The organism is Collinsella sp. AF20-14LB, assembly GCF_003459505.1.
In the GTDB taxonomy this organism is placed as follows: domain Bacteria; phylum Actinomycetota; class Coriobacteriia; order Coriobacteriales; family Coriobacteriaceae; genus Collinsella.
Map to the genome: position 1 here is coordinate 249,760 of NZ_QRWD01000001.1, position 46,405 is coordinate 296,164.

A 46,405-nucleotide genomic window follows, 5' to 3' on the forward strand; every position below is an offset into this window, starting at 1 on the left:
CCCACGCGGCTCCAATGTCTGCCAGCGGCAGCGCATCGAACGGCAGCCACGCGCCCGTAAAGAACGCATCGCGGACCGAGGTAATCACGCTCTGCACTGCGACAACGCCGCCGACCCAGACCCACACCTGCGGATGCGCGTCGCAAAAACCGTGCACCAGACCCATAAGCACCAGCACGATGGCGACGGGGTACAGGGCGTTGAGCATGGGCACCGAGAACATAAGAATCACGTCGATGCCCACGTTGGAAAGCACGCACGAAAACGCCGCGAACACAAAGGCGAGAACAGCAAAGGGACGACGCATGGCCTCCTCGGAAGCCTCCGCTCCCCCTTTGACCACATACGTCTCGCAGAAATAGCGCGAACAGCAGCTGATAAGGCCAATGCACACGTTCATGCAAGCGAGGAAGAAGATCGCAAAGACCACGACCGTGCCGGCGAGGCCAAAGTGCATAGAGGCGGAACGGGCGAGGATGGCGGCACCGTTGGTGGCATCGGGCATCACGGTGCTGAGCTGCGCGCCGGCAAGGCCCAAGCCGCAGTAGATGATGGCCATGAGCACACCAGCGATCACGCCGGAGCGCGAAATCTCGAAGGCAACGCGCTTGTCATCGGTAACACCCAGCTCGTGGATGGTCTCGGCGATGATGATGCCAAAGGCGAGCGACGCGAGCAGGTCCATGGTCTGATAGCCGGTCAAAAAGCCCTGTACGGCAGCGCCAGCATTATAGGGAGCCTGCGGCGCGGCAGCGGAGCCCAGCGGCGAGACCACAGCGGCACCCACGACCAATACGATAAGGGCAATGAGCGCGGGGCCCGTAATGCGGCCGAGCACGCGCGTGATGACGCCGGGGCGCAGCGTGAGCGCAAACGCGATGATAAAGAATCCAACGGCAAACACCAGGCGTGCCGTGCTGAGCGAGACGCCCTCGGGCAGCAGCGGCACCAGCATCTCGAAGGCCGTGGAGCTCGTGCGCGGAATGGCCAGGCACGGGCCAATGGCCAGATACACCGCCGCAACAAAGAACTCGCCAAACTTGGGGTGCACGCGGCCGGCAAGCTCGCGCGCCGTTCCGGCAAGCGCAACGGCGATAAAGCCCATGACGGGCAGGCCGATGGCGGCAATGAGAAAGCCAAGCATGGCAACCGGCGTGGCAGAGCCTGCCTGCAGCGCCAGCAGCGGCGGGATAATAAGGTTGCCGGCGCCAAAGAGCATCGAGAACAGGGCGATGCCGACGGTGAGGACATGGTCGGAGCGCAGACCGCGCGGGGCGGATGAAGCCATGGGACCACCTTTCGGGTCGAATCAAAAACGGGACGGGCACAAGACCCGTCCCGCAAGTATATACGCTTTAGCAGGCTAAATCGCGCACAGCTTCAATCTAGCCACCCCTTTTGAGCCGTTACGCGTCCGAGCGACGACGACGCAGCAGCTCGAGCGCTATTGCGATAAGCGCAACGGCGCCCGCAGCCACGGCGACGGCCAATGGCGCGTGATCGCCCGTATCGGCGAGCTGCTGAGCGCTCGACTTGGAAGATTCCTTCTTGCCGGAGTTTTCCGCGCCCGATGCCTTTGCCTTATCAGCTGCGGAGTCATCCGAACTACCGGGTTTTGTCGGATCCTTTGAATCCGGCTGGTCCGAATCGGGCGTTCCGGGCTTTTCCGGCTCCGGCTTACTCGGGTTGTCGGGCTCAGGCTTATCCGGGTTATCCGGGTCCGGCTTGTCCGGCTGATCAGGCTCCGGTTTGCCGGGCTCGGGCCTGCCCGGGTCAGGCTGGTTGGGCTCGGGCTTGTCCGGCTGGTCCGGGTCAGGCTGGTCCGGGTCCGGCTTGTCCGGATCGGGTCCATCGGGCTTGTCCGGATCGGGAACCACCGGGTCCGGGTCGACAGGCTCTTGCTTCTTCTTCACCGTCAGCGTACCGGGCTCAACCGTGACATCAAAGTTCGGGTCGGTGACCGTCGCCTCGATCTGGTACTCGCCCGCCGGAGAACTCTCATCGGCGACGCAGGAGTACTCGACCTTCACGCCCGAGGTATCGGCCGAGCTCTTTAGGCTCGAGGTAAAGGCGGGATTCATCTCTCCCTCGAAGCGTTCAACATCGTCGACTTTTACCTTAAGCTTCGTCGGCGCAATCCTGAACTTGCGCGAGGCGGCGCCGATATACCCGTTGCTTCGCAGCGTGGCAACGGCGCGATACGTGCCGGCATCGGTCGGGGCCTCACTCGACGAATAGTGCGTGCCGCCCGTCCCGTAATACCTGACCCTCAGGTCACCTTCGCAGGCCTTGGGAACCCCCGTGACCTCGGGCGCCTGGGCGTCACCGCTATAGACGAAGTTGCCGCTCTCAAATGCAAGCTTGACCCGCTTCGCCTGAACGACCAGAACAAAGTGCGCGGTCCCGGTCTCACCCCGAGCGTCCTTGCACGTGATGTCAAAGCTAGACACTCCGGCCTTGGACGGGGTGCCCGAGAGCGTCAGGCCGCCCGCTGTGCGGGTGAGCTTAAACCCGTCGGGGAGCTTAGCGTCGTCCCATGTGTACTCATATGGAGCTTCGCCACCCGCGGCACCCGCAATCGTCGCTCGATACGTGCTATGCGCACGTGCGACCGGCAGCAGACCGCCGTTGAACACGAGGGCATCCCGGAGCACAACGGAAACGACGGCACGATCGCTTTCCACCTGCGCCTCGGTACCAAGGTAGCGCTGAGTGACGCGGCAGAAATACTCGCCGGCGCAATCCTCATCAAGGCCCTCGATGAGGAGCGTCTCCCCCGTCTCGCCCTCGAGCGCCACGGTCTCGCCGCCCACCATGTGGAACCACTGATAGGAAAGTTCGACATCGGCGGCGGAACCCGTGGACGAGGACGTGTGGTCGAGGACGCCCTTGCCCGCCTCGGCAGCAACCGAGAGCACAACAGCATCGCCCTCGTGGGCACTCGCGTCCTGTGGCTGCGCAATCACCTTCGGAGCGTCCGCTTTCGCGAACTCGAACGTAATCTCGTGCGACGCGGTGACGCCACTCAGCGTGACCTCGTACGCTCCGCCCTCATAGCCGGAAATATCGAGATCGATGGCCTTGTCCGGGCCGGCTTCCGTGACCGTCACCCGCTCGAGGTAGCAGCCCTCGTCGGGCGTCGCCGAGAGCGTCACGTCGCCGCCCGCATCAACGGTGACGGAAGCGTTGTCGACCGAACCGTTGACCGCCTTTGCCGTCACCTCAAAGCGCTCGGGCTTGTCCGGGTTATCGGGCTCGGGGTTATCAGGGTCGGGATTATCGGGATCAGGCTTGGGATCTGGATCAGGCTTGGGATCTGGATCAGGCTTGGGATCTGGATCAGGCTTGGGATCCGGATTAGGATTATCGGGCTCCGGATTATCCGGGCCGGGGTTAGGACCAGGATCAGGCTGATCAGGATCCGGGTTGTCCGGGTCGGGGTTATCCGGATTGTCCGGGTCCGGAACCACCGGGTCGGGACCGACGGGCTCCTGCTTCTTTTTCACCGTCAGCGTTCCGGGCACGACCTCGACATCGAAATTCGGATCGGTGACCGTCGCGCCGATCTGGTACTTGCCAGCAGGAGAGCTCTCATCGGCATCGCAGGAGTACTCGACCTTCACACCCGAAGTATCAACCGCACTCTCCAGGCTCGAGGTAAACGCCGGGTCCGCCTCTCCCTCGAAGCGCTCGGCGTCGTCAACCTTCACCTTGAGCTTTGCCGGAGCGATCTCGAACTGGCAGGCAGCGGCACCGATGTAGCCGTGGCTGCGCAGCGTGGCGACAGCGCGGTATGTGCCGGCATCGGTCGGGGCATCCGTCGAGAAATATTGCGTACTTCCGCATCCGTAGTACCAGACCTTCAGGTCACCCTTGCAGACCTTGGGAGCACCGGAAACTTCGGGGGCCTGCGACGCGCCATTAAAGGTAAAGTCGCCATCCGTAAACGTAAGCTTTACGCGCTTTGCCTGGACAGCGAGCGCAAAGCGGGCGGTCATGGCCTCGCCACGGGCATCCGTGCACGTAATATCGAAGGCGAAAACGCCCGTCTTGGACGGAACACCAGAGAGCGTCAGACCGCCCGAAGTACGGGAGAGCTTGAGCCCGTCGGGGAGCTTCGTCTTATCCCATGCGTACTCGTACGGAGCCTTGCCGCCCGCGGCCCCGGCAATCGTGGCGATGTACGTGCCGTGCGCACTCGCTGCCGGCAGCAGGCCACCGTTAAACACAAGGGTGTCCCAGGCAACGACGGAGACGGAGACGCAATCACTGTCCGTCTGCTTCTCAGTACCAAGGTAGCGCTGAGTGATGCGGCAGAAATACTCGCCGGCCAGCTCGTCGTCGAGGTCCGCGAGCGAGAGCGTCTCCCCCGTCTCGCCCTCGAGCGCCACGGCCTTGCCATTCACCATGCGGAACCACTGGTAGGAGAGCTCAACCTCGGCAGCGCAACCCGTGGACGAGGCCGCGTGGTCGGCGACGTTCTTGCCCGCCTCGGCCGCGACCGAGAGCACAGCCGAATCGCCCTCATGGACGCTCACGTCCTGCGGCTGCGCGACCACACGCGGAGCGTCCGCCTTCGCAAACTCGAACGCGACCTCCCGCGATGTGGTGACATCGCTCAGCGTGACCTTGTACGCCCCGCCCTTGTAATCAGAAATGTCGAGGTCAACGGTCGCATCTGAGCCGGCCTGCGCGACCGTCACGCGCTCGAGGTAGCAGCCCTCGTCGGGCGTCGCCGAGACGGTCGCATCCCCGCCCTCAACGACCGAAACCAAGTCGTTGTCGACCGAACCGTTGACTGCCTTCGCCGTCACCTTGTAATGTTCGGGCTTCTTCTTGACCGTCAGCGTACCGGGGTCGACCGCGACATCAAAGTTCGGATCGGCAACCGCCGCGTCGATCTGGTACTCACCCGCCGGCGATTTCTTATTCGCCGAGCAGAAGTACGTAACTTTAACGTCCGAGGTGTCGCAACGGCTCACCAAGCTGGAGGTAAACTCGGGATTTTCCTGGCCCTCAAAGCGCTCGGCATCGTCGACCTTCACCAGCAACTGGGCAGGTGCAACGGAAACCGTCAACTCGACGTCCTCGGCGGCAAGATAGTTTCGAGACGCCTTGGCATGGGCGACAACACGTGCCGTACCGGCAGCCTTCACCGTCGCGCAGCGTCCCTTAATCGAAACCGGGCCCCTATCGTCATCGGAATCGACCAGCTCAAAAGTCACGGGAGTCTGGGCAACGTTGTTAAACACAATGGGGTCTCCACCATACACGCCCGAATAGCTTGTCGTTCCCGTAATGACCTGGCTCGCCTTTGTAATCGAGAACTCGGCGGACTCTTTACCCTGATAGTTGGAGTCAGTCACCTTAACCGTGACGCGGTAGTTACCGCTGTCGCACGGCTCCAGCGCCGTCGGACCATAGGACGTTCCATCTATACCGCAATAGGCAACGGAATAGCCAGACGCATCAAGGCCGGCAACCGCAACCGCCGCACCGTGTCGTGCGCCATCGTATGTCACATCAGACGTCTCGATCGAAATATCGACCGGGGCCTTCTCGATCGTGAAGTCACAGGAGGCATTACCGACATATCCCTTGGCGTCGAGCGTCACCACCGCACGATACGTGCCGGCATCCACCGGCGCCTGATCCGACGAGTAATGTGTGTCGCCCGTGCCAACATAGGTCAGTTTGACATCGTCCTCGCAACCCTCGGGCACGCCCGAAAGCTCCGGGGCCTGCGCCGTCGCGTTGTAGGTAAAGGTCTGGCCCTCAAATGTAAGCGGGGCTTCCTTCGCCTTCACGAGCAGCGCGAAGTGCGCATCGCACTTGTTGCCCAGGTCATCAGTGCACCCAATCTTGAAGCTATGCACACCCGTAGCCGCAGGCACGCCCGAGAGTACCAAGGCGCCCGATCCGTCATCTGCCAGCGTCAGCTGCATGCCCTCAGGAACCTCAACATCATCCAAGTTGTACGCATACGGTGCCTTGCCGCCCGTAGCGCCCGCAATCACGACGCGGTACTCATCGTGAGCGGTCGCCACCGGCAGCACGCGCCCGTTAAACACAAGTGCTTCTCGCGGCACGATGGATACCTTCGCATGTTCGGTATCCGTCTTTGTCACCGTGCCCAGGTAGTTCTGCGTAATGCGACAGAAATACTCACCTTCGCCGTCGCTGTCGAGCTGGGTGATCGAAAGCGTCTCCCCCGTCTCGCCCTTCAGCGCCACCGCCTTGCCGCCATCGTCAGACACGCGATACCACTGGTAGCTCAGCTTGACGTCTGCAGCGGATCCAGAAGACACGGCCGCATGGACGCGAACGTTGCGCCCCGCCTCCGCGGCAACCGAAAGTTCAACCGGATCGCCCTCATAAGCACTTGCATCCTGCGGCTGAGCGAGCACCTCCGGAGCCGCAGCCTTTGCGAATTCAAACGTGACCTGCTGCGGAGCACTCACGCCACTCAGCGTGACCTCATACGCCCCACCCTTATAGTCAGAAATATCAAGGTCATAGGCATTGCCGGCCGAACCATCCTCGCCAGCCTCTTCGGCAACGGTCACGCGCGTCAGGTAGCAGCCCTCATCGGGCGCCGCCGAAAGCGTCACCTTGCCATCCGTGGCGACCAAAGCAGACTCCGGATCAACCGATCCGTTGACCGCTCGGGCCGTCACCTTGTACTTAGGCGCCTCCGCAAAGCGCGCCTCGACAGTCATGTTGTCCTCGGGGACAAACGTCCAGGTAGCATCCGTGCTCAGCGGCTCATCGCCCAGCGACCCGTCGTCGTTGCGTGCATACCACCCATCGAACACATAGCCCGCATCGGGAACGGCAGTCAGGGTCGTGGACTCACCGTTCTCGACTTCGTTGGTCACGGCATAGCCCAGAGATTCGTCCTCGGAGGAACCCTCGACGTGTCCGCCCTGACGCGAATCCACCGCTGTAACCGTCATCGACGCCCGCTCATAAACGGCCGTAAAAGTACGGTTGCCAAACACTACGCGGTTGATCACCGGCGTAAATCCCACAGGCACGCCGTTCTCATCGACCCAGTATTTAAACTTCCAACCCTTATGCGGCACGGTAAACATAATCGCCGCGGAGTGGTAGGAGCCACCCGTACCGAGCGCCACCATCGAAAAGCCAGCATCCTTAGGATACGTAGCGACCTGAACATCGCAGCCCGTCTCGTAGAACACGGCCGTAAGCTGCTTATTCTCCTTGGCGGTACCGATATAGAAAGCGCTGTAGCTCACCGTGACACCCGCATCGTCGACCCAATGCGAGAAGTGGTACTTCTTCCACGGAATCGCAATCGCCATAAAAATGTCGCCCCTGTCGTAGGACCTGCTGCCGGCAGGAATGCCGTCGACCAGAAGGGCCGTACCGCGGAAGATGGACGAGCCAGTGACGGTAATGGTCACCTGTCCATCGGATTCGAACTGCGCGTAGTACGTTATGTCTTGCGTGGCGGTCACATCGAGGGTCGTCGCGGTCTCGACAATCGAGGTGCCCTCCTTATCGGTGCTCCATCCCACAAAGCGATAGCCCATACCGGCAACAGCGGACAGTTCCACCTGGTCGCCCACGGCAAAGCTACCGCTGCCCGTAACACGGCAGCCCCTGTTCGAAGCCTTGTCCTTCACCACGACCTCGCCCGCAACGGTCACCTCGTACGGATCGGCAAACACGGCCTGGAGCTCCAACGTATCGTCCTCGAGCCCCTCGACCATATCCTTGTCGAGCTTAACCCAGCAATGGGCGTCGCAGCTCAGCAGCAACTTGTTGCCCTCGGCATCCAGGACATACCAACCGGCAAATCGCTTGGTACCCATAGGCGTAGCGTTGAGTTCGACCGTATCACCGAATTGATAGGAGCCCTCGCCGCTCAGGGTGCTAACGCTATCGTCACTCGCGCTCAAAACGACCTGATAGGACTTAGGCGTAAAGGTCGCCGTATAGGTGGCGTCACCCGCGACCTTAACGGTATAGTCGGCGTTCTCGCTGACTGTCTCGCCCTTGTCGTCCGTCCAACCCGCAAACGAATACCCGGTGTTGGCGATCGCACGAAGCGTTGCGCGGTCGCCAGCCTCATAGCCACCAAAGCCGCTCACGACTCCGCCCTCGGCAGGCGAAGCAACGGTATGCACGACATACGAACCCGACGCAAAGACGGCATAGAGCGACGTATCCTCACGCACGGTAAATCGATAGGTTTTCTTGGAGCTCACGCATGTGCCGTTACGGAACCAGCCCACAAAAGCCGTATCCTCGGCGGCGACCGTACGCACGGTTACGACCTGTCCAGCGGCATACGCCCCCGCGCCCTCGACCGTGCCCATGCTCTCTTCACACGAGACGTCCACCGTATATTGTTTTGCCGAGAACACGGCCTGGAGCGCCGTGTCAGACGTCGGCACCACGTGATAGGTGATGTCGCGGCTTACCACGGCGCCCGAGGCATCGGCCCAATACTCAAACGCATAGCCCGAAAGCGCATGCGCGGTCAGCGTGGCGGCATGCCCCGCCTCAACGGTACCTGTGCCCTCGACCCAGCCGGCGACGCTCGATTCGACCAGCGAACCGGTGCCGGAATCAACTACCGCCGCGGCGTCGACTTCATAGCTTTTTGCCATAAAGCGAGCGACGTGCACATGGCTGCGCTCCTGGTGGCAGGTGAACTCCGCATCGGCAGACTCAAACGTGCCGTCGGCCGTATACCAACCAGTAAAGACGTAACCGGGATTGGGCGTCGCCTTAAGGGCAACCTCCGCGCCGCGGTCGGCAAGGATTCGGCTCGCCTTGACGGTGCCGCCCTCCGCAGGATCGGCGAGAGGCACGCAGACGGTATCGATCGGCACGAAGGCCGCGGTAATAACGCAGTGTCCGGTTTTACCGCGAGCCTTCGCAACCAACGAGGTCTCGTGCTTAAGGCTCTTCAGGCGACCATTGACGTACCAACCCCGGAACAAAAAGCCAGGATGGGCCTTGGCCGTCAAATGAAGGGTTTCCCCTAATTTAAACGTATCGGTCGTAGGCTTCACCACGGTCCCATTGCACGTCACGGTACCGCCGAGCCATGAATCGGCGGTGACGATGACCTCGGGCTTTGAGTCGGTAAAAATCGCGGTATAGGTATCGCTCTTGGTGACCTTGACGACCAGCTCGGCGGTGTCGTACTCCTTACCGGAGCCATCCTTCCAATGGTCAAAACGATAGCCGTCGTTGGCCTTTGCCTTGAGCATCACCGTATCGCCGTAGCCACAGGTAACAGAAGATGCGCCCGGATGCCCCTCGATCTCAACGGTACCGCGCTCCACAAAGGTCTTTTTTGCCTTCGCCGTCACGGTATACGTGTTTTCCTCAAACACCGCACGCACGGTGCATTCCACGTCCTCGGGATAGAACTCGAGGTAGCTGGGGTCGGTGCCCAAAAGCAAGTCCGTCTTGGCGTCGTACCAGCCCTTAAAGGTAAATTGTTTGCTCGCCTCGGCCGTGAGTTCAATGCTCAGCGTGGCAGGCTCGCCCTTCATGCAGTAGCCCTCGCCGTGCACCATATATTTGCCCGCCATGGCCGCGGCCGGCTCAACGACCACGTCTACCTTGCAGGCGCGCGTAAACTTCGCTTGGATCACGCAGTCGGTAATGGGCTCAAGGGTATAGGAGCGCTCGCTCGAAACCAGCGTCGCGGTGGCATCCGAGCCGCCGTTGTTCAGGTACCAACCGTCAAAGATATAACCCTCAGATGGCGTGGCCTCCGCAGTCACGCGCTCACCCTCGGGGACCTCGAGGACCATGCCAGCAGTCTCGTCGCGCTTCAGTGCAACGGTGCCGCCCTCGAGCGGGTCGGCCTCGGCACGCACGGTATGCGTATCTCTGCCGTCCATTACGGCCTCAATTCGGGCATTGCCGTTAACGCGGTATTCGCAAACTTCCTGCTTGTTGGCAATCGTGATACCCTGCGCATCGGTTTCTCGCCACTCTACAAAACGGTACGTTTTCTCCGGATTGTCGGGGCGCACCTTGGGCCGCATCGTAAACGTGAGAATATCGCCATCCTTCGCGCGAACCTTGCCATCCACGACTGGCATGCCATCGCACAGCACCTCGGCGCTATCGAAGGGATCGGTATTCACCAGAATAGTCTTGTCCGCCTTGCGGAAGCGCGCAACCAGATGGCGGTCGACCTCGGCCTTGAAGATATACGTGCGCTCGGGCGAAACCTCGATGCCGTCCTCAAACCATCCCACAAAGGCATAGTCGGGACCCTCGCTCGCAGTGACCATAGCCTGATCGCCACGGGTGATGCTCTGCTTTACAGGGCTTGCGGTGCAGCCCGTCGAAAAATCGGCCTGAATGCCATCGGCTTCGGCAACTGCCGTGACCTCGACTTTTTTCTCAAAGACGGCCGTCATCTTTACAACCTCGGGCGTCAGGTCCGTGATCGTCATCGTCTTGAGAGGAGATGTCGAGACCTCGACGCCGTTCTCTTTCCAACATACGAAGCGATAGCCGGGATTTGCGACGGCTTCGAGCGTGGCGACCGTCCCCTCGTAGTGGAAACCACCGCCGGTAACGGCACCGCCCACCTCGGGCTGCGCGGTGGCAATAATCTCAATCTTATGGTCGCCATGAGGCTTGGGCTTCTTGTGGTCGTCGATGATGTCCTTAATCTCCTTGAGCACCTTGGTGCCCACAGCGGCAACATCCTCAATGTTGTCGGCCATACCGATCTCAATCACCGCGTCGGCCGCGATGGGGTCGACAATCTCGCCCAGGCCATACATGGTGGCGAGAACGGCCGCAGCCGTAATCGCGGCAATGAGCGCGGCCTTCAGCGCCGCGAGTGACTCGTCGGGGTCAGTCGCCTCGCGGAAATGCGCGGTGTACTGCACATCTCCCTCGAGCACAAACGTGTAGGACGGACCATCGTCGCCGGTAAAGACAACGTTGCCGAGGGCATCGGTCGCGTAGTCAAACACATAGCCAGGCATTGGCACCGCCACGACCGTTACGCGCGACCCGATGCCATACAGACCGGTGGAAAGGAACTGCCCGAGCGGCTGCCCGTTCTCATCGACCCCATCCACACTCAGCACAACGCTCGCCTGCGGAGCGCAGTATCGCGGAGTGATCTCGATCCTAGCGTCAGCCTTGTCCTCGGACACAATCGCGTCCGCCTTGTCCACCGTATAGGTAAAGTCGAGCTGATCGCTCGCGGCGTACGCATCATCGCCCTCGCCCAGATACCAGCCCAGGAACAGGGCATTATCCGTGACGGCGGAAACCTCAACCGTCTCGCCGGCATTGCGATAGCAGTTTTGGGCGGTAACACTCAGGTGCGCATAGTCCTGCGACGAATCGGTCGCCTGCGCATCGTTGACATGCACCGCATAGTCCTTGAGCTTAAAGCGAGCCTCCAGGGACAGATCCTTATCCGGCGTAAACGTGTAGGCCGTCTCTTTGGAGATGTACTTGCCGGACTCGGTGTCATACCAGCCCTTAAACGTGATGTTGTCGTTGAGCATCCCCAAAGCACCGGCATCGAGCGTGACCTCGGCGCCCGCATCGATCGTCGTCGCGCCGGAAACATCGGGCAGCTCAACGCCGTCCATCAGTTTGCGTTCGCCTTTATCGATCGTTTGAGCATAGGAGATCTGGAACGACGTCGGCTCAGGCTTCTTAAGCTGTAGCGTGCCCTTGGTCTGGGTTTCAAAATGTGAATAGCCATCGTCATACACGAGCTTTACGGGCTGTCCGTCCATCGACTCATCGAAGACGTCACCGTCGCATGGAGTCGCCGTAAGGTACTCACCCAGTTCTCCCTTTATGAGGGCTTCGTAGTTCCAAATCGATACCGAATGCGGGTAATCGAGCTCGACGCTCATGCCCTCGAGCGAAATGGTGTCCCCCGGCTCATAGGTCATGTTGTTGGGGTCGCATGAGATCTCAACGTTCTCGAGCACCTTGCCCACCGGGACGGGCAGGCAGCCGTTGCACCTCTCCCAAACAGCCTTGGGCTCTCCCTTGCTGTACTTTGGAATCATCTTTGCGGGGACCATGACGGTCATGTTGTATTTGGGGAACGTGTCGGTGTTAATGAGCACCGCATGGTTGCACCCAAAGAACACGGTCTCGAGATTGGTACTGCCAAACGCCTTTTCCGGCAACTCCTCGATCTTGGAGTTATATGGCAGCGTCAGTCCGCCGCTCAAGTCGGTGCCGTAGAAGCAGGTGTGGCCAAGCGTTTCGACCGTTGTGTTGCTCTCGAGCCCTGTGGTAGCAAGGTCCGAGCAAAACCTGAACGCGCAAACGCCAATCGATGTAATGGAGGCATTCTTGTCCAGGCCGGTATCGGTCAGAGCCTTGCAGCCTTCGTAGGCTCTGTCGGGAATCGATGTGAGGCCGACAACCTTGTCGAGCCCCGTGGACACCAGTCCACTCTCGGCAAACGCGGCGTCGCCCATCGAGCCAATGGTAGTAGTCTCGCTGATGTTCAGGCTCGCAAGCGACTTGCAGCCATAGAATGCCTCTTTTCCGATGGTGCCGATGGTCATACCGGAAAGGCTGATATTGGTGAGATTCGGGCAGTTATAGAAGGCGTGCAATCCGATTTTGGAAATGGAACTGTTCTCAAAGCGCACCGAGCGCAGATTGGAAGAGTCGGCGCAGAGCTGTGCGTCGACTTCATCAACCCCGTAATCGACAATCAAATTCGTTACCATTCGACCATCGACAGAGTTCTCGCGCGGGTTGTTTTCATCGATTTCTACCGTAAGATTTCCGTTTGCGTCGCACGGATACAGATAGTAGTTGGGCATGAGCTTGGCATACTCGTAGGCCGCCTGCTGCAGGTTGCCCTTGCTGTACGCGACAAGGCGCGTGTAGCCATCGTCGTACACGAGCTGTATAGGTTCTCCGTCCATCGACTCGTCGAAGACATCACCATCGCAGGGGGTCGCCGTAAGGTATTCGCCGAGTTCTTCCTTTATGAGCGCTTCGTAGTCGCTATCCATCGTCGAATGAGGATATTGAAATGTGACACTCATGCCCTCGAGCGAGATCTTTTCCCCCGGCTGATAGGCCATCTTGTCGGGATCACGCGAGATCTCAATCTTTTGGAGCATCTTGCCTACGGGGACGGGCAGGCTACCATTACAGCTCTCCCAAACCTCTTTAGGGTGGCCGCTTTCGTATTGCGAAACCATCTTGGCAGGGACCATGACAGTCATGTATTGCTTGGGAAACGTGGTGGAATTAATGAGCACCACATGGTCGCACCCAAGGTACACGGTTTCGAGCTTAGAGCCATAGAACGCACGGCTCGGCAGTTCCTCGATTTTGGAATAAAGGGGCAGCGTCAGCCCGCCGCTCATATTGGTCCCGGAGAAGCAACCTTCGCGGAGCGTCTTGATCGTCGTATTGCTCTCAAGTCCGGTCGTCGCAAGGCGGGAGCAGTTTTTGAACGCATTAACGCCGATTGACGTGATGGATGTGTTCCCGCCCAGACCGGTATCGGTCAGAGCGCTGCAGGCATTATAAGCGTTCTCAGGAATCGAACTGAGACCAACGACCTTGTCGAGACCCGTAGACCGCAGCCCGCTCCAGGCAAACGCGGCATCGCCCATAGAGCCGATGGTAGCAACGTCATTAATGTTCAGGCTCGTAAGCGATCCGCACCCAGAAAACGCCTCTGTTCCGATGCCCCCAATGGTCATACCGGAAAAGCTGATATCGGCGAGATTGGAGCACCCAGAAAAGGCGTGTAGTCCAATTGAAGAAATAGAGCTGTTCTCAAAACGCACCGAACGCAAATTGGAGGAATACTCACAAATATATCCGGGAACCCCATCCACTCCGTAATCAACGATCAGATTGGTTACCAATTTACCGTCGACAGAGCTCCCGTACGGGTCGTTTCCATCGATCTCTACCGTAACGCTTCCGCTTGCATCGCACGGATACACATAGCCATTCGGCATAAGCTTGGCATACTCGTAGACCGTTGGGTCCTCATACACGAGGGGATCGACTTCGCTGTCATCGGACGAGGACTCTGACGTTGCAGGCGAGCTCTTTGCAGCATCGGAATCAGTCGCAGCACTTGTGAGGTCCTGAGCTAGGCTCGTCCCGGGGGCGTCGGATGCCGCGCTGGATGAGTCGTCCTGCGTATTATTCTCCTGATCGGAAGACGCGGATGAAGCGCTTTCGTCCGAAGGTGATGATTCATCGACCGCATCGGTATCGGAGCCCGAGTCGGTCTCTTGGGCCTCGCTCTCAACGGCAAGCGCCCCGGCGTCATCGGCATAGGCTGTGCTGGGCGCAAGGAGTATCGAGGTCACGACCATCGCGACCGAAAGATAGACGACTAAAAACCTATAGAGGGCAGCAGTGATCCTGTTCATAGGAACCTTCCCGCAATTTGCAAAGATACAGAGTCCCAGTGTGGGCCATCATCACACAATACCCTGTATAAGCGACAATGCGGGAAGGCTGCGCAAACGGTTTATCTAAGGGCGCAAATGGTTGGTCTAATCGCTGCTTAAATCGCGCAAAGCGTCAATCGCGGTGTCGACTTCCTCGGCCGCGTTGAAGTAACCAAACGAGAAGCGAACTACGCCCTGGCGCTCGGTTCCCAGTGCACGGTGCATGAGTGGGGCGCAATGGGCACCGGGGCGCGTCGCAATCCCCCACCCCTGCATGAGCGCGTCCGAGATCTCGGCAGAGTCGATATCACCCACGTTGAGTGAGACGATCGCCGAGCGCGACGGCTGGTCAAAGGCGCCGTAGAGCTTGATCTCCGGGATTTCGCGCACGCCAGCGAGAAAGCGATCCGCCAGTGCTCGCTCATGCGCCGCAATCGCCTCGACCCCGCTTTGCGCCTCGATAAAGTCGAGACCTGCGGAAAGTCCCGCGATGCCGTGGCCGTTGAGCGTGCCCGCCTCAAGGCGCGTGGGCCACTCAAGCGGCTGCAGCGCATCGAAGCTGTGCACGCCCGTGCCGCCCATGGCCCACGGCGCCACGTCAATGCCCTCCGCCACGGCCAGCCCGCCGGTCCCCTGCGGACCCATGAGTCCCTTGTGGCCAGTAAAGCACACCACGTCGAGCCCCATGGCCTGCATATCGATATGCATCGCGCCGGCAGACTGCGAGGCGTCGACGATCACCAGCGCGCCGGCAGCATTGGCCATGGACGCCACGCGCGCAATGTCGACCGCGTTGCCAGTCACATTGGAGGCGTGCGTCACCACCACAGCACGCGTACCGGGCGTGACCAGCCGCTCGAGCTCGTCGTAGTCGAGCACGCCGTTGGTATCACAGCCCGCATGCTCAACCGTCACACCCTGCTCTGCCGCCAGGCGGTTGAGCGGACGCAGCACGGAGTTGTGCTCGAGCACCGTTGTGACCACATGGTCGCCGGGGCGCACCACCCCGTTGATGGCGGTGTTGAGCGCCGCCGTGGAGTTGGGCGTAAAGCACACATGGTCCGCCCTCGGGCAACCCAAAAGGCGCGCGAGCTTGGCACGGCAAGCGTGAATCGTACGAGCGGCATCGAGGGCACCCGACGTGGCGCCGCGCCCGGCATTGCCGAGCGAGCACATCGCCTGCGTCACGGCATCGATGACCGTCTGCGGCTTGTGCATGGTCGTCGCCGCGTTATCCAGATAGATCATCGCACGACCTCCCACATATCAATCACGGTATAGCCCTCGGTGGGAATGCCCGCTGCGGCAAGCTCGGCGCGCAGCAGTTCCTCATCGGCAGGCAACGCCTTCCACGCCAGACCGCAGCCGGCAGCGACCTCCCCGGGCACGGGAATCGTTCGCCCGGGAAGGCCGCGCTCGATGCATAGGGTCTCGCACCCCATGGCGGCCGCCGTGGTGGGAAACGTGATGACAAGCGCCGGGCGCTTCTCCCTCATGGCAACTCCAACCAATACGCTACGGGCGCACGACGCGCACGGCCTGCTCCATCTTCTCCACGATCACGTACATGTTGGTGACCTCGCCCACCGCAAGCTGGTCTTTAATGCCAAAGTGGTCCAGGCAGGTACCGCAGGTGAGAATCTCGACACCCTGCTCGGCCAGGCCCTTCAGGTCGTCGAGCACCGGAGAGCCCTCTACGGTGAGCTTGGCACCGCCGTTGTAGAACAGCATGGTCGCGGGCAGCTCCTCCTGCTGCGTCACGGCAAAGATGAAGGCCTTCATGAGCTTGTGGCCCAGCTCGTCGTCGCCACGGCCCATGCAGTCGGTGTAGACGGAAATGACGAGTTTGCCCTTGCTGGCGCTGGCGTCGCAGAAAGCGGCACCGTCCTGCTCGGGGTCCGCAACGGCCACGGCACCGGCGGTCGCGACGGTCACGTGCCACTCAGCGTCCGAGATCTTCTCGACCGAGGCCGTGCGGCCCTTCTCCTGCGCCATCTTGGAGATGTTCTTGACGGCGGTCTCGTTATCGACCGAGGTCACCACGGCACCCTCGCCGTCAAGCTGTTTGAGCGCCTTAAGCGTCTTGACGACGGGCAGCGGACAGGCATCGCCCATGGCATTGACTTCAATTTTGGTAGACATAGCAAAATCCTTTCGAAAGGGGCCGCCCAGAACAACGGACGGTCGCATAAACGGTTTTCCTTAATGCACAACGCGAACAGCAGGACCGCCTGGCACCGGCTCGCACACGCGACCGACGACGACGGCGATACGTCCCTCGGCATGCAGACGACGCGCGAGCTCATCCACATCGGCAGCAGGCGCCGCGATAAGCAGGCCACCAGACGTCTGCGGATCGTACAGCGCATCCAGCATGCCCGGCTCCAAGTCCTCGTCGGCAGCCACGCGCGGGCCAAAGAAGTCCTGGTTGCGGTAGGCGCTGGCTGGGATAATGCCCAGACGCGCCATATCGAGCACCTGCTCAAAGAGAGGCACCGCCCCCGATGCAAGCTCAATCTGCACGCCCGAGCCCTCGGCCATCTCGCACGCATGCCCGATCAAGCCAAAGCCCGTGACGTCGGTACAGCCGTGAAGTTCGAGTCCCTCGGCCAGGCGAATCGGGGCCTCGTTGAGGGTGCGCATCGAGTCAAACATGGCTGCGGCCTCGTCCTGCTCGATGAGCTCGCCCTTAATGGCCGTGGTGATGATGCCCGAGCCGATCGCCTTGGTCAGCAGCAGGACATCGCCCACGTGCGCGCCGCTGTTGGCGAGCATGCGGTCGAGCGCGACAAAGCCGCTCACGGACAGGCCGTACTTGGGCTCGTCGTCGTTGATGGTGTGGCCGCCCGCGATGGCGCAGCCGGCCTCGACGCACTTGTCGGCGCCACCCGCCAAAATCTTGCCGGCAACCTCAACACCCAGGCAACTGGGTATGCAGAGCAGGTTCATGGCATGGCTCGGCCGCCCGCCCATGGCGTAGATGTCCGACAGCGAGTTGGCCGCGGCGATCTGGCCAAACAGGAACGGGTCGTCGACCATCGGCGGGAAGAAGTCGATGGACTGCACGAGCCCCAGGTTCTCCCCTACGCGGAAGACGCTCGCATCGTCGGAGGTATCGAACCCCACGAGCAGGTTGTCGTTATGCACATTGGGTAAGTCGCCCAGGACCTGGGCGAGGGCTCCAGGAGCCAACTTAGCGGCTCAACCGCTCGCGGCAGTCATAGACGTGAGCTTAATCTGATCGTCAGGCATCGATACCCCCTCTCATCGGTCAATCATTTTCTCTCAGTATACGCATGAATACGAGCCCAAGGCGGATGCATTAATTGAGCGCCTGTGCGCGAATCGCCGCGCCGATGGCACCGGCAAAGCGAGCCTGGGGCGAGGTGGTCACCGGCGACCCCAGTAGCTCGCCCAACCGCTCCACCACGAAGGCGTTCTCGCACAGGCCACCGGTCAGGTAGTACGGGGCGCCCGCGGACTGCCCGGCCATGGTCGCCACGCGCGAGACCACGCTGTCGATCACGCCACGTGCGATGTTCTCGCGCGGCTCACCGCGACCGATCAGACTGATAACCTCGCTTTCGGCAAACACCGTACACATGCTGCTGATCTTGGTGGGCTCGCCGGAACGCGCCAGGTCGGCCATCTGCTGCTGGGAAATGCCTAGGCGGTCGGCCATAATCTCCAAAAAGCGCCCCGTGCCGGCGGCGCACTTGTCGTTCATGGCAAACTTGGCCACGCGGCCACTTTTAAGCTGAATGACCTTGGTGTCCTGGCCGCCCACGTCAATCACCGTGCCGTGATCGCCAAACAGGCGCACAGCACCGGTGCCGTGGCAGGTGATCTCGGTCACGACCTTGTGCGCATAGGGCACGGCGACACGGCCGTAGCCAGTCGCGATCACGCGCACGTCGTCGGCGCACACGCCATAGCCGGCCGCTGCCAGTGCCTCGCGCAGCCGCTCGGAAGCATCGACCGAGGAGAACCCGGTTGGCTGCACGCACGTCCACGCCACCGAACCCTCCCTGTCGACCACAGCAGCCTTAGCCGCCGTAGACCCGATATCAATCCCGATCCCTATCATGGCTCTCTCCTAATCCAAACATCAAAGACAGCGGCGCGTTCAGGCGCCTTAGCTCTAGGTTTCTCAGGTGCCGGAGGTTGCCCCGAAAGAGGAGCGCGGCGTACTTTGGTACGCAAGCGACGGTTTGAGGGGCAAGATCCGGTGCCTGAGGAAGCTAGAGGGTTTCGATGAAGGCGGCGATGCGGGTCTCGATCTGGCCCATGTCACCGTTGCTGTAGTCGGTCTCGATCTTCATGTACGGAATGCCCGCGCCCTCAACGGCCTCTTGCATGCGCGCACTCTCCACGTTAAAGGTGTGGCAGGCCTGTAGCACGCTCTCTACCACGCCATCGACGTGGTACTTCTCGCACATGGCCAGCGTGTTTTCCATACGACCGTCGTTGGGCGTCATGACCGAGCAGTTGATATCCAGATAGCGGTCGGCGATGGCGCGCAGGATATCGGGAGCCTCCGGGTCGATCATCATGGCCGCCGTGCGCTCGCCCGAGCAGTCGTCCATGCACACGACCACGCCGCCGTTGGACTCGATGGTGCGGCCAATCTTGTTGATCACGCCGCCCACCGGGCAGCCGGTGATCAGAATGCGCTTGGCATCCGCCGCAACCGGGCGCTCGCCCGCGTCGAAGGCCTCACGCAGCTTGGCAACCTTTTGCTCCAGCTGGTCCGTATAGGCCTCGATATCAAAGCTGAACGTACCGGCAAACATGGTGCTCATCAGGTCGACGCCGCTCATGGCCGCCGGCTGGTTAGCCTGCAGCGCAAACATCTCGAGCTGGGCCGCACGCAAGCGATTGCGACGGCGCACGGCGGCACGTAGGTTATCGTCGGTAATCGTGATGCCGTAGAAGCCCTCGAGCTCCTCCTTGAGCAGTCGGCACTCCTCGTACCAACCCTCGCGCTCGTAAGCGCGCTCGCGACCCTGCGGCAGATGCAGAATATGCGTGCGCTTGAGCTCGTTTAAGAGCTCGTACATCTTCTTCTTGCCGTCACAGGTGGTCTCGCCGATGATCATGTCGCTAAAGTACGTAAACGGGCACTTTTGCGAGTAGGCAAAGCCGTACGTCGATTTGATGAGCGGACACAGATTTGCCGGCAGTACCTTCTCGGCCTCGGGAATAACCTCGTCGGACGTTCCGCAGAGCGCCACGCTCGCCGCGCCCGCGGCATCGATGATTTCGAGCGGCGTATAGCTGCACAAAAATCCGACCAGGCGATTACCCGCCTGCTTGTAATCCTTGACGCGAATAAACGCCGCCTTGCGCTGCTCGTTGAACTCCTCAAACGTGCTGGGCAACGTAACCTCTTCGATTGCTTCAGCCATGGCGGTTCCCCTCTCGAACCAAAAACGGATAACAGCGGTATCGATGCACGACGGGCGGCGATTGCCCTGCCGTGCTCAAACCCGGAATTTTGGGGAACCTGCTTTGCGGTTGACTATTTAATTGTGCGTCGTCTCTCCCGGAGCCGTGAACATACCTGCTCATATGCGGCTCCGAGCGATATATAGGGCACGCGCGGCAACGCGGCGAATGTATGTCGTCTGCGGCATGTGCGCACCCTCCTTAACCAGTTGAGGTCAACTATATCAACGGTCATCGACCATGCGAACACCGTTGACAATCGTACGACAGCTGCGGGATGCGAACACCTCGCTGTCTGATAAATAATTATCAGATTGATAAGATTTTGTCATATAGAAATCGGCGAGCGGTAAAGTGGAAACAAAGCGGTCGAGGACTACCTCCTCGCCCGCATCGCCCACCGCATTAACGACAAACCAAATGGATCCTGCTGGCATCAAAATGCATGCGCAACGTCTCGCCTGCTTGCGGCAGCTCGTCGACAGGCATGCCCACTTTGTTGACCTTCCACTGCAGGCGCGTCGGCGCATCGGCACGCGGCACATCCAGCAGCACCAGGCGCTCAAAACGCGAATCGCTCACGCGGGCCACATGCAGATCGTAGCTGTTACGACCGCGCTCAGCGCGGTTGTCCACATGGAAGTAGCTTGCACGAATACCCAGGTACGCCACATTATCGGGAACCTCACGGCCCACGTTGAAGGTCATGCCCCAGTCCAGGGCTTCAACTTCCTGAAGCTCGATCTTGCGCGCGCGGCTCGTATTCTTGCAGCCCGTCAGACGCAGCGCAGCCAAGGTTTGCGGCCGGCGGACCACGTCCTCGACGGAGCCGATCTCCTCCACATGCCCGTTATGCATCACGCAAATACGCTCGCACAGACGGCACGCTTCGTCGATGTCGTGGCTCACGTAGAGTACGGTGCGGTTGCAGACATCGAACAGGTCGAGCATGTTCTGCTCGAGCGCGCTCTTGAGGTACGCATCGAGCGCACTCATGGGCTCGTCGAACATAAAGATGCCGGGATGCGCCGCCACCATGCGGGCAAGCGCCACACGCTGCTGCTGGCCGCCCGAAAGGCGCGCGGGATAGCGGTCGGCAAAGTCGGCCAGTCCAAAGATACTCAGGTAGCGCTCGGCAAGTTGCTTGCGCGCCGCGGCGTCACCTGCACCCTCAACGCCGGCGCACACGTTATCGGCCACCGTCATATTAGGGAACAGCTGATAGTTTTGAAACATCAGGGCGCATTTTCGCTCCTGGGGCGAAAAGTTGATGCCCGCCGCAGAGTCAAAGAAGGTCACGCCGTTGACGACGATCTTGCCCTCGTCGGGCGTCTCCACACCGGCAATGCAGCGCAGCGTGCAGCTCTTGCCACAGCCCGAGGCGCCCAGCAGCGCCACACGCTCCTCGCCGGCCTCAAGCTGCATGTCGAGCATAAACCCGGGATAGCGTTTTTTGATATCCAAAACGAGTGACATAGCTTATCGACCTCCCTGCGGTGCTGCGTCATCGCGCATAAGCTCGGCCAGCGCCTCGCGATCGATGCGCAAGGCATCGCCGCCGACCGGGTCGAGCGAATCGGTCTGGCTGCCCAGCCGCTTGGCCTGCTTGCGCTCCGCGCGGGACAGGCCGCGCTCGCGGTACTTTTGCGAATGCGCCGTGTACATATTGATGAACAAAATGACCAGGAAACTAAACACGATCACGACGACGACCCAAAAGAGGGCCACCGACGTGTTGCCGCCCATCCACTCAAAGTAGATGGCGATGGGAATGGTCTGCGTAATACCGGCGTAGTTGCCCGCAAAGAACAGGGTGCAGCCAAACTCGCCCATCGCGCGGGCAAAGGCGAGCACCGTGCCGGCGGCAATCGAGGGCCAGCCGAGCGGCATCATGAGCTTGGTAAAGATGCGACACTCGGACCATCCCAAGGTTCGCGCGGCGTCGAGCATCTGCGTGTCGAGGCTCTCGAAGGCTCCGAGTGCCGTACGATAGACGAGCGGGAACGACACCACCACGGCAGAGATCACCGCCGCCGGCCACGTAAAGACAATCGAGATGCCATGCGCGATGAGCCACTGGCCCACCCCGGTCGAGCGGCCAAACAGCATGAGGAGCAGAAAGCCGCAGACCGTGGGCGGCAGCACCATAGGAATCGTAAAGACCGAATCGAGCAGGCCCTTGATGCGACTCGAGGTACCCATAGTCTTCCACGCGGCAAACAGGCCCAGTGCAAAGGCAATCACCAGGGCAAGGCCGCTCGTTTTGATGGACACCCAAAACGGGCGATAGTCGATGTCGCCCAAAAAGGAAGCCAGAGAGGTCAAGGGCCCCTGCTCATCCCGCAACGCGACAGACGACGCCTCTACCATTTGAGCGCTATCAAGCCAACGCGCGCCGCCCTTGGCATCACCCGAGGCTGATGCAATCACCGCATAGCGGTCCCCATCCGCACCACGCACATCAAAGCCATAGGTATACCCGCCGGCATCAAACGTTGTTTCCGCCGTGACATACCAAGGAAGATCCACGTCCCCTAGCTGCGCACCTCCCATGCAGTTTGCGCTGTCGAGCTCACAGACAAGGGCCTTGAGACCCGATACGCACTCGTTGTCCTGCGGATCCAATCCATACTTCTCGACTGCCTTGGGCGATATCCACACCACAACGCGATCGGCAGCGGGCGCCACCACAAGGTCCACGTCCTCGTCAACGGGAAACCGGTAGCCCTCAGGCTGGCCCTCCATGGCACGAGCGGTCCCCTTGGCCAACCGCTCAAAACCCTCGATCCCATAGGAAAGCCCATGAGCGGTCGCAGCAACCTGGGCCCCGTCCTCAGCGTCCCCAGCAAACGCAAATCCCGGCACCCAGCAAAGCGCGAGGGTCAAAGCACAGGCGACAAGCATGCGGAATCTTTTAAGCACGAAAAGCTCCAAGCGAATACAAGGACGGAGTGAAACACAAAACGATGGAATTATCGCGCCAAGCCGCACTACTCGGAAAGCTCAAAGCCGTACTTAGCCCAAATCTTCTGAGCCTTCTTGTTGGACAGGCAAAAGTCGATAAACGCCTTGGCCTCGTCGGCGTGCTCGGAGCCATCGGCGACAGCGCCCGGATACACGATGGGCTTATGCGAGTCCTCGGGACACACAAAGGCCTCCTCGATGCCGTCATAGCGGAAGATATCGGAGCTGTAGACAAAACCGGCCACGCAGTCGCCCGTAGAGACGTAAGACGCAGCGGTGCCGACCTTGTCGGCCAGGGCCACCTTGTCGGCAAGCTCGGGTGCATACTCGCCGTCGTCGCCCTCGGTGCCGGTGTAGAGACCCACAGAAGCTAAGGCCTGGTTGGCGTACTTGCCGGCGGGGACGGTCTTGGCGTCGCCGATGGCGATCTTGCCGTCCAGATTCGCGACGTTGGCGATGGCCTCGATCTTGGTGTCGGAACCCTCAGCACGAATGATCACAAGGTCGTTGACGAACATATCCTCACGGGTGTCGGCATCGACGAGCTCGGCGGCCTCGGCGTCGTCCATGGTGCCCTTGGAGGCGGTGATGAGCACGTCGACCGTGGCGCCGGCGCGCATCTGCTCGACAAGGTCGCCAGACGCCTTAAACTGCGTGTCTGCAAACGTGGTGCCGGTCTGGTCGGTGTAGAGCTCTTGGACCTCGGGCAGAGCCTTCTCGAGCGAGTTGGCGGCAAAGACCTGCAGCTCGACAGTTTTCTTGGAAGATGCCTTGGCAGAACCGGCATCGGATCCGGCCGGCTCGGACGTCTTGCTGCCCGAGCAGCCGGCAAGACCAAGGCCGGCAGCGGCGACAGCAAAAAGCGAGACGAATCCGCGGCGAGAAACCATATCGAACATATTCAACCCTTTCGGACCTTGTGCCCGGGTACCCCACCGCGAGCTATAATCTGCAATCAGATTATACTTTCACGCGAATAATGATAGTGAGAAATTATTCTCGTCAGAGAATATAGTTTCGAGTTAGCGTGCACCTCGGCGTCGCTTCGGTGGAAAACAAAAGCGGAGCAGCCGTTCAGGTCGCCCCGCCGCAGGTAAACCGCTTAGTTGGTATGTCCGCCGCCCGCTGTCATTTGGGCTGCATGCTCCAGCTGGTCCGCTATGGCCTCCCAGCTTTCGCGGGCGGCCTTCGTAGAACCGGGAAAGTTTACGACAAGTGTATGACCTCGTTGCATGCAAATAGCGCGCGAGAGCATAGCGCGGTGCGTCTTGGTCATGGAGTAGGCACGGATCGCCTCTGCAATACCCGGCACATCGCGCTCGCAAACGGCACGCGTCGCCTCGGGCGTCACATCGCGCATCGAAAGCCCCGTGCCGCCGCAGGTGAGCACGACATTGGCGTGGCACTCATCGGCGGCTTCCACAATGGCATCACCGATCTCGCTGACGTCGTCGCGCACAACCACATGTGAGGCGACCGTCCAGCCCTGCGCCTCGATAAGTTCCTCGAGTGCGGCTCCGGCCTCATCCTGGGCAAGATCGCGCGTGTCCGAACACGTCACGATCGATATCTTCAGCTCCATAGTATTCCTCCTACAACACGGCGCCCTCAGGCAGGTCGACGCGAACAATGTCCACGACATCGCCCACCTTGAGGTCGCACGGTCCTTCGTCAACACGCAACAGGCAGTTAGCCCGCTGCATCGTGCCGAGCAGCGCCGAATTCTGCGTCTTGGCCTCGGTCACCAACAGCTCACCGGTCTCGGGGTCGCGCAAAACCGTGGCGCGATCGAAGAAGCGGCGATGCTGTCGCTTTTTCACGCCGTGCGTGAGCGTCGCCTGCTGCACGGGACGCGTACCCTCGGCAAAGCCGCGCATCTTGCGGATCGCGGGGCGGGCGAGCATCTCAAAGCCCACATACGCCGCCGCGGGATTGCCCGAAAGCCCCAAATACGGCTTGCCCCCAAGCAGGCCAAACGTGATGGCTTTGCCGGGACGCATCGAGATGCGGTCGAAGAGCACCTCGCCCTCGCGCCGGACGAGCGCCGTCACATAGTCGTAATCGCCCGCCGAGGCACCGCCGCTCGTAATGACAAAATCGCACTCCTGCACGGCGCGATGCACGAGCTCGGCGATTGCCTGCTCATCATCGGGAGCGATGCCAAAGAACACCGGCTCGGCGCCGGCATCGAGTGCCTCGGCCATCAACGCCGACGAGTTGGAGTCGCGAATCTGCCCGCGCGCCGGCAGCTCACCCGGCGCGACCAGCTCCGTGCCCAGCGAGATAATGCCCACACGCGGCGCGGCATGCACCTTCACGCTCGCATACCCGGCGCTCGCCAGCAGGCCAGCGCCGGCCGGGGCCACAACCTCGCCGGCGTGCATCACAACATCGCCGACATGGGCCTCCTCGGCGGCAGAGCGAACGTTCTCCCCTACCTTGGCAGGCGCCGAGAAGCTCACGTGCGAGCCCTCGTTGCCGTCGCCGTCAAGCACCTCGACGATCTCGTATTTCACCACGGCATCGGCACCTTCGGGTACCGGCGCGCCCGTCATGATGCGGACCGTCTCGCCCACGCCGACCACGCCCTCAAAGACATGGCCCGCGGCCTCGTGTCCGACAACGTCGAGCGTCACCGGCGCCTCGCCAGATGCCTGCGCCAAGTCCGCCGAGCGCACGGCATATCCGTCCATAGCGCTGTTGGCAAACGGCGAAATGTCGATATCGGCCACCGCGTCTTCGGCCAAGGGAAAACCAGCCGCCTGCCATACCGGGACCTCGATGAGATCCGTCGGAGCAACGTGCGACAAAACAATCGACTGCGCATCCTCCAGCGGTATGAGTTTCTCTGCCATATGCACCTCTTAATGCCACGGCGCACAACAGGGGCGCCAATTCTTTATGCTTGTCTCAGTATAATCCCCCGACGCACGACCGCGACTCGGCCTGTACCCGCAAATACACCTGTCGGTTGCAGGCCGCGAAACAGAATGGAAACCAACCCACCGGCTCGTCGCGTTTACCGCGTTTTATAATGCTCGTGTTGCAACCCAAAAGAGGAACGTATGGCTTTTACCGACAAACCCGAAAGCGCAAACGAGGCGCAGGATCATTCCCAGTCGCTCGACGACGGCGGCTTTTTCTCCCTTAATGACGTCATCATGGCAGGCAGGCAACAGCTCACCCGCTCCGAGCATCTCTTGGCTGCCGACACGCGCCGCAACGCCCGCAACCTACTCGCGAGCGCCAAGTTGCTCGCGCTCGTCGTCATCGTCTCGCTCGCCATGGGCGTTGCCGCTTGGGCGTTTTTGGCCTCGCTGAATATCGCGACCGACTATCGCGAGCACCACGCGTGGGTCTACGCATTGCTTCCCGTTGTGGGCATTGCCACCGCATGGGTGTACAAAAACCACGGCCTTGCCGCCAAACGAGGCAACAACCTGGTCATCGACTCCGCTCTGGGCACACGCCTCATCCATATGCGCATGGCCGTCCTCACCTTCGTCTGCTCCACGCTCACGCACCTAACGGGTGGATCGGCCGGTCGCGAGGGAGCCGCGGTGCAGATTGGCGGCACCATCGCCAGCAACATCTCGAGCCTCGCCCACCTCAAAAAGCATGACCACCACGACCTCATGCTCGCCGGCATCTCGTCGGCCTTTGGCGCCGTATTCGGTTCGCCCCTTGCTGGAGCTTTCTTTGGCATGGAGATGTGCTTTATCGGCAAGATCGACTACACCGCGGGCATCTACTGCCTGGTCGCCTCGTTTACCGGCTACTTTACGTCGCTTGCCTTGGGAACCGAGTACGAGGCGAATGTCATCGCCAGCGTTCCCAACATGACACCACGGACGGTTGTCATCGTTGTTATCAGCGCCATTATCTTCGGCCTGACGGCACGCCTCTTTGCCTGGTCGGTTCGAACCGTCAAAAGCCTGTACAGTCGCTTTATCACCAATTACCTCGTCCGCGCACTCATAGGCGCACTCGTGGTTTTGGCCGCCTATGCCCTCCTCGACGCCTGGAACTACGCCGGCCTTTCCACGTGGCTTTCCGGCGCCGGATTTGCAGGCAACACCACCCTGGCGGACGCAGCCATCAAGTTGGTCGTCACAGCGCTTACCCTGGGCGCGGGCTTCCAAGGCGGCGAGGTCACGCCCCTGTTTGGCATCGGTGCGGCACTCGGTGGCTGGATCGGTTGCCTTACCGGGCTTGACCCCAGTTTTCTGGCGGCCCTCGGCATGCTCGGCGTCTTCTGCGCCGGCCTCAACGTGCCCATCACCACCTGTATGATGGCCATCGATCTGTTCCACGGAACGGCCGCCGGGTTCTTTGTCATCGTGGCCTTTATCAGCTACCTAACCGGCGGACACCGCGGCGTGTACCCCGCCCAGCGCATCATCTCACCCAAGCGCCGTTCGCTTATTGTGGATGAGGGCGGTACGGTAGCGGACGCTATCGAGCGCCACAACGACCTGATAGAGTAGATGTAATAATCGCCGTGCAGCCACAATCGGGGGCAATTCGACCTGAGCGCGACCGCACTGTCATGTCACACGCCGGGAGTCGCCCCATGCACGCAACTGATTTTGGTCGCACGCTCATCATCGCCAACCCAGCCGCCCAGTCGGGTGCGGCGCGCGAAGTTGCCGAGCGCCTGCAGCGCTTTTTGGACATGACTGCACGCGCATCCCAGTTTGACCTGGTGTTGACCGAGCGTATGGGACACGCCAAGGAGCTGGCCGCGCAGGCTCAGGGCTATCGCACCGTTATCGCCCTTGGCGGCGACGGCGTGATTCACGAGGTCGTCAACGGGCTTATGACGCAAAAGGAGGACGCCCGCCCCGCTCTTGCCGTCCTGCCCGTGGGCTCCGGAAACGATTTTGCCCAGACGCTCGGCATCGACGATTTCTCCGGCAAGGATTTTGGCGCGCTGCTCACCTGCGAGCTGCAGCGTCAGGACATCGGGCGCATTCGCTCGCGGAGCCCTGCGAGCGGCAGCGGCGAGGCTACCGTTGAGTACTACGACCAGACGCTTTCGGTCGGCATCGATGCCGCTATTGGTCTGGGCACCACCGAGTTGCGCAAAAAGACCGGCTTGACGGGTGCTCCGCTCTACACCCTCTCGGGACTTGAGCAGTTTGGCCTGCGCTATCGCAACTACCCCATGACAGTCAGCTTTGACGGCACGCCCGCCGAGCGCGTGAGGGCGATCATCATGGCAATTCAGCTGGGCCCCACCTATGGCTCGGGCTATCGCATCTGTCCCGATGCCGATCCCTGCGACGGCATACTCGACGTCTGCTACGCCTGCGGCCCCGTCCCACGCGCGGTTGCCCTGCCCATGTTCCTTTCGGCCAAAGACGGCCACCATACCAAACTGCCGCCGATTCGCATGCGCCGCTGCCGCCATGCCGAGCTCACGTTCGAGGAGCCCGACTTCCCCATCCAGGCCGACGGCGAGCCCGTTGTCGCCTCGCGCATCGAGGTCGACATCCTTGCCGGCGCCCTCCACATCTGGCGCCCCACCCGCTAGCCACCCCTAAGTTGCGGTGAAATAGGGACTGTTTATTCAGCTAAAGCCGAAAAACAGTCCCTATTTCACCGCAACTTATGAGGAAGCTATTCGTCGCTGCCCGGTTTGCGACGGTTGGCCTTTTTTATGGCGTTGAAGTGCTTGTCATTGAGCCTGCGCTGGCGAGAGCACTGGGGCACCTTGGTCTTTACGCGTCGGCGCGGTGGACGCCCGCGACGCTCAAGCTCAGCGCGCAGCTTACGCAGGCAGCTACTACGGTTTTGGAACTGACTGCGGCTCTCGCGCGCCGTCACGGTAATTCCCGAAGGGATATGTTTCATGCGCACCGCCGAGTCCGTCGTGTTGACGCCTTGTCCGCCCGGACCCGTCGCGCGAAACACCTGCACCTCGCAATCGCGCGCCAACTCCTCGACCGACATCTCGGCATAGCGTGCATACTCGCGCCATCCCATCTTGTTCTCATCCATATCAACACCTCCCCTCATACAAAAAATGTGACAAAGGGACGGTCCCTTTGTCACATCGCATACCAATCGCTTGTGTTGCGCGCTTAGGCGAAGGTGATCTCGCCGGTCTCGCAGTCCATATCGGCGATACGGGCCAGGCTCTCAACGCGGAAGCCGCGCTCGCGGAGCTTATCACCGCCGCCCTGGAAGCCCTTCTCCACCGCAATGCCAATACCGGACACCTCGGCACCCGCAGCCTCGCAGATCTTGATAAGACCCTCGAGCGCGCAGCCGTTGGCCAAGAAGTCGTCGATGATCAGGACCTTGTCGCCCTCGGACAGGAAGCGCTTGCCAACGATGACCGGGTACTCCTTCTGCTTGGTAAAGGAGTAGATGGTCGTGGCATACTGCTCGCCGTCGAGGTTGATGGACTGGGCCTTCTTGGCAAAGACCACCGGCACGCCGCCAAAGTGCTGGGCTGCAATGCAAGCCATACCAATGCCCGAAGCCTCAATCGTCAGGATCTTGTTGATCTCGACATTCTTGAACAGACGGGCCCACTCGGCGCCCATGTGGTCGAACAGCTCAACGTCGCACTGGTGGTTGAGGAAGGCATCAACCTTAAGGACGTTACCGGCCTTTACGATGCCGTCATGGCGAATACGATCCTCAAGCTCCTGCATGGCGCAACCCCTTCTCGCGGCAACGATACCGCGCGATTAATAAACGTTGTTCGATAGTCTACCACGGACCGACCCCCGCCTGTCCCACAAGCCGCATCGCACCACAAACCAGTCTTTTTGGGACGGCGCGAATACGTGGCAGGCAGCCTCCCAACACGCTAATGGCGGGCGCACATCCTCACCAAACGCACCATGGCGAGCGCAAAACCCACAGCGGCCACAGCCATGAGCACGTAGAACACCGAGCGAAAGCCGAATAAGAACACATCTGGACGGCCTGCAACGAAACTGGTCACGGCCTCGCCCATCGCCACGCTCATCTGCCCATACAGGATATTCGACGCCACCGTAATACCGAGTGCCATGCCGGCGTAGCGCGCCAAACTGCCCAAGCTGCCAGCAAAACCGAGCGCTTCGCGCGGAGCCGAGCCCATGTACAGGGAGTTATTGGGGCTCTGGAAAATCGACGTGCCGCACGACATAAACGCGACACAGCACACGATCGCAGGGATGGAGGAGTGCTCGTCGAGCGTACTTACCGCAAAGAGACCGCACACGTACACACCCAGGCCGACCGCCGTGGGACCCTCGCAGCCAACACGGTCCGAAACCGTACCCGAAAGCGGCCCGATAAAGGCATTCACCATCGGCAGCGCCAAAAAGAGCAGTCCGGAAATATCGGAGCTAAAGCCATGGGCATCCTGGAAATAGAACGGCAGCACAAACTCAGATGCACCGATGCCGATAAACACAATAAGCATGCATGCCAAGTTAATCGTAAAAGCCGAACTCGCAAAGCAGCGACGCGCGGCCTCCGCCAGCGACATGGGGCGCTCGCCGGCCTCCGGCTTAACATGCGGCAGTGTGTAAAGCCCCACGATAAACGAGATGACGCCAATGGGCAGGTTGATGAGGAAGATGCTCTCCCAGGGAAAGCTTGCCACCAGCATGCCGCCGAGCACGGGACCACACATCATGCCGAGGGCCACGAAAGTCGCGAGGATACCCATGGCACGACCGCGCTCGCGCGCCGGAAACGACTCGGTGATGATGCCCATGTTGTTGGCCATGGCCGCCGCGCAACCAACGCCCTGAACAATGCGCGCCAGAATAAGAACCTCGAGCGAGGCCGAAAGGCCGCACAGCAGCGAGCCGACCGTAAAGACGATGACGCCCAGTTGGAATACGCCCACCTTGCCGCGCACGTCGCCCAGACGGCCAAACGGCAGCATAGCCACGCATGTCGCAAGCAGATACACCGAGCTCACCAGCTGGATGCGGTCGAGGCCCACGCCCAGCTCCTTTTGCATCACGGGCAGTGCCACGGTCACGACGGTCGAATCCAGGCACGCCATAAACGTCATGATGAGCACGGTAAACAGAATCGCCCATTTGTTCTTGCCATGGGTGTCGCCCTCTAGGGCAATGTGCTCGCGGCGCAGCTGCTCTGCGGTTTTCTCCATATCCATCCTTTCGAGTGGCGCAACACAAAAACGGGGCCCCAATCGCCTGCAAACAGCCGCGATTGGGGTCCCGCCTACGGAATCGGAACGTAAAGGTCGCCGAAGCCCTCTGTCGGCATCGGCGACTTATGCGAACGCTAGCCTAGCACTGCTCGAGAGCCTGCTCAAGGTCGGCAATCAGGTCGGCCGTGTCCTCGAGGCCGCACGACAGGCGCACCATGTCGGCGGAGATGCCACAGGCGATGAGCTCCTCATCGTTCATCTGACGGTGCGTGGCGTTAGCGGGATGCAGGCAGCAGGTGCGGGCATCGGCCACATGCGTGGCGATCTGGGCGAGCTTGAGGCTCTTCATAAAGGTCTCGGCCGCCGCACGACCACCGTTAAAGCCAAAGCTCACAACGCCGCAGGTACCGCTAGGCATGTACTTCTGAGCCAGGTCATAGTACTTGTCGCCTTCCAGGCCCGGATAACTCACGAAGCGCACCTTGGGATGGCTCTGCAGGAACTTGGCAACGGCCAGGCCATTCTCGCAATGACGCGGCATGCGCACATGCAGGCTCTCGAGCGAGCTGTTCAGGAAAAACGCCGCCTGCGGGTTCTGCATAGGGCCGAGGTCGCGCATGAGCTGCGCGGTGGCCTTGGTAATGAAGGCGCCCTCGCGACCGAACTTCTCGGCATAGGTCACGCCGTGGTAGCTCTCGTCGGGCGTGGTGAGACCCGGGAACTTGTCCGCATGGGCCATCCAGTCAAACTGGCCGTGGTCGACAATCACGCCACCCAGGTAGGCTGCATGGCCATCCATGTACTTGGTGGTGGAGTGCGTGACGATGTCGGCGCCCCACTCAAAGGGACGGCACATCACAGGCGTCGGGAAGGTGTTGTCGACCATCAGCGGCACGCCGTGGTCATGCGCGGCCTTGGCAAAACGCTCGATATCGAGCACGGCAAGGGCAGGGTTGGCGATCGTCTCGCCAAAGACGAGCTTGGTGTTGGGCTCAAAGGCTGCCTCCAGCTCCTCATCGGTGCAGTCGGGAGCAACGAACGTGCAGGTAACGCCCATGCGGCCCATGGTATGGGCAAGCAGGTTGTAGGTACCGCCGTAGATGGCAGAGCTCGCGACCACGTGATCGCCGGCACCGGCCACGTTAAAGATCGCGAGGAAGTTCGCAGCCATGCCCGAGCTCGTGAGCATCGCAGCAGTGCCGCCCTCCATCTCGCAGATCTTGGCGGCAACCAGATCACACGTGGGATTCTGCAGACGGCTGTAGAAGTAGCCCGACTCCTCCAGGTCAAACAGCTTGCCCATGTGCTCGGACGTGTCGTACTTCCACGTGGTTGACTGGTAGATAGGCACCTGACGCGGCTCTGCATCGCCCGGGCGATAACCGCCCTGAACACACGTGGTACCGATGGTCTGCTCGCTCATATCCAACTCCCTTACTTGGGTTTTGATTTTATTCGGTTCACGATACCGCTACCCCGCACCCCTCTCAACCCATCCCGCCGATAGGTTATGAGACAAATAAATCAGGGGCATTCGTCTCAGCCTTAGGCATTTATTCGATGGATATACATGAGGCATACATGAAGCTCTCGATGATTACATGCCCCGTCACGGGTACCATAGGCGGGTACACCGTGACCAAGGAGACAACGATGAAGCAAATCGATACAGCCCAGCTCGACATCACCGCCTGTCAGGCTCAGGCTGCCGAGTACCACGCCCGTGGCTTTAATTGCGCGCAGGCCGTCGCCTGCACGCTCGCGCCCGCCGTCGGGCTCGACCCCCAGGTCGCCTTTACCCTCACCGAGGGCTTTGGCGCCGGCATGGGCGGCATGACCGAAACCTGCGGCGCCATCTCGGGCGCCGTGGCCATCATGGGCTTTGTAATGAGCGACGGCATGGAAAACCCCAAGACCAAGGGCCAGACCTACAAGCTGTCGCGCGAGATCGCCAAGCGTTTTGGCGAGAAGAACACGACGACCGTCTGCGGCACGCTCAAGGGCGTCGGATCGGACAAGGGTCCGCTCCGCAGCTGCCCCGGCTGCATCGACGATGCCATCGAGATCGCCTGCGATGTGCTAAAGCAGCTCGCCGAGTAAACGGCGGCAACATAAAACGACGGCCGGCGCGCTTGGGATCCATCCAAAAGCACACCGGCCGTCGCCGTTAGAACTCGGCAAATTCGGGAGCGCCGACCTCAATCTCCTCGCGCCCTGCCATAAGCTCGCGCATCTTAGCACAAAACGGTTCCTGCTCCCCCGCTTTGAACACCAAATGAAGTGTCACGGCATCCGCGTAATCGGTATCCGAAACCTTGGCACCCGAATCCTGCGCCAAACGAAGCACCTGCTCATACTGCGGATAGGCCACATGCACGTCAACAGGCACGACACTCGTCATCTCGACGATCTGCCCGGCCTCCTGAGCCGCGGCCACCGCCGCCTGCGTCGCCGCGGTATAGGCGCGCACCAAGCCACCAGGCCCCAGCAGCGTGCCACCAAAATAGCGCGTTACCACGCAGCAAACATTTTTGAGCCCAGCGCCGCGAAGCACCTCGAGCGTCGGCATGCCGCTGGTTCGACTCGGTTCACCGTCGTCGCTCTGACGCTCGCGTCCATCGACCAAAATCCAAGCGGGAACATTGTGTCGAGCATCGTAATGACGCTTGCGGACCATCTCGATAAAGGTATTCGCCTCATCCTCAGACTCAATATGGACCAGCTGGGCAATAAACCGGCTCTTACGGTCCACAAACTCGCCCGAAGCCTCAATATTCGATTGCAGAGTAAAATAGCTGTCCAACAAAGCCCCTCAACAACAAGCAAAGCAACAAACAGCCTCAATAATACGGCAAAGGCCGTACCGTTTACCCCGGTAAATAGAACGGCGACGCCGATGACCAGGCAAAAACAGCGAGACGGCGTCAGCTGAGTCGATTTGGCCCGAAAGAGGAGGGAGCACGCCTTATGGCGGCGACCGACGAATGAGCGCCAAATCGGCCAGCTGACGCCGTCGAAGGCGAGAACCCGTCAGCGCGAGCAAGGTGCCTTGAAAGCTGAGGGCATTGACCTTATGGTCATGCCCGAAGGCTTGAAAGGCAGATTGCCGCGCTGACGGGTTCGCAGCGTCAACAAAGTGCTGAGTGGGCCTATAAGCCGGGTTCTGTCGTGAACGGTCATTTATCTTGTCTGCACGTTACCGTGCAGCTCCACGCACGCTACCCGAACGCGGACCGGGCCGGCCCATAGCGTTCCTATTCGCGCTTGCTCCGGATGGGGCTTGCCAAGCCGCCGTGTTGCCACGACGCTGGTGGTCTCTTACATCACCGTTTCAGCTTTTCCCTTTACGCCTTGCGGCGCAGGTGGGAGTCTTCTTTTCTGCGGCGCTTTCCGTCGGATCACTCCGCCCGGCCGTTAGCCGGCATCCCGCCCTCTGGAGCCCGGACTTTCCTCACGCGTGCTGCAAGCAGCACATCGCGCGACCGTCTGGCCCACTCAGCAGTGCAAGAGTGTAGCACACCGTCAGCATAGGCAGCAGCACAACACAAGCGCTCGACACGATAAACCAAGAACCATGTCATGCAGTACAATAGGAACGCCGATGGGCAACGTTGTCAGTCGAGACGCGACCGCGCTCCGCACCCCTCCGTCTACTCGGTGCGTTCCCGCCTCCTCCCCGAGGCGGGATGTCGGCGTTTTTTCATGCACCGACAACTCAATAGCAAGCGAATAGCCCAAGCAGCGTTACGCGCAGGCACTACCGAACATCTCGGCAGTAAATGCAAAAAGGGACCCGTCCATTACGGACGGATCCCTTAAAACAAGTGATCGTCAAACCGATTTACTCGGCGTCGGTCTCCTCGTCCTTCTTCTCGGAAGGCAGCGGGGTAACCTCGATCTCGACGCCCAGAGTCTCAGCAGCGGACTTCATGGACAGGGAGATACGACGACGGTCGAGGTCGATCTCCATGACCTTGACCTGAACCTTGTCGCCTACGTGGGTGACCTGAGAAGGCTGATCGACGTGCTTGTTGGCCATCTCGGAGATGTGCACCAGGCCCTCGATGCCCTCGCCCAGGTCGACGAAAGCGCCAAACGGGACAAGCTTGGTCACCGTGCCCTCGACGATAGCGCCGACGGGGTACTTCTTGACCAGTGCGCGCCACGGATCCTCGGTGGTCTGCTTGAGACCCAGGGAGATGCGCTCGCGGTTGAGATCGACGTCGAGAACCTCGACCTCGACCTCCTGGCCGACCTTGACAACCTCGGAAGGATGGTTGACGTGGTTCCAGGAGAGCTCGGAGATGTGGATGAGGCCGTCGATACCGCCGAGGTCGACGAAGGCGCCGAAGTCGACGATGGAGGAAACAGTGCCCTGGAGACGCATGCCAGATTTGAGCTTGGACAGAATCTCGGAGCGCTCGGCCTTACGGGACTCCTCGAGCACGACGCGACGGGAGAGGACGACGTTGTTGCGGTTGCGGTCCATCTCGATGACGCGGGCCTCGATGCGGGTGCCCATGTAAGAGGTGAGGTCCTTGACGCGACGGAGGTCGACGAGGGAAGCGGGCAGGAAGCCGCGCAGGCCGATGTCGAGGATCAGGCCGCCCTTGACAACCTCGATAACCTCGCCCTCGACGTTCTCGCCGGAGTTGAACTTCTCCTCGATGCGGTTCCAAGCACGCTCGTACTCGGCACGCTTCTTGGACAGGACCAGACGACCGTCCTTGTCCTCCTTCTGGAGAACCAGGGCCTCGATGGGATCACCGAGTGCAACGATGTCTGCAGGGTTAGCGTCCTTGCGGATGGACAGCTCGCGGACCGGGATAACGCCCTCGGACTTGAATCCGATGTCAACGAGCACCTCGTCATGCTCGATCTTAACGACAGTGCCGTTAACGAGATCGCCCTCATCAAAGTCGGTAATCGTACCGTCGATGAGGTTGTTCATCTCCTCCTCGTTGACATCGTCAAGAGAGAAAATGGACGAGTTCTGAATCTCACTCAAAGGTGGACCCCTTTCGAACTACGGGGCCCCGATTGCTAGGACCTACAGATGGGTGCGACAAGCACACAACGTTTAGGAACACTCGGGAGCCGACAGATACTGATGTGACGCTTATGCAATCACGTCCGTATAGATTACGGGGAAATCGCTTCGATTTCAAGCGTGAACTGCGATTTTTTACTCGTATGGAGACTTTTTCGCAATCTTGTGAACGACTGTCTCCACAAGTTGACGATGAGCAGCTAGGCACACTGCTTTGGGGTAAAGTATCCCAGACATACGATTCTGGAACGATTTTTCGAGAAAGGTGCCCGCGTGCTCAAAGCAGTCGTTTTCGATATGGACGAGACGCTTCTTAGCATCAACCTCAACGCGTTCATCCTTCGCTATTTTAAGGATGTCTCGTCGATGCTCGCGGATATCGGACGTCGCAGCCGCGGGGGCACGATGGCGCGCCTCGGCACCATCCTGGTCGACCTCAACGCCAATCGCCGCAGCAGCACGGACAATCGCACCAATCTTGAGTTTTACCAGACCGAGGTCGAGCGCCGGTGCGGCATTTGCCTCTCGGACCCACTTATCTACGAGGCGTTTACCTACTACGATAACGAAGTTCTGCCGTACAAGAACGATGACATGATCAACGCAAAAGCCATGCCGGGTGCGCACGCCGCGCTTCAAGCCGTACAGGACGCAGGGCTGCGCTGCGCGCTCTTCACCAACCCCAGCTTTCCTCAAGGCGCCATCGAGTGCCGCATGGGCTGGGGCGAGCTGACAGACGCGCCCTTCGAGCTCGTAACGCACATGGGCAACGCTACGCGCTGCAAGCCCGATGCCACATATTATCTAGAGCAGCTGCAGGTCATGGGGCTCGAGCCACATGAGGTCCTCATGGTGGGCAACGACCCCAAGCGCGATTTCCCCAGCCCCGACTGCGGCATTCAAACCGCCTATGTGGGCCAAGGAAAGCCCGGCCGAGCCACCTGGCGTGGAACCATGGAAGACTTCGCCCGCGACTTTAACGCCGTAGCAGAAGCCTTCTACGAGCACCAAATAGCCGACGAACTAAGCTAGTCCCCAAATCAGGAATGGGGCGCACGTTTGCCCCACGCTTCATTACGTGGGCAACGGCTTGAGGGCAAGATGCGATGCCCCAGTGTCCTAGGCCGTGATCATTTTGACGCGTTCGCCGATTTTGGCGTCGCGCTTGTCGGAAATAACAGTAAAGCCCTCCAGGTCGCACACCTTTACATTTGAAAACACGTGGAACTTGGAGCTATCGGCGAGTACGTAACTCGCCTGGGAATTCTGCATCACGATACGTTTTTTGATAGCCTCGGGATAACCTGGCGTCATGATGCCGCGGTCCTCGTCCACCGCGTTGACACCTATAAACGCCCGGTCAAAGTACAGCTCGCGCAGCGCGCTCTCAACCATAGGACCGGTGAGCGAGCAGGTAACGGGGTTGAAGTCGCCGCCAATTACCACCACCTTAGCAGCAAGCTCGCCCGTAAACCGACATGCATAGCCGTTGGTGGTGTAGATAGTCACCGGCTTGTCGACGAGCAGGCTCAGGAGCGCCGTCGCGGTGGTACCGGAGTCGACAGCGAGATGAGACCGTCACGCCCGGAGACCCCGCTTTCGCCGCCGAGGAGCGCGCGGCGCACGTGGCCCATGAGGAGCGGCTCGAGCATATCGAGGGGCTCCTTCCCAAGAAGGGAAACGACCCTGCGGGACGACACGGCGAAAACCATCGTTGATTCCGGCAAGAGACGCCGTTTCTCTGGTAGCTTCATCTTCAACCAAGACCGACAATGCCGGCCAGGCACTCAACCCAAAAGGAGACAGCATGCCCAACGAGCTCAGCTATGAGGTCAGCCTCGAGCGCAGCAACCAGATCCGCGCCGACCTGCCGCAGCACCCCGAGAAGTTCACCATGCTCACCGGCGACCGCCCCACCGGCCGTCTGCACCTGGGCCACTACTTCGGTACCCTCAAGGGCCGTGTTGAGCTGCAGAACATGGGCGCCAAGACCAACGTGCTCATCGCCGACTACCAGGTCATCACCGACCGCGACACCACCGAGCACATCCAGGACAACGTGTACAACATGGTCATGGACTACCTTGCCTGCGGCATCGACCCCGACAAGACCATGATCTACACGCACTCCGCCGTGCCCGCCGCCAACCAGCTCATGCTGCCGTTCCTGTCGCTGGTCTCCGAGGCAGAGCTGGCGCGCAACCCAACGGTCAAGGCCGAGATGGAGGCCTCGGGCCACGAGCTCACCGGCCTTCTGCTCACCTACCCGGTGCACCAGGCCTGCGACATCCTGTTCTGCAAGGGCAATGTGGTGCCCGTCGGCCGCGACCAGCTGCCGCACATCGAGCTCACCCGCACCATCGCCCGCCGCTTTAACAACCGCTACGGCAAGGTGTTCCCCGAGGTCGACGCGCTGCTGTCCGAGACCCCGCTACTGCCGGGCCTGGACGGTCGAAAGATGAGCAAGAGCTACGGCAACGCCATCAACATCTCGATGACCGCCGAGGAGACGGCCAAGCGCATCAAGAAGAGCCAGACCGACTCCGAGCGCATGATCACGTTTGACCCCGAGAACCGCCCCGGCGTGTCCGGTCTGCTTTCGACAGCCGCCATCTGCACCGGCCGCTCCGAGGTCGAGATCGCCGAAGAGATTGGCATGGGCGGCTCCGGTCAGCTTAAGAAGTACGTGACCGAGGCGGTCAACGAGCACTTCGCCCCCATCCGCGCGCGCCGCGAGGAGCTCGTGCAGGATATGGACTACGTCAAGGACGTCCTGCACGAGGGCAACCGCCGCGCTAACGAGGTCGCCGAGGCCACGCTCGCCGAGGTGCGCGAGGCCATGGGCATGGTGTACTAAGCCATCCGGCTCGCGGAAACGCGCCGCGACACGCGAATGGGCCATCTTCACGTGTCCACGCCTTCGACATAGCCAAGGTCTTACGAGGTGGGCGATAATAAGCCCGCCTCGTTTTTTACGTTGTATGGGGGATTGCATGTACCGACTTGTTGCCAGCGATATGGATGAGACGTTTCTCGATGCCGACCACGCCATCCCGGCGTCCAATCTCCGAGCACTCAAACGCATGAGGGAGCTCGGTGTGCTGTTCGTCCCTTCGAGCGGGCGATGGTATTCCTCTATCATGGACAACTTCTCGGGGGAGGCCCGCGAGCTGATCGAAGACGGCTATGTGCTCTCCTATAACGGCGGCTTCATCAACCGCGTGGGAGACCCCACCCCGCTCACCACCTGCGGCCTTTCCAACGAATGCGCGAACGCGATCTATGCAAAGGGGCTCGAACTCGGACTCTGCATGCACGTCAACGTCGCCGACGGCCACGTGTTCGTGAATGACGCACCCACACGGGAGCGCGACTATCTGGAATCGATCACCGGGGTCACTCATTTTCGCGGATCTGACCATCCCGACCTCTCATTCCTTGAAGGCCGTGGCATCGTGAAGATCCTGTACGTCGACTGGGACTTCGATGAGCTGCAGGAATTGGGCCGCAAGCTCGCGCCGATGGCCGAGCGACTCGGCGTTGACATCACCTTCTCCTCCAAGCGCTACCTCGAACTCATGCCCGCAGGCGTTGACAAAGGGACGGGGCTCACGCGCCTTGCCGATATGCTGGGAATTCCGATGTCCGAGGTCATCGCCGTTGGTGATTCCGCAAACGACCTCTCCATGATCAAGGCGGCGGGACTGGGCGTCGGCGTGGCGAATGTCACCGACGACGTGCGGCCGTATTGCGATGTCGTCCTTGAAACGGCTGGGACTGAGGGTGCGTTCTCCGAACTCATCGAGCGATTCCTTGAACCCTAACGACCACATGTCACTGTGTCTTTCTATTTGTAACCCTTGATTAACTTATGGAGAGGCTGTGTGCTCGTCGGTCTACGACTTGGGTCTCAGAGAATTAGCTATAGTTAACTTGATGAAGGCACAGGCGAATTAAAGACCTTCGACACGAACGTTGCGCCTTCCCTCCCCTCGCGCAACACCTCTTTGGAAAGGCGCCCCGCACATGTGGGGCGCCTTTCTTGACTACAATGGCGATATCGATTGAAAGTGAGGGCGGCATGGCAGACCGGGACACCGACGGATTCTTCAACCGCGTATACGACGTGGTACGCCAGGTGCCCTGCGGCATGGTTGCCACATATGGTCAGATCGCCAAGCTCGTTGGTGAGCCCCGTCGAGCCCGATACGTGGGATACGCCCTGCACGTCAATCCGGAACCCGGCACCATCCCCTGTCATCGCATCGTATTCGCCGACGGACGCCTCGCGGAGGGGTTCGCCTTCGGTGGGCCCGAGGCGCAGCGCACACTGCTCGAGGACGAAGGCGTCGCCTTCCTCGCCAACGGACATGTCGACCTGCAGGCCTCTCGCTGGCCAGCGGGCCTGGTATGACAAGGGGCGCCGACAGCGCCCCTTCCCGTTTTGGATCCTTGGCAGGCAACCCAATCAAACGGTCGCCTCGAGTGCGTCCCCCGCGCGGTCGAGTGTGCTTCTGACCTTGGCACCCTGTTTGAACCACGTGCGCAGGTCCTCGAGCGTGCTGCCCGCTTGCATACACCTTGATTTTGCGACCACCCCTCGTGGTCACCGTGCAGCGGTCGCCGCTCTCGCTGTTCTCGTGCGCCGTGATCTTCTTGAGGTAATCGCGGCGAAACGCCACGACGCGGGCGTTGCTGATCTCGATGAACCAATCGTCATCGACAAGCGAAGTACCCGTGGCACCTCGGCTTGCCATCTCCTCGGAGAAGGAGAAACCGAGCGTGCGCTCCTGCCTGCCGATCTCGAGGATGCCGCGGGCCGGCATGCCGAGCATGAGCAGGGGCAGGAACCCCCCTATGAACAGGAACAGGAACGGGATGAGCACGAGCAGACGCGCACCCTCGTCGGTGAAGACCGCCATGAAGGCGAGGACGAGCGAGAAGACGAGGGCCATGCCGTTGAAAACAATCGTCAACGGCTTGATGGCAGACCAACACAGGCCCGCCTTGGTCATGGGACCGTCGACGGCGTCCGAGACTTCGATGCCCTCTTCCTCCAGACGGGCGAGGAGGTTGAGCGAGCACACCCCCTCGAGGCTTATCGAGCAGAACTTCCGGTCGCCCTCGAACAGGTCGATCCTCATCATCTGCGCGTGAAGCGTTGCACGGGTGATGTTGCCAAACGTCGTCTCCTTGCGGATGCCGAAGGCGTTACGCGAGAGAATGCGCCCACCGTCCACGTCGATACGCGGGATGCTCAGCAAGGCCCAGATAGCCATACCCGCGAGCGCCATGGCATGACCGAACCACACAAGTTCGTGGTCCCACTCGCCCAGCGAGACGCCCTGCCAGACGTAGACACCCAGCATGAGCAGTTCGAACGCGACGGCGCAGCAGGCGATGATCGTGCGGATGGCTACGGGCATGCGCACCGTGAAGCAATCGAGGCTGTCCGTTGCCTCGCTGCGCTCGCGCGCGCCGCGGCGGGCGACCCATGCAGCGAGCGGGCCGACGATGAACACGGTCATACCGACGCGCAGAATGGATTCGAGCAGATTACTCATAGGGGCCACCGCCTCGGGCTCTGGAGATTAACTGCAGGAAACGCTGCCAGAACGATGGGATGCGCACAACGTAAGGAGCCGCGTATCGGCAAGCGGCGGCATCGCAATCGCCCGGCGAACAGATGATGATCGGCGCCGGGCCAGACGAATTAAACAAAAGGGTGGTCGACGGCGCCCTCGCAGGCGCACCGTCGACCACCCTTCACGTCGCAGCGACCCTACGAGCCGTCCGAAACGAAACGCACTCCGCCAGAGCGCTACCCAATCTTGCGGATGCTCGGGATCGCCCAGGTGATGCCTGCTAGGATCACCATTGCAGCACCGATAAGCACGAAGCACGCGCTTACGCCGATGGCGTCCGCGAACAAGGTCGATGCGACGAGCCCCACGGGCATAGCCCAGCTGCAGACCGCTCCGTACAGACCGAAGACGCGGCCCATGCACTCGGGATCGACGCGCTCCTGCATGAGCGCCATCTGCGGCGCGCTGTACAGCGGACTCGAGACCCCCATCGCGAACGTAAGCCCCAGAAACACAACGAGCGCGGAAGGGGGCACGAGGCCGCCCGCGAGCGTGCCCGCTCCGAAGAGGCCGATGGCCAGCGTGCACGAAAGCGCGCGGTTCTTAAGGCCACCCGTCGCCCCGATCCAGCCGCTCGCCGCGATCATGCCGACCGAGAACGCGATCTCCGCGATAGCCGACTGCGTAGTGGTGCCCCCAAAATGGTCGAACACCATGAGCGGGAACAGCGCGGATATGGGCGAGAACAGGACCGAGAAGGCGAAGCCGATCCAGAGCATGGCGAACAGACCGTGATGGCGTTTGAGCTCGCGGTACCCGTTGGCCGTCTCCAATAGGAAGGCCCGCACCGCGCGGTGCGACGCCTCGGCGTTCTCCTCGGGCGTATGGCGCTCGGGCGCCGGCGTCTTGATGCCGGAGGTCGCCACCGCGATGCTCGCGAGCACCGCCCCGGCGACATCGAGCGCGATCATGAAAGTCAGACCAAACGCCGGGTAGACCGCCGCGGCGATGGCGTTGCCGATGATATAGCTACCCGACTGCATGAACTGCAGCATGCCCGCCAGCTTGCCGAGCACCTCGGGCGGGGCGATGAGCGGTGTGAGCGCGTTGAAGGCGGGCGTATGGAGCGTGCTGCCCAGCGCACGGACGAACAGCACCGCCGCCACAACGGCGACAGAAAGGTCGCCCCGAAGCGAGCCGAAGACAAGCGTGAGGCTCACGGCCGCGATGAAGAGATCGGCGCCGATCATGAGACGCTTGATGGACGTGCGGTCCACGATGGTGCCCGCGAAGGCGCCGAGGAGCGCCATGGGCAAGAAGGCCGCCAGGCTCACGAACGACAGGGCGCTCGCGGAGCCGGTGGTGAGGGTGACGTGCCAGATGAGACCCATCTGCAGAATGGAGCTCGTGAGCACGGAGAAGAACTCGCCGATCCAGACGATGGCGAGCGAGCGCTTCCAAGAAGCGCAGGGATTCGGTTGTGTCATGGAATAATCCTTTGATGCGATCGGTGGTATGCAGCGAAGTACCGGTCGCTCACGCGACCGTGGCTAGAGCCAAATCCTCATGGAAGCAAGCATGGTGCAGCTCCCCTTTCCAAATCTAGAGGTAAACCTTCAGCCGTGAGTGGGGCTATTATAGGGACTTGCGAGCCAAGATGCAACAGGAAGACCTCTACGGAGCGTAGATGCCGGGCGCCCCGAACCACTTATGCCATGAGAGACGGCATCCGATTCTCCTTGACTTGGTCTCAATGTGATATCACAAAGCAATCAGCAGTCGCACGGACTGCTCGGGGACTCGCCTCCTCCCCATCGCAATCTGGAGCGCGGCGCCGGGGACGTCACGCAAACGCCGGCGCAGTCATGAAAGGAACTCACAATGAGCGTGGAAAAGCAACTCAAGGCCAAGTCGGGCTACGGCATGCTCGTCGCCGTGGCGGTGGCGCTCATCGTCATCATCGGCCTCTTTATCTGGAGCACCATCGGGCTCGCGAGCACGCCCGACGGCGTCGACGCGCCCGCAGTCTACGGATGGGGGCTCGGCCTCAGCATCCTCGCGTTTTGCCTGTGGTTCATCCCACTCAACGGATTCTTCTCGCTGCAGCCCGGCCAGGCGCGCGTGTGCATCCTGTTCGGCAAGTACGTGGGCACCGTCCGCGACGAGGGCTTCTTCTGGGCCAACCCGTTCTTTAGCAAGAGCATGGGCGGATCGGCCGGGATCGGCGAGATGATCGAGCTCGAGATGAGCGATTCCAAGGCCGCCAAGGCCGCGGCGCAGAAGGCCGCCAAGGGCAACCCCACCACTATCTCCACCCGCGTGCGCACCCTGAATGGCGAGCGCCTGAAGGTCAACGACAAAATGGGCAACCCCATCGAGATCGCAACCGTCGTGGTGTGGCACGTCGCCGATACCGCCAAGGCGCTCTTCGACGTCGACGACTACCAGAGCTATGTCGCCATGCAGGCCGAGACGGCGCTGCGCCACGTGGCGAGCGTGTACGCCTACGACCACCTGGAGGACGAGTCCGATGCCGCCGGCGCCATCACGCTGCGCGCCAATGTGGAAGAGGTCTCCGAAGCCCTGCGCTGCGAGCTCGCGATGCGCCTGGCACCCGCCGGCGTGGAGGTCGACGACGCCCGCCTCACCCATCTTGCCTACTCCCCCGAGATCGCCCAGGCGATGCTGCGCCGCCAGCAGGCGGAGGCCGTCATCGCCGCACGCAAGAAGATCGTCGAGGGCGCGGTCTCCATGGTCGACATGGCCGTGAAGGAGATGGCTGCCGGCGGCACCATCGAGCTCGACGACGAGCGCAAGGCGCAGATGGCCAGCAACCTCATGGTGGTGCTCTGCGGTGAATCCGAGGCGCACCCGGTGCTCAACGCAGGCTCGCTGTACTAACCCCAACACCAATGAGTAATTTGGGGACGGGTGCAAAATTGCACATTCGACAAGAAGGCACGTCATGGCACGCAAGCAGTATCCACTCCGTATAGACCCCGCTATCTGGGAGGCCGTCCAGCGCTGGGCGGACGATGAGATGCGCAGCGCCAACGGTCAGGTGGAATGGATCTTGCGAGACGCCCTCAAACACGCGGGAAGGCTGCCGAAGAAAGAGCCCTCGTCCAAGGACGCGCCCAAAGGCGAGGAGGGCTAAGCCGGGAAGACAGGGCTCGGGCGCGGCCGACGTCGGGACAAAGCCGCGCTCTGCCTCGCCAGCGCCGAGGCAGAGCTGAGCCCCGCCGCTCCAAAGTCGAGCCGAGCGGCGGGGCCAACACCAACCCAAAGCAAGCTCGCCCCCTCTATACGCACCAACCTGCCCCCGGAGGCATCCGCCTTTGGGGACCGTTCTTTTCCCAGCTAGATGTCGTATATAAAGCCTTTTGACAGCTCGATTTTGCCCCGTGGGGGTCAAATATAAAGACCTTTGATGGTACGATGCTCGCGTCAATGACATGGTGGCTCTCGACAGGGGTCACCCCGACCCTCTAGGGAGCAAGCGCATGGAGCTGGGCTCGCACATCAAGGAGCATCGCACGGAGCTCGGACTGTCCCAAGACGATCTGGCGGAGCGCATCTACGTGTCGCGCCAGACCATCAGCAACTGGGAGTGCGGCCGCACGTATCCGGATGTCCAGAGCCTACTGCTGCTTTCCAACGTGTTCGGGGTGACCGTGGACTCCCTCATCAAAGGAGATGTGGAAACCATGGCACAGGTAATGAACGAAGCGGTCAAGAAGTACAACGCCCTCTCCACAATCACGGTCGTGAGCGCGGTCGTGTTTTTGGTGCTGAGCGCGTGGGCGGCGTTCCAGTTCGAATGGGGCTGGGGCATGCACATCGCGCCCACCGCGGCGTTTGCCGCCGTGGCGCTCGTCGTGATGCTCGTGGCGTTCGTGTATATGGAACGCATGAAGAAGCAGCACGACCTCGTCACGTACCGCGAGGTGTTGGCGTTTAGCCGCGGCGAGCAGGTCGATCGCGACACGCTCGAGGGGCGCCGTGAGCGCGAGATGAACCCTTGGGTCAAGGGCACGCGCAACGCGGTGCAGATCATCATCGGCGCCATCGCCGGCGGACTGGTGGGCGTCGGCATCGGCATGCTCGCCAAGATGCTGAGTTAAAAGCGCGGGTACGCACCCGTTCCCCGAAATGGTATCCCCCTTTGCCCCCATTCTGAAGATGTATGCCAGAATGGGGGCGATTCCCGTTAGGAGGTGCCCCATGAACGTCACCGTACGCGCGTCCCTCATCGCATTGATCGCAATCGTTGGCGCCTGCTGGGCAATCCCCGTCCTCCTGGTGAGCATCGTCCCATCCGATGCCGGCATGATCGCCATGATGACGCTGATCTACCTCGTGCTCCCCGTAACTGCGATCGCCCTCGGCCTGCTCGCCGCGAACTCCGCGAGGACGCTCTTCTGGGTACCCGCGGCGCTCGGAATCGGACCCGCGGTCCTGTTTCCCCTCAAGGTCGAGGGCAGCCAGGACCTTGCGTTCCATGGGGTTGCCTATACCGCAATCGGCTACGCCGCCATGGGCCTGTACACTTGGATGACTGCTCGACAACATCGCTAAGCCATCGCAGCAACAATCATGCAGGTAAACCCCGTGCAAAACAGTTTTTGCAGCGCCCGGCAAGCCTTGCCGCATATGATGTACAACAGATTCGATAGCGCACCCGGCGTGTTCGCGGGACGCTCCTTCACGACCGGGAGGTGACGATGGACATCAGCAACCAGATCAAGACGAGGCGCGAGGCGATGGGGCTCTCCCAAGAACAGCTCGCCGAGAAACT

General features: G+C 61.0%; 33 protein-coding genes and 1 other RNA gene (1 of these 34 cut by a window edge). 11 read left to right on the forward strand and 23 right to left on the reverse strand.

The genetic code is table 11. The annotated features are described in order from the left end of the window. The 13 genes from brnQ to glp form a co-directional block, all read right to left on the reverse strand. Nucleotides 1-1,288, reverse strand: the 5' portion of a protein-coding gene (brnQ, locus tag DWX63_RS01120) for a branched-chain amino acid transport system II carrier protein (protein ID WP_117842551.1). The gene continues 71 nt to the left of window position 1, outside the view; only the first 1,288 of its 1,359 coding nucleotides appear in the window; its start codon is at nt 1,286-1,288; its stop codon lies off the left edge, out of view. A gap of 118 nt (nt 1,289-1,406) precedes the next feature. Then, nucleotides 1,407-14,408, reverse strand: a complete 13,002-nt coding sequence (locus tag DWX63_RS01125; protein ID WP_117842552.1) for a leucine-rich repeat protein — start codon at nt 14,406-14,408, stop codon at nt 1,407-1,409. Between the two features lie 126 nt (nt 14,409-14,534). Next, entirely contained in the window at nt 14,535-15,677 is a 1,143-nt protein-coding gene (locus DWX63_RS01130) for an aminotransferase class V-fold PLP-dependent enzyme (protein ID WP_117842553.1), read from the reverse strand. Continuing rightward, nucleotides 15,674-15,925: a DUF3343 domain-containing protein gene (locus tag DWX63_RS01135; RefSeq protein ID WP_117564982.1), complete on the reverse strand. Its 252-nt coding sequence runs from the start codon at nt 15,923-15,925 to the stop codon at nt 15,674-15,676. The genes DWX63_RS01130 and DWX63_RS01135 overlap by 4 nt, the downstream gene beginning before the upstream one ends. Before the next feature lie 19 nt (nt 15,926-15,944). Next, nucleotides 15,945-16,571, reverse strand: coding sequence for a sulfurtransferase-like selenium metabolism protein YedF (yedF, locus tag DWX63_RS01140; RefSeq protein WP_117842576.1), 627 nt, complete (start codon nt 16,569-16,571; stop codon nt 15,945-15,947). A 60-nt stretch (nt 16,572-16,631) separates the two neighbouring features. Next, nucleotides 16,632-17,681: a selenide, water dikinase SelD gene (gene selD, locus DWX63_RS01145; protein ID WP_117842554.1), complete on the reverse strand. Its 1,050-nt coding sequence runs from the start codon at nt 17,679-17,681 to the stop codon at nt 16,632-16,634. A gap of 70 nt (nt 17,682-17,751) precedes the next feature. Then, entirely contained in the window at nt 17,752-18,516 is a 765-nt protein-coding gene (locus tag DWX63_RS01150) for an acyl-CoA dehydratase activase (RefSeq protein WP_117842555.1), read from the reverse strand. A 154-nt stretch (nt 18,517-18,670) separates the two neighbouring features. After that, nucleotides 18,671-19,837, reverse strand: coding sequence for a double-cubane-cluster-containing anaerobic reductase (locus DWX63_RS01155; protein ID WP_199411052.1), 1,167 nt, complete (start codon nt 19,835-19,837; stop codon nt 18,671-18,673). Between the two features lie 445 nt (nt 19,838-20,282). Then, complete coding sequence (locus DWX63_RS01160) at nt 20,283-21,353, reverse strand: sulfate/molybdate ABC transporter ATP-binding protein (RefSeq protein WP_117842556.1); 1,071 nt, start codon at nt 21,351-21,353, stop codon at nt 20,283-20,285. 3 nt (nt 21,354-21,356) lie between these two features. Then, nucleotides 21,357-22,799: a molybdate ABC transporter permease subunit gene (gene modB, locus DWX63_RS01165; RefSeq protein ID WP_233514424.1), complete on the reverse strand. Its 1,443-nt coding sequence runs from the start codon at nt 22,797-22,799 to the stop codon at nt 21,357-21,359. Nucleotides 22,800-22,867: 68 nt separating this feature from the next. After that, nucleotides 22,868-23,740 (reverse strand): molybdate ABC transporter substrate-binding protein, encoded by an 873-nt coding sequence (modA, locus tag DWX63_RS01170; protein WP_117842558.1) that lies wholly within the window; start codon nt 23,738-23,740, stop codon nt 22,868-22,870. Nucleotides 23,741-23,943: 203 nt separating this feature from the next. Next, nucleotides 23,944-24,423, reverse strand: coding sequence for a molybdenum cofactor biosynthesis protein B (locus DWX63_RS01175; RefSeq protein WP_117758703.1), 480 nt, complete (start codon nt 24,421-24,423; stop codon nt 23,944-23,946). A gap of 10 nt (nt 24,424-24,433) precedes the next feature. After that, nucleotides 24,434-25,696, reverse strand: a complete 1,263-nt coding sequence (glp, locus tag DWX63_RS01180; RefSeq protein WP_117842559.1) for a gephyrin-like molybdotransferase Glp — start codon at nt 25,694-25,696, stop codon at nt 24,434-24,436. A 210-nt stretch (nt 25,697-25,906) separates the two neighbouring features. On the opposite strand from glp, the gene DWX63_RS01185 reads away from it, so the two are divergent. Next, on the forward strand, nt 25,907-27,328 hold the full coding sequence (locus tag DWX63_RS01185) for a chloride channel protein (RefSeq protein ID WP_199411053.1): 1,422 nt from the start codon (nt 25,907-25,909) through the stop codon (nt 27,326-27,328). 86 nt (nt 27,329-27,414) lie between these two features. After that, nucleotides 27,415-28,377 carry a diacylglycerol kinase family protein gene (locus DWX63_RS01190; RefSeq protein WP_117842560.1) on the forward strand — a complete coding sequence of 321 codons (963 nt, stop codon included), beginning with the start codon at nt 27,415-27,417 and terminating at the stop codon, nt 28,375-28,377. Between the two features lie 86 nt (nt 28,378-28,463). Here the strand turns inward: DWX63_RS01190 and DWX63_RS01195 are convergent, their stop codons facing one another. The 4 genes from DWX63_RS01195 to DWX63_RS01210 form a co-directional block, all read right to left on the reverse strand. Then, nucleotides 28,464-28,844 (reverse strand): peptide chain release factor-like protein, encoded by a 381-nt coding sequence (locus DWX63_RS01195; RefSeq protein ID WP_370445859.1) that lies wholly within the window; start codon nt 28,842-28,844, stop codon nt 28,464-28,466. Nucleotides 28,845-28,927: 83 nt separating this feature from the next. Further along, nucleotides 28,928-29,506 carry a xanthine phosphoribosyltransferase gene (locus DWX63_RS01200; RefSeq protein ID WP_117639195.1) on the reverse strand — a complete coding sequence of 193 codons (579 nt, stop codon included), beginning with the start codon at nt 29,504-29,506 and terminating at the stop codon, nt 28,928-28,930. Nucleotides 29,507-29,664: 158 nt separating this feature from the next. Continuing rightward, complete coding sequence (locus DWX63_RS01205; protein WP_117639193.1) at nt 29,665-30,969, reverse strand: MFS transporter; 1,305 nt, start codon at nt 30,967-30,969, stop codon at nt 29,665-29,667. 142 nt (nt 30,970-31,111) lie between these two features. Next, nucleotides 31,112-32,395, reverse strand: coding sequence for an O-acetylhomoserine aminocarboxypropyltransferase/cysteine synthase family protein (locus tag DWX63_RS01210; protein WP_117842561.1), 1,284 nt, complete (start codon nt 32,393-32,395; stop codon nt 31,112-31,114). A 230-nt stretch (nt 32,396-32,625) separates the two neighbouring features. Here DWX63_RS01210 and DWX63_RS01215 point away from each other — a divergent pair, with 230 nt between their 5' ends. Further along, complete coding sequence (locus DWX63_RS01215; protein ID WP_233514425.1) at nt 32,626-33,072, forward strand: C-GCAxxG-C-C family protein; 447 nt, start codon at nt 32,626-32,628, stop codon at nt 33,070-33,072. Nucleotides 33,073-33,139: 67 nt separating this feature from the next. On the opposite strand, the gene DWX63_RS01220 is transcribed toward DWX63_RS01215, so the two are convergent. From DWX63_RS01220 to rpsA, 3 genes are all read right to left on the reverse strand, one after another. After that, on the reverse strand, nt 33,140-33,778 hold the full coding sequence (locus DWX63_RS01220) for a YigZ family protein (RefSeq protein WP_199411055.1): 639 nt from the start codon (nt 33,776-33,778) through the stop codon (nt 33,140-33,142). A 330-nt stretch (nt 33,779-34,108) separates the two neighbouring features. Then, nucleotides 34,109-34,470: RNase P RNA component class A (gene rnpB, locus DWX63_RS01225), an RNA gene on the reverse strand. A gap of 343 nt (nt 34,471-34,813) precedes the next feature. Then, nucleotides 34,814-35,980, reverse strand: a complete 1,167-nt coding sequence (gene rpsA / locus DWX63_RS01230; RefSeq protein ID WP_022095232.1) for a 30S ribosomal protein S1 — start codon at nt 35,978-35,980, stop codon at nt 34,814-34,816. A 315-nt stretch (nt 35,981-36,295) separates the two neighbouring features. Here rpsA and DWX63_RS01235 point away from each other — a divergent pair, with 315 nt between their 5' ends. Then, the gene (locus tag DWX63_RS01235; RefSeq protein ID WP_117842563.1) at nt 36,296-37,054 is read left to right on the forward strand and encodes an HAD family hydrolase; all 759 of its coding nucleotides are present in this window, start codon (nt 36,296-36,298) and stop codon (nt 37,052-37,054) included. An 87-nt stretch (nt 37,055-37,141) separates the two neighbouring features. Here the strand turns inward: DWX63_RS01235 and DWX63_RS01240 are convergent, their stop codons facing one another. Further along, a complete protein-coding gene (locus tag DWX63_RS01240; protein ID WP_118098410.1) occupies nt 37,142-37,531 on the reverse strand; it encodes a hypothetical protein in 390 nt (129 codons plus the stop codon). A gap of 298 nt (nt 37,532-37,829) precedes the next feature. Between DWX63_RS01240 and trpS the strand changes: the two genes are divergently transcribed. From trpS to DWX63_RS01255, 3 genes are all read left to right on the forward strand, one after another. Further along, entirely contained in the window at nt 37,830-38,879 is a 1,050-nt protein-coding gene (gene trpS / locus DWX63_RS01245) for a tryptophan--tRNA ligase (protein ID WP_117842564.1), read from the forward strand. Between the two features lie 136 nt (nt 38,880-39,015). Next, nucleotides 39,016-39,846 (forward strand): HAD-IIB family hydrolase, encoded by an 831-nt coding sequence (locus DWX63_RS01250; RefSeq protein ID WP_233505115.1) that lies wholly within the window; start codon nt 39,016-39,018, stop codon nt 39,844-39,846. A gap of 227 nt (nt 39,847-40,073) precedes the next feature. Then, nucleotides 40,074-40,436: an MGMT family protein gene (locus DWX63_RS01255; RefSeq protein WP_199411056.1), complete on the forward strand. Its 363-nt coding sequence runs from the start codon at nt 40,074-40,076 to the stop codon at nt 40,434-40,436. 1,407 nt (nt 40,437-41,843) lie between these two features. Here DWX63_RS01255 and DWX63_RS01265 read toward each other — a convergent pair. Beyond that, nucleotides 41,844-43,094, reverse strand: a complete 1,251-nt coding sequence (locus DWX63_RS01265; protein ID WP_117799207.1) for an MFS transporter — start codon at nt 43,092-43,094, stop codon at nt 41,844-41,846. 394 nt (nt 43,095-43,488) lie between these two features. Between DWX63_RS01265 and DWX63_RS01270 the strand changes: the two genes are divergently transcribed. From DWX63_RS01270 to DWX63_RS01285, 4 genes are all read left to right on the forward strand, one after another. Continuing rightward, complete coding sequence (locus DWX63_RS01270; RefSeq protein WP_117842565.1) at nt 43,489-44,508, forward strand: SPFH domain-containing protein; 1,020 nt, start codon at nt 43,489-43,491, stop codon at nt 44,506-44,508. Between the two features lie 64 nt (nt 44,509-44,572). Further along, nucleotides 44,573-44,764, forward strand: coding sequence for an Arc family DNA binding domain-containing protein (locus DWX63_RS01275; protein WP_117842566.1), 192 nt, complete (start codon nt 44,573-44,575; stop codon nt 44,762-44,764). Between the two features lie 346 nt (nt 44,765-45,110). Next, the gene (locus DWX63_RS01280) at nt 45,111-45,731 is read left to right on the forward strand and encodes a helix-turn-helix domain-containing protein (RefSeq protein WP_117762863.1); all 621 of its coding nucleotides are present in this window, start codon (nt 45,111-45,113) and stop codon (nt 45,729-45,731) included. 100 nt (nt 45,732-45,831) lie between these two features. Further along, nucleotides 45,832-46,185 (forward strand): hypothetical protein, encoded by a 354-nt coding sequence (locus DWX63_RS01285; RefSeq protein WP_117842567.1) that lies wholly within the window; start codon nt 45,832-45,834, stop codon nt 46,183-46,185. On the opposite strand, the gene DWX63_RS11445 is transcribed toward DWX63_RS01285, so the two are convergent. Beyond that, nucleotides 46,182-46,405 (reverse strand): hypothetical protein (locus DWX63_RS11445; RefSeq protein ID WP_233514426.1); only part of this gene is annotated, 224 nt, incomplete at its 5' end. The two genes, DWX63_RS01285 and DWX63_RS11445, sit on opposite strands and share 4 nt — an antisense overlap.

What these genes read in the sequence shown, in the direction of transcription:
- DWX63_RS01125 (WP_117842552.1), bottom strand. Translation starts at nt 14,408, where the DNA reads ATGAACAGGATCACTGCTGCCCTCTATAGGTTTTTAGTCGTCTATCTT.
- DWX63_RS01130 (WP_117842553.1), bottom strand. Translation starts at nt 15,677, where the DNA reads ATGATCTATCTGGATAACGCGGCGACGACCATGCACAAGCCGCAGACG.
- DWX63_RS01135 (WP_117564982.1), bottom strand. Translation starts at nt 15,925, where the DNA reads ATGAGGGAGAAGCGCCCGGCGCTTGTCATCACGTTTCCCACCACGGCG.
- yedF (WP_117842576.1), bottom strand. Translation starts at nt 16,571, where the DNA reads ATGTCTACCAAAATTGAAGTCAATGCCATGGGCGATGCCTGTCCGCTG.
- DWX63_RS01150 (WP_117842555.1), bottom strand. Translation starts at nt 18,516, where the DNA reads ATGATAGGGATCGGGATTGATATCGGGTCTACGGCGGCTAAGGCTGCT.
- DWX63_RS01155 (WP_199411052.1), bottom strand. Translation starts at nt 19,837, where the DNA reads ATGGCTGAAGCAATCGAAGAGGTTACGTTGCCCAGCACGTTTGAGGAG.
- DWX63_RS01160 (WP_117842556.1), bottom strand. Translation starts at nt 21,353, where the DNA reads ATGTCACTCGTTTTGGATATCAAAAAACGCTATCCCGGGTTTATGCTC.
- modA (WP_117842558.1), bottom strand. Translation starts at nt 23,740, where the DNA reads ATGTTCGATATGGTTTCTCGCCGCGGATTCGTCTCGCTTTTTGCTGTC.
- DWX63_RS01175 (WP_117758703.1), bottom strand. Translation starts at nt 24,423, where the DNA reads ATGGAGCTGAAGATATCGATCGTGACGTGTTCGGACACGCGCGATCTT.
- glp (WP_117842559.1), bottom strand. Translation starts at nt 25,696, where the DNA reads ATGGCAGAGAAACTCATACCGCTGGAGGATGCGCAGTCGATTGTTTTG.
- DWX63_RS01185 (WP_199411053.1), top strand. Translation starts at nt 25,907, where the DNA reads ATGGCTTTTACCGACAAACCCGAAAGCGCAAACGAGGCGCAGGATCAT.
- DWX63_RS01190 (WP_117842560.1), top strand. Translation starts at nt 27,415, where the DNA reads ATGCACGCAACTGATTTTGGTCGCACGCTCATCATCGCCAACCCAGCC.
- DWX63_RS01195 (WP_370445859.1), bottom strand. Translation starts at nt 28,844, where the DNA reads ATGGATGAGAACAAGATGGGATGGCGCGAGTATGCACGCTATGCCGAG.
- DWX63_RS01200 (WP_117639195.1), bottom strand. Translation starts at nt 29,506, where the DNA reads ATGCAGGAGCTTGAGGATCGTATTCGCCATGACGGCATCGTAAAGGCC.
- DWX63_RS01205 (WP_117639193.1), bottom strand. Translation starts at nt 30,969, where the DNA reads ATGGAGAAAACCGCAGAGCAGCTGCGCCGCGAGCACATTGCCCTAGAG.
- DWX63_RS01210 (WP_117842561.1), bottom strand. Translation starts at nt 32,395, where the DNA reads ATGAGCGAGCAGACCATCGGTACCACGTGTGTTCAGGGCGGTTATCGC.
- DWX63_RS01215 (WP_233514425.1), top strand. Translation starts at nt 32,626, where the DNA reads ATGAAGCAAATCGATACAGCCCAGCTCGACATCACCGCCTGTCAGGCT.
- trpS (WP_117842564.1), top strand. Translation starts at nt 37,830, where the DNA reads ATGCCCAACGAGCTCAGCTATGAGGTCAGCCTCGAGCGCAGCAACCAG.
- DWX63_RS01250 (WP_233505115.1), top strand. Translation starts at nt 39,016, where the DNA reads ATGTACCGACTTGTTGCCAGCGATATGGATGAGACGTTTCTCGATGCC.
- DWX63_RS01255 (WP_199411056.1), top strand. Translation starts at nt 40,074, where the DNA reads ATGGCGATATCGATTGAAAGTGAGGGCGGCATGGCAGACCGGGACACC.
- DWX63_RS01265 (WP_117799207.1), bottom strand. Translation starts at nt 43,094, where the DNA reads ATGACACAACCGAATCCCTGCGCTTCTTGGAAGCGCTCGCTCGCCATC.
- DWX63_RS01270 (WP_117842565.1), top strand. Translation starts at nt 43,489, where the DNA reads ATGAGCGTGGAAAAGCAACTCAAGGCCAAGTCGGGCTACGGCATGCTC.
- DWX63_RS01275 (WP_117842566.1), top strand. Translation starts at nt 44,573, where the DNA reads ATGGCACGCAAGCAGTATCCACTCCGTATAGACCCCGCTATCTGGGAG.
- DWX63_RS01280 (WP_117762863.1), top strand. Translation starts at nt 45,111, where the DNA reads ATGGAGCTGGGCTCGCACATCAAGGAGCATCGCACGGAGCTCGGACTG.
- DWX63_RS01285 (WP_117842567.1), top strand. Translation starts at nt 45,832, where the DNA reads ATGAACGTCACCGTACGCGCGTCCCTCATCGCATTGATCGCAATCGTT.